Below are 57,258 nucleotides of genomic sequence, written 5' to 3'. Positions count from 1 at the left end.
GAAGGCGGCCGCCCGGCGCGAACTGGACCGCCAGCCCCGGGACGCCAGCGCCTCCCGGCTGCGCAACCGGGACGCGGTGGACGGCCGGCCGCGCGGCTTCCTGCGCGCCTTCGGCGTGTCCAGGGTCCGGTTCCGCGAGCTCGCGCACGGCGGCTACCTACCCGGGCTGCGCAAGTCCAGCTGGTGACGCTGGGTAGTCCTTAACAGTGGCCTACTAGTCCGGAAATCTTTCGAGTGGTTGGGCTAACCCCATTGGCTGGCGGCTCGTTAACAAGGGCATGACCGCTCTGCGTGACTGGGCCGCCGGCGCGCGGACTACCCACAGAGCATCCGCCCAGGTCGTCGGCGACCTCCAGGCCGACCGGGCGCTGGACCGGGCCGCCCGCCGGGTGAGTGCCGAGCGGCAACGCCTGGCCAGCGCACTGCATGACCACGTCAGCCCGCTGCTGTTCGCCATGGCGGCCCGCGCCAGACGGGCCGCCGAACGGCCGGAGACCAGCCCGGACGAGCTGCGCGAGGCACTCCGCGCGCTCACCGAGGAGCTGGAGGAGACCCAGCGCCGCCTGCGCGGAGTAATCACCGAGGCCAGCCCGGTTTCACCCGCTGAGACCGTACCCACCGCTACCCAGCGTGACCTGGACGACTTCACCGAACGCACCGGCGCCGGCACCCACCTGCTGCTGCAGGGCCGGGCCGAGCACTTGCCCCCGGCGATGGAACGGGTCGCGCTGAGCTGCCTGCGCCAGGCGCTGTTCAACATCGAACGGCACGCCAACGCCGGCCTCGTGGTGGTCACCCTGGAGTACCGGCCACACCTGTTCACCCTGGTGGTGCAGGACGACGGGCGCGGGCTGCCGGAGGGATTCGAGCCGCGCGCGGTTCCGGCCAACGGCCACCACTGGGGTTTCACCTCGATGGCCGAGAAGGTGGAACGGATCGGCGGGTCGGTGGTGTTGCGCCCGCTCGACGAGGGCGGCACCCAGCTGCGGGTCGCCCTGCCCCGCTGGACCGGGGCGCAATGAGCCCCCGGCGCATCCTGGTCGTCGACGACCACCCGGTGGTCATCGACGGGGTGCGCACCCTGCTCGCCGACTGCCCCGACCTCGAGCTGGCCGGCGAGGCCGGCGAGCTGGCCACCGCGCTGCGCCTCACCGGCGAGCTCCAGCCGGACGCGGTCATCCTGGACCTGCGCCTGCAGGGCCGGTTCGCGCCGGAGACCGCCGGGTCGCTGAAGGCCGCCGCGCCGAGGGCCAAGGTCCTGGTACACACCTCCTCGGAGCAGAACGAGCCGGTCTACGCCGCGCTGCGGGCCGGCGCGGACGGCGCGGTGTTCAAGGACGGCCGGGACCTACTGCCGGCCCTGCGCGCGCTGCTGGACGGCGGCCGCCGCTACCTGGACCCCCGGCTGCGCACCGACCAGGGCGCCCGGCGCGCCTCGGTGCCCGGCCCCGACGGCGTCGGCGCACCGGTCGTCGACCCGCTCTCCCCCCGCGAGTACGACATCCTGCGCGCGCTCGCCCTCGGGCGGTCCACCCGGGAGATCGCCACCGAGTTCTACCTGGCGGAGAGCACCGTGCGCGGCTACACCAAGGGACTGCTCACCAAGCTCGGTGTGCGCAACCGGATCGAGGCCTTAGCCGTCGCCCGGCGCGCTCAGCTGATCTGAGCGACACTGCTCCAGAGGTGTGACAACTTCGAGACGGTCGCTTACTTAGCGTTATCAATCTATCTCGATTTGACCTCTTCGAGCGGTTTTATACAAACTAATGGGCGAGTACGCACGCTCTACGTGATGCCCCCGTAGCCCAATCGGCAGAGGCAAGCCCCTTAAAAGGGCCTCAGTGTGGGTTCGAGTCCCACCGGGGGCACGTACAGCATCCACACTATTCCCGTGGGTGGCCTCCTGGCCTGGGGTTTTGCGTGTGGATGGTATCACCTCGATGATCCTTTCTGCGGCGTGGGTGATCTCATGTAGGTGATCAACTGGCAGAGTGATGGTGATCGTCACCTCGTCGTTGTCGTGGAGTTGGACGTTGAGCTTGGTGATCTCGAACAGCCAGCGCAGCAGTGGTTCCGGCGCGTGGCGTAGGTCGAGTGCGAGGAGCGGCAGCGCGGTGAGCAGGTTCACATCGTCCTGGGTGGGCCGTTGAGGTTCGGCTTGGTCGGCCTCGTCTAGTTCGGCGATCACGGCCAGCGCGGTTGTCTTCTCCGCTTCAAGGTTGTTGTAGCGCTCCCGCAGAGCCTTGGTGAATGGCTCGTCCGGGTCGCCTTCTTGAGCTTGTGTGAGCACTGAATCTTGCTGCCGGGTGATCTTCGCGATGTGCTTTTGCAGCCGGGCCCGTTCAGCTTGCCGGGCTCGGGTCTCGCGGTCGTCGAGCGTGTCCAGGTCCGCGGTGAGGAGGTCTTGGCGGTACGGGCCGAACACCCGCTCAGCGAAGAACCGAGAGATCGCGTCGAGTAGCGCGCTCTCGCGTAGGTAGACGGTCTTGGGGTGCCCCTCGTACTTGTCGGGGCGGGCACGGTTGTTTTCGGCTGGGTAGCACAGGTAGTAGGTGTGGCCGTTGCGCATGGTGCCGCCCATCCGCCGGCCGCACTGATGCGTCAGCATCCCGCGCAGCAGGTAGGTGCGTTGGGTCGCCGGGTGGGTGTTGGGTTCGCTGCTGTCTCGCGAACCGCGTTTGGCCCATCTGCGGGCGGAGATCTCGTCATACATCCACTTCGGGATGAGCGGTTCGTGGACCGGTTCGGGCGACCACACCCACTTGACGGGGTCGTTCACCTTGCCGCCCGCGGAGCGGCTAGCCCGGCGGTTGAACACCTGGTAGCCGGTGTACTTGGGGTTTTGCAGGATTTCCATGATGCTCGTCTTCCCCCACACTCCCCGTGCCCGGGCTTTGATAGTCGGCTCAGGTGGCGGGTATTTGTCGAGATCGGCGTTGAGCCGATCCGCGATGGTGTCGTATCCGATCTTTTCGTAGTAGCGCCACAACGCGATCTGCGTGACCGTCTCCCCGCGTGCGTCGTCGGGCTCCAGCCTGGTCTTGACCAGACCTTTCGCGGCTTTTGTTGGGTTGGGGTGCCGGTAGGTTTTTGCCCGGTAGCCGTAGCAGGGTTTACCGATGTTCCAGCCATCGCGTACGTGGGTGCACAATCCGCCCCAGGATTGTTCGAGGGTGTTTGCCACTTCCCATTCCGCGACGGTCTGATTGATCCGTCGTTGCAGGATTCGCTGTGCCCAGCTCCCGGACAGGGTGATCGGCTCGTTCGACGCGAACAGCGGCACCCCGGCCTGTTCCAGCTCACGCTCAATGGAGAGGCTTTCGAAGGTGCGCCGGGCGACGCGGGAGACGCTCTCGCAGATCACCACGTCGAACCGCCGGTCCGGCCGCGCGGCTTCGGCCAGCAGGTCCGTGATACCCCCGTCGCGGGCGATGGGGATGTCGAACCGTTCGTAGTCACTGCCCTGCCCGCGCTGGTCCAGCACGAGCCGCCCTGACTCCACGTCGTAGAAGTGCGCCACCACCAGCCACGCCTCGGGTAGGGCGTTGCGGCAGTTCCCGACCTGGCGAATCATCGATTGCCGGGGGTCTTGCTGGTCCTCGGTCGAGCAGCGGCTCAGGATCGCGACTCGGACCTCACCACGACGCAGCTCGACGGGCAGCCCCATCGGGGAGACCTCATAGTCCGATAGCCCTGATGGGCCGGACACTGGCACCCGCGCGGACACCAGCCCGGCGGGGCGGCGTAGCGGTGCGTGCGGCAGCTTGAACGCACTCCCGGCCTCTGGTGCTGGCGGGTCGATTCCCCGATCAGTCACGTGTGTTCTCCTCCTGCTCACCGCGCCGGCCGGCGTCCTTTTCGCGGTGTTCGAGTGCCCATTTCAACAGCTCTCGTGTGACCGCCGCGAGTTCGGATCGCACTCGCTCTCCTTCCGGTCCGCTCACCGTGTTGATTTGCCCGGTGTAGCGCCGTTGGGTACCGCGTTTCCGGGTCTCATAATAGCACCATTCGGCCTGGTCAACACCAGTATTCGGCGATATCGCGGGTATCGGATCGGTGAGATGTGCGGCCGGTTCGGCGGGCGGTCGGGGTCGGGGAATAAGGTTCGCGGTGTCAATTGGGCGGTATTTGCCAGAGTGGTCGGCGCCGGTTTGTGTGGAGGTTCGCGGCTCGTTGTTTGGGCGAGACCGAAGAATCTCGCGAGTCGTCTCGCGAGATTGTGTGTCTCGGGTGTCTCGCGAGACATGTGGTTGCTTGGCTCGCCGGGATTCTCGTCTCCGGTCTCGGTCTCGCTGCCGGTCTCGGCGTGGCGTGCGGAGGTCTCGGCGCTCCCGCGGTGCGCGGTGCGCGCCCGGCCGTTCGGGTTCCGGGTGGCCGGGTTCGGGGCGACCGGGCTCCGGTCGGGTCGCCGGGCTGGCTGGGCTGCTGGTGTCCGCGCGGCGGGCCGGTCTACGGACTGGCTGGAGGCCGGGAGATGAGGGCTCAGCATCCTGTGTCACCCGGCCCCGCCTCGCTCGGCTACGCCGCTGCCGGACGGGCAGGACCGAGTGGTCGGTCCTGGGTGGTTCGGTCGGTCTTCGCGCATGAGAGCCAGCCCCCTCTGGATCCACCGCCCGCGCCCCCGCGAGGGGATGCGGGCGAAGCCATCGCGGACATACGCGGCGGGCCGTGCTCAGTACTCCACATCAAACGCGATGCCGACGCGTACGCCGGGCGACTCAGAAGCCGCCACACAGACACCGCTACCACAACCATCCGAGCTTATCCACAAATGGTCGGGAATTGTGTGCGATTGCAAACGCTATCCCATCTATCGGCAACTCTTAGTTACCTCATGGGCGACAATCGGTGACATGGACAGAAACCGCGACATGGCGGGTGCGCTCGCTGGTACAAACCTGGAACAAATCTAACGTAATTCTCATAATGATGCAATACGGGCGGCGTTTCGTCCGTCGTTTCCCGCGTCGTTTCGTCCGCTGATTCCGTTGATGATGAAAGATGCCCTGGTGGCTGTTTTCCCAGCTCAGACCCAGTTTTCTTGGGCGGCCGGTCACGCCGTGACGTCTGTCTGGCTCTGACGCGAGTCACGAGCCGCGTCCTGTCCGGCTAGGGTTCCGTCCCCCGCCGAGGGGTTGCGGGTAGCCTCGGCCCATGACCTCCGACGCGTGGTTACCTAACGCCGGACTAACGCCGTGGCGGTGTTAGTCCGGCGTTAGTCGAGCGTTAGGGGTGCCATTGGGGGTGCCACTGGTCCGCCGTTGGGGGTGCCACTTAGAGCGGCACCCCCAACGGCACCCCCGCAGCCCGCCGTATTCGCAGCTCACGCCGCGCCTAACGCCGCGCCGTTTATGGCGCGACTAACCTACAGGGTTACCCATTCGTACACCCACAATGCACCGTCGTCCGACGTGGACACCCATGCCGGGAGGCTTAGGGGTTTGCGAGGCCGAGCCTTTCAAGGGTCTGCTGGTGGCGTCGTTCGAGCACAGTGGGCTTGCCGCTCGGCTCGGTGCCGATCACACGGGCGAGTTGGAGCAGTGTGCAGCGCTCGACATGGACGCCGGGTGGCGGATTCGCTAGGAGCCACACCGGCCCCGCCGGGCCGGCCGGGTCGCCGTAGTCCCGTGCGGTGGTCGCGATCGGCATGATCGTTGGTGGAAGGCGCGCCAGCTCCGCGCGTAGCCCCTGCTCCCGGCGGGTGCTGTGCAGCGAGAACAAGATCACGCCTTCCAGTAGCTCGGCCTCCGCGTCATCTCGGCCGACATAGCGTTCGATCTTTTCCGCGACCCGTGACAGTGGCTCGGTCCCGGTGTCGTACTCCAGGTAGAACGCCAGTGCGATCCCGCGCGCCCGCCAGCATCCGTAGCCGTCCGGGCGCATGCGTAGCCCGGACCCTGGCTGGTTGAATCCCCCGTGCGGGTTCCGAAGGAACGTCTTCTCGTAGTGCGTGCACACCTGTTGTTCGCTCAGCCACCGACACAGCCCTTCCCCGCGCCAGGTGTTGGGTGCGCGCAACGCGGCGCGGCGGGCGTGGCTGGCGAGCTGGGTGAAGAAGTCGTTCACTCCCAGCAGGTGCCCAAGCTTCGGTGAGGCCGCGAGCCGCTCCAGTCTCGTCTGGTGCGTCCGCGGTGAGGGTGGGTCCTCCCCGCGCGTCGCCGTCATCATCCGCGCGCCCGCGTAGCCCAGGGTGTAGCGCCACGGTTGCGAACCGCCGCCGAGTAGCGGGTACCGGAACCGCCACACGACCCCCAGCTCGTACAGCTCCGCCATACGGTGCTGAGCGCGCCGTAGAGACCCGAACTCCAACGCCGCTATCTGATCGGTGGTGAGCACGCGGTGCGTCTCCAGCAGCGCCAGCAGCGCCCGGTCCCGCTCGGTCAGCCGGGCCAGCAGCGCCCCGGCCGGCTCCCCCGCCCGCCCGCCGGCACGCCCGTCCGGGCCAGCACGGGCACGGGGCCGGGCACGGCTGGCTGTCCGCGCGGAGCGCGGTCCAGCTACGTCTGAACTACTTCTCTTCTCTGAATCTCTCTGCCCACGGCTATACCTAGTATGTCGGGATCGCGTGACCCCGCCGGGGTCGGCCGCCGCAGAGCGTTGACCAGGGACTTTGCCGTTGTGACCTGCATCTTCGGGTGCGTTTGGGGCGGCGTCTCCAGTACGCCGAACCGGCGCCGCCCCAAACGCCGGACCATCCGCCGCCCCATCCGCACGCCGTGCCCGCTCAGCCGCCACGACAACACCTGAGCAACGCCCGAGCAACAGCCGCCACCATGCCGATCACCGCGATCCGGTCACCGCGCCGCCGCCGTCGTCGTTGACCGACTCCACGCCGTCCCAGTCCCTTCCGAGCGGGTCCGGCACTTCCGACGGGTCATAACCCAGCAGCCGCAACCGCGCGGCCACCGCCGGCCCGGATCGCCTCATCACCTCGCCCATGCTGACTATGTCCCGGCCGCCCTCCCGCCAGACCGCGCGCAACCGCTCATCCTCCTCAGCGGTCCACGGCTTCCCCTTCCGCGCGTACCGTCCCGTGATGTCCCGAAACAGCGACTCGTCGTCTTCCTGGCTTGACTTCTTCGCGCCCGGTTTGCCCGACCTGCCGCCGGCCGGCCGGGTTTCCTCCCATGCGGCGCCCAACGCCAACAACAACGACCGCGCCGACACCTGGAACGCACACGCCCGGTCGCCGGCGCCGCGCTCCCGCCAGTCCAACCGCGCCATCTCGCCATCCAGCGTCAAGCGCAAAACGCCCTCCGAGGGATCGGCATACTCTTCCTTTTCCCAGCTCAACGCCTCAAGCGTCTGTTCTTGGATCATGTCGCCCATGCTGGCAGGCCGACCCCCGGCCCGTGGGCCAAACGGAAAAACCCGCACGAAAAAACGCGGCCGATGGATGCCCTCTGGGGCATGTCGGGAGACCGGCCGCCCACAACCAAAGCAGCACCAACCAGCGGAAACCGGCCATGCGAGGGGAACCGTTTGGAGAGCGTTCTAGCCGGACCCCAACCACATCACGGCGGCGGCGTCTCCGGGTCCGGCTTGGGTGATCAGGCAGTGGCCGACGACCTGGCCGCCCAACTCGCACCTTCGACGGGATAGCCGTCGGAGGCGTCGAAGGCGTGCGTGGAAACTAGCGCGGCGGCGCACGCGGGAATATTGACATCCTGGCGTGACCGTACTACCAACCCAGACATCAGTCCCCCACTTTTGCTTCCCCCGGAGGGCAAAGGGGGTATCGGACCTGGAGCTAGAGGCGAGGAAACTTTACCGATCGTCTTTAGTCAGGGCTGATAAGTGAGTAGAGCAGGGAATCGCGCCAAGCATGGTTCGTAAATACATGATCTCGCAGGCGGCCTTCGTACTGGAATCCTAAATTTTCGATGAGCGCGATGGATGCCGCATTGTCCGGGCCAATAGCTGCCGTTATTCGGTGCAACTGAAGATTCTCAAAGGCGAACCGGAGGATAGTTCGCGTTGCATCCATGGCGTAGCCATTCCGCCAGTGGGACGCCGCGACGGCGTATCCCAGCTTCGCTGCCCGAACGCCAGTAAGGCCTAGCCTAGTAAATCCGACAAGCCGGTCATCGTGCAGGCGTGCTATTGCGAGATAGTATTCGACACGAGGCTGAGATTTTGCGCGTTCGATTGCTCCGGTGAGCATTTCATGTGCCTCTTGGCGAGACCTCGACTGAAAGGAGAGGAACTTCGTGACGCGATCGTCCCCAACCACGGCTAGCGTATCGTCGAGATCGTCCATTCGAAATTCGCGGAGCTGAGACCGAGAACCTTCGAGGTGGACGGGATGATTCACGGTAGTGGGTGAGGTCGAGGTCACTTGGGGAGCGCCAGACGGTTAGTGCCGAATTCTTGGGTGGCATCACTGAGTTCGGCGACAAGGTGTGTATCGTGATCGAGCGTTCCGAGGGATTGCTTTACGAAATTAACGGAGCTAACGATTCCATGGATTCTGCGGGCTGGGGGGAGTTGGAGCACGGGTGCCAGTGCTTCGAAAGCGCCATCAATCTCGGCGAGTTCGATGCGTGCTACAGCGAGTGCACACCTTGCGCCAGCTTCGTCACTAAACGCGTATTCGTCCTCGGAAGCGTTCTGGTAGGCGTCAAGAGCCTCAAGCGCTTGTTGTTCAGTCGACGCCGCGTCCTCGACTCCACCCCACCGGAGAGCGTCCGCCGCGTAGTAGAGCTGGCGAGGTCTGGCGAAGGTGCAGAGCCCGCCAAGATCGTCCATCTCGTCTGGCTGCACGTGCTCGCGTGATTCGGAGGCCTCCGCGATGCTGGTCCGAGCATCGGCCATCCGGCCTAGGGCAGCGGACGCGCGTGCTCGATTGGCCAGCAACCACACGGAGCTTGTTCCCCGGCCACGGCTGGCGATTGTCGAGCCTTGCTCGGCATAGCGCACTGCCTCGTCGAGTCGCCCGGCCCAGTAGCAAATCATGGACTGAAGGCCTCGTGTCCATGCACGGAGGCCATCATGTCCGGCTTGGTCGGCACAGACATGTGCCGTTCGAGCCTGCGTCAGGGCGTCATGGGAAGAACCCAGGTCGTGAGACGCCTTCGCCATGAGTCCGGAGACGACTCCAGCGAGCAAGTACAGATCACGGGTGTGCTCGGGACGCTGCCGGCCCTCAAGGAGCGTAAAGGCCTGAGCTTGGGTCTCGACGATGTCGCTGAGCAGTACCTCCAATGGTTCCAGAGGGTAGGCACGGGTCAGACGCCGCACATCATCCGTGAGTTGATCTAGGGACTCGCTGCCCACGTTGACGGCCTCCGCTTTGATCAGGAACGCGCGTGCTCGTTCGGCTCCGACTGCGATTAGTTGCTCTTGCCATCTGTGCTGCTCATGGTGGCGCGCATCGATGATCCGTGCGCCTGGCGGCGGTGGATGACCGTAGGGAGGGCCGAGCAGCCGAGTCGCGGGCTCCCCGAACATGCGCTCAAGAACGGCTTGCGCGCGTGGGTAAGGCATGTTCTTCAAAGCGCCGGCCACCCACCGGTAGGCCTGCCGCGCAGAGAGCACCTCACCGGCGGCGCGTTCGTAGTGTGCACGGAACTGATCAACCGTGAGGTGCCGCTGCGACAGGATCTGTTCGAGACGAGTCCGTGGTGTCCCGGACTCAGTCACGGTGCCCGTCGGCGCCTTCTCGCGATCATCTGTCACTCGCTCACCGTACGGCGCCTGGGACGACCGGCGCGACCCCGCAATCGTAAGGAGTCAGAAGAAGTCACGAGAAGGCATCTCCGCGTCATTCCGAGGTCGGGAAGGTTCTGCAACCGTCGTCTTTCGTGAGGACTGACGTGAACTCCCGGTTGGTGGTCGGTGCCGTGGTTGGAAACCCGGCCGTCACCCGGTATCAATCTCCGCGCGCTGATGCCCTCACTCCGAGTGCGGATTTCGAGATGAAACGGGCGACAGGCGCGTTGAGTAGTGAGGAAGTGCGACCCGCGAAGTGCGTCCCCCTAAGTGAGCCGTTTGGTTGGGTCAGCTTGAGTGATGTGGTCGGGTGGCTGGCCGCGTCGTGCGGGTATGGCCCACGGGCGCGTTGCAGGCGGTGCGGTCGCCCGGCTCCGTGCATCTCGGCGGGTGCGCGATGACCAGCGAGATATTCGTGCGGCCGGTCGCGTTCTGGTTTCTCAATGATGTGGTGATGGCTGAGATGGATCGGCGTCTTACCGTCGAGGAACTGGCGCTTGATGCTCAGTACGCCTACATGATTCAGCGGGATGGGTTGGTGGGTGTCGCGGCGCATACTTGGTTGCACGAGCCTAAGCGTTGCGGCGGGCAGTGGTGGTGCATGGCGCCGGACTGTCGAGAGTTGTGGGTATGTAAGTCGGTTCGGCGTGCATGGAAAGCGCAGCGACGGATAGAGCGGGGGCTCCCGTGTCCGTTGTGATCTCTAAATGCGAATGCTTTTTGCCGCTCGACATCCCGGGCGATGTGAAGTCGTGGCGGCCGGACCGTGAAACAGACCCTGGCCCGACGTTTCGAGCCTTCGCTCGCCATGGCGAGGACCCGAACCAGCGGCGGGTTGTCCGCGTTCACGACGGATTCAATGAAGAGGGCTACGAAGTGAACTACTACGAGAATATCACTGAGCCGATGAGGTGGTGGCAGATTGGGAAATGCGTTCTCGGCAGGGCACATTCCGTGGTTGAAGTCCTGTGTGAGTACGGCACGTGGCGGGTGGCGCCACCCGATTATTGCGGTTGAGACAACGTGGCGACCAGTCCGATAGACGAATTCGGGCTGGACCTGCAAGCGTGAAATAACACCGGTAGTGAGCGTGTGGAGGCGAACATATGGAGGTGCCAAGATGAGGCCCAAGCTCATCGCCAGCCCCTACCCCGATGGCCACCTGGTGGTCAGTCCCGGCCAGGAAGGAGGGATCAAGCTCGGCGTGAACAAGTACGCCGAGCTGCGCGACGCCGCGTCCACCGCCCCCGTGCCAGGCTGGCTGACCGTTGCCGCCCGCGCCAAGTGGGGAATGGACGTGACCGGGAGGGACGTCGGGGACACGGTCATGGTGCGCCCGGATACCCCGTACGGCTACGCCCGCGCCAGCTACGAACTCAACCTCGGTTGCAACTACGACTGTGATCACTGTTATCTCGGTGAGAAGCTGTTCGCGGGTCTGGAGTGGTCCGGCCGTGAACGGCTGCTGGACATCATGGCTGAGGCCGGCGTTCTGTGGCTTCAGCTCACCGGGGGCGAGCCGCTGATCGATTCCCTGTTCGCGGAAACGCTCGCCTACGCGTACGACCTGGGGATGATGATCCAGATCTCGTCCAACGGGTCGCGCTTGCACCAGGAGAAGACCCTTGACCTGCTGAGGACCTACCGGCCGTACCGGCTCACGCTCAGCCTCTACGGGGCGACGGAGCAGTCCTACGACGGGATGACTCGGAGCAAGGGAGCGTTCAAGAGGTTCATGCGCGGGCTTGAGGCCGCCCATGAGGCCGGGCTCGCGATGCGGATCAACTGCGTGCTGTCGAAGCACAACGCGCACGAGCGCGACGAGATGACGGCGATAGCCGACCGGTACGGCATCCCGTCGTTCGAGTACACCAACATCACGCCGACGATTCACGGCACTGGTGAGGTGCTGCCCAGCCAGGCGCGGGAAGTGCTACGTAGGCACGACCCCTACACCGGATGCAACGCCGGGCTCACCCACTTCCATGCCGACCCCCACGGGATGGCGAGCATCTGCAAGATCGGCCGCGAAGAGCAGGTGAACCTCCTCGACGAGGGAGTGGAAGGCCTCCGCAAGCTCGCTGTGATCGGCGACCGGCTCACCACCCGCCACGGCGGGTGTACGGGCTGCACCCTGCAGAAGACCTGCGGGACCTGTATGCCGCTGGCCAACCTCTACCGGCAGGCCAAGGCCCCGCTCGAAACCTACTGCCAGCACGGCAGTGGACCGCTGTCTGCCAGTTCGAGAGGGGGTGAATCATGACCGCTGTTGCCGTCGAAATCCTCCCGGCCCCACCGGAGCCTGCCACGCTGGACCCGGACGCCGTGGAACTCGTCGCCGACACCGACCGTCTCATGGTGATGTGCTCGTGCAGTTCGTCCAGTGATGTCCCCTACCAGTGATCGAGTGACCGCTACGGGCAGCCCGGCGTGGTCGTCGGGCTGCCCGCCCTGTCGAGTAAGGATCACCGTTGGCGCACCGTATCCAGTGGGCTGACCTGCCCGGCTGTCTCATCGAATCGATCAGCGCACGGACCGGGCCGATCATCTCGGGCACTGCCGTGACCGAGGGGAAGAACTCGCCGCTCGCCGCGACCGTGGAGACCCTCGACGGCAGAGTGTTCGTCAAAGGACTGCCCTCTGATCACCGAATGGTGATCACTCAGGCCCGTGAGGCCGCCGCCGCGCCCCTGGTCAAAGGGATCTCCCCGGAACTGCTGTGGCAGTTCGACGAGGCCGGGTGGAACGTTCTCGGCTTCGAGCACATCGACGGCCGGTCAGCGCACTACCAGCCTGGCTCACCCGACATCGATCTGGCCGTCGAACTCATGCATGCCCTCAGCGTCATCGAGATCCCGCCTGGTCCTGGCCCGTGGAAACCCATCCAGACCCGCTTGCGAACCTACGTCGACAACCCCGCCGACGCGGCGGCCCTAGCCGGGCAAACGCTCACCCACACCGACTGGATGCCCGACAACATCATCATCTCCCGCGGACGCGCCTGGCTGATCGATTGGGCATGGGCCACCCCCGCACAATCCTGGACCGACCCGGCGAGCTGGCTGATCAAACTCATTGCCCACGGCCACAGCATCACCGCCGCCGAAGCCATCGCCACCCGGCTACCCGACTACGCTAGCGCTGACCCGGCCCATATCGCCGCGTTCGCCCGCGCGACCGCGAACATGTGGAACGAGATCGAGCGCGACCATCCGATCCCGTGGGCAACAACCATGGCGTCAGCCGCTCGCGCGTGGGCACGGCACCGTGAAGCCCTGCATCGCTAGTGCGTTGACCACATACGTTCGCCGGGTTTGATCATGCGGCGATGCGGGGTCGGCCCCAGCGTTGCTGGCGTTCACTGCGAACCCGGGCTCGTTCACGGCGTTGCGCGGCCAGGACGTCGGGGTGGCGGGCGTTGGCGTTGCGCCAGCGCAGGTAGGCGTGTAGTTCACGGGCCAGGACGGTGTGGTTGGGGTGGTTCGAGGCGCCCATGACGAAGGTCCGCAGCGGCCCGAACTGGGCCTCGATCGGGTTGGCCCAAGAGGCGTAGGTCGGGGTGAAGCACAACTCGACTTTGTTGCGGGCCGCCCAGGCCCGGACCGCGGGAGTCTTGTTCGCCGACAGGTTGTCCGTGAGCACGTAGATCGGTGCGCCGTCCGGGCGTGCTGCTCGGATGGACTTCAAGGCGGCGAGGGTGTGATCGCCGCCTTTGCGGCGCCGGATCACACCCCACAGCTGGTCATCGCCAAGGCTGTAGCAGCCGTGGAAGTAGCGGATGCCGTGCGTGCGCGTATAGGTCGCCGGCAGCCGGGTCGGGTGCGACTCGGGCGCCCAGGTGGCGCCGTGGCAAGGCCGGATGGACAGCGGCCCGAACTGGTCAAACGCGAAGCACCGGTTCGCCAATCGGCTGGTCACCTCCTCGATCCGGTCCAGCTTGGCGTCCTTGTCCGGGTCGCGCGACTCCTTCCAGGTCCGCGTTCGCTGGAACGACACCCGATGCTCACGCAGCAGCTGGCGCAGCCGCTCACGACGGATGCGCACCGGCCGGTCCGGGTTCTCGGCCAGATACGCGGCGAGCTTGCGCACGCTCCAGTGCGTGAACGGGCGCTCGAGCTTGCCCGGGCGGGTAGTGGCCGTCGCGACGATGAACGCGATGTCCTCATCACTGATCAGGCGGGGACGGCCTCCCGCCCACCGAGGGTCCAGCGCGGCCAACCCCCGCTCGTTGAACGCGTGGATCACGTCCCGGACGGTGTCCTCATCCGCCGCGACCAGCCGAGCGATCGCCGGAACCGGGGTGCCCGACGCGGACGCCATGATGATCATGGCTCGGCGGACCCGGATCGAGCCGTGTTTGCCCCGACGCACGATCCGCGTCAACCGCTGACCCTCCGCATCGGTGAGCCTGCGCGCTCTGACCGGTTCTGCCATCCAGACCCTCACCCTCGGTCCCGACCTGACGTCGGATCGAGAGTGGGATCAACACAACCCCGCACCCGGGACGCTGCCCGGCGTGTCGCCAACCCGGTGAACGTTCGTGGTCAACGCACTAGCCACTCGATCGCGTCCCTCGCCCGGCACTAGCGGACCACATCGGTGATCAACTTCGCCGCCTGCGTTGGCGGGCCGTCAGCTCGGGCACCGCCAATCATGGGACATCCAAACCGGGGCCGAGCTACAAGGAGCGCCCATGACCTGAGTAAACTCGTTGCCGTTCTGATAGCAGATCGGCGAGGCACTATGAATGCTCGTGAGATTGCAAGTCTTGCCGCCCTTGCGACGGATGTTTGGAACTCATCCGACATCGACATGGGCAGCCTTCCGGCGTGGATCGGCCTCGGGTCACTGGTGCTAGCCGTCCTGATCTTCGGACGTGATCGAATAAGCGCCGCCCGAGCACAGGTCGATTTGGTTAGCGCCTGGGCAAGCGTCTCGTACGAACGACGCGCGCCTTGGCAAGCACCCATGATTAAGAAGTGTGAAATTTCTGGATCTATTCGCAATGCCAGCCAACTCCCGATCCGGGTAGTACAAGTGGCGTGGCAGGCCGAGACACGCTGGCTGATTGAAGATAAAACACAATCGCAATACCCGAAAGGACCAGGAATCTGGTCCGAGGTATCCGGCACCGCGCCGCCAAGCAATGTACACGATCACATAGACGTGCCCCCTCAGGAAACCGTCGAGATACCACCTTTTGAAGTCGACATCAGCAACGCTGCTCCTCCAGACGCGGCGCAGCTCTCTCCGACTAACGGCGTCCAAGTGCGGGTCAGGTGGCTTCTGGTGGTCGACAATTCGGGGCGTCGCTGGGAGATACGTCCCGAGAAAGGCGACCGCGCAAAACGGGTCCGGCAGCCGTGGTGGAAACCCGAAAGCCCGATGCCACACCAGTGGTAGATGAGGTTCGAGCTGTTATCGCTAAGACCTACGCCACCGAGTTCTGAACGTGCTTCGTGGCGTCCTCGGCGCGCCCACACATACGCGATCTCCGCTTCCAGGCATAGCGAGCGTTATATCTTCGGCTTGGGTCTACGAGAGCGACGGGCGCTAGCTCGCAGGGAGGTAGCAAAAGCGATGAGCTGTTCCAGGCTCCCCAGTTCCAAAATCCGCCGAACTGCATATCCGATGGCCTCATCTGAGTAGCCTTTATGCGCGACCCACGCCAGCATCTGATCCACATCGACGGTTCTGGGGCGCCTCTCACCGATCGGCGGTTCGTTTGGCTCAGGGATCACGGGCAGTCTCGGACTTCGACTGCTAGCAGTGCGTTCCGTTCCCGCAAGGCGATGCTCGCGCGCCTGGGAAACCTGTTCAACTTCAGGAAGCAAATTCAATTCTCGATGACTACGCTTGCCGCGACGCATAGGTCGGGCGCTATCGGGGAGCAAACGGAGAACTGGGCGTTGCTTCAGGAGAAAAGTAGGACCAAAGTCGCTGCGCATCCATTGCCAGACCGCAGAACCCGCAGACAATCGATCGCTATTAGCGAGTGCCTGTAGCCAGCCTAGGCCTGCTAGCGCGGGTTCACCATCAACCATCCCCACGGCGTCAAGTTGTTTGCTAGGCGGCACCCAGTTGATAGGGTCAGGATAATTGAGCGATGCTCCCGGCTCTCCGAATGCTAGTCCCGTGAGTCTCCGCGCTTCTGTAACAAGGTACTGCGAATCTTGTAAAGGCGTTGGATCAGGCACGTCCGTTACAGCTCCGACGAGAGCTGCTGCCATCGTCGCGATCGTATCGGTGTCAGTCCCTACTGCTTCCGCAGCAACCAGCGAGCATCTTGCGGGGTCAACTGGATAAGCGGCTGCAAGGGCCAGCGACGCGATAACCGTAGCCGTGCCGCTTCCTCGAACCGAGGGATCGGCGAGGCTTAAGGAAGAAACGAACGAGCTGTATGCTTCATTTCGCGCCGACGCATCCTGCTCCTTTTCGGCATGCTGTAGCGCACGAACTACCGCGATCGCCGCAGGGAGCATCTCGCGGCATTCATCAACGATCTCGTGCCACGCGGTATTGAAGCCGTAGCCAACAGCCTGCTCCCACGATGGGCGCCACAATGAAGAGAGTTGCGGATGTTCGTCGATAAGGTTGACAGCCTGCTCCGTCATCTCTAACAGCGTTTGCCATTGGCCGGTACCCGGCGTATTTCCACTTTCGAGTGCGGTTCCGAGCGCAACCGCATGAAGAACGGCACCAACAAGCGCCCGCGGGTGACCGTGCGTGCTGACTACGTTCACGATTACGTCAGTAATGTGTGGGCCTAATGTGGCAGGTCGAGGAGCTGCCCACACGTGTGGCTGCACACGCATCGCTCCACCGTTTCCTCCAGCTTCGACCCACCCCGGATAGAAGTTGGCGAACCACGACGTGCCCGACTTTGCCAGGTTGGCCGCTGCGGTTTTTGTGGCGCGTCCGCCGCCGAGGGCGTAAGCAGGCCACACAGCCAACTCGACTCGCGCGAATGCGTCAACGTCGAAACCGTGCTCTGAAATTGCCCGGCACGTGGATAGTCGAAGTTGAGTATCGTCCGAGTAGGAGCCAGCAGGAAGTTTGGCCTGTACTCCAAAACGGCCACCGACGCGTCGGGTCCAGGTCACCGGGGCTCGCATCGGTTCGCCACCGAGCCTCTGCCGCAACCCCCGCTGGTCGGTCAGCTCGCTTATGAATCCGAGCGCATCTGCCCACGCAGACCACAACATCGAGCCGATCGCGCTCCGCGCGCGCGCCTGTGCATGGGATGCGTTGGTCACTGGAATACCTCTGGGCGATGTTCGACGGGCACGTGTGGCACCGCGCTGAAGAGCGGCAGCAGACTCCTGACGTAGTCGATGTTCTCCGGATCGCGCACGTAGACCTTACGAAGGTACGTTACGGGTACAGCTCGTGGATAAAGAACTTCAGCTTGAGGATCAGTTGTGTAGTAGGTGGGCAAGTCAGGCGGCCGAGCAATCCGGCTTCCATACCACCCCCATTCTACCGTAGGTGCGAATAGCGCGGCGAGCCCCCCGACGCCGACGCCGCGTCGAACACAGGCAGTATATGTATTGTTAGTCGTCGTGAAATAAATGGACGGACGCACTAACAACGACGCATCAAACGAAAGGACCACCCACCACAGCTCTTCTTCTCCATGCCAATTCTCCGAGACACCGAGCATCCTTCCATTAACGCGACTGATCGAGAGATTGACGTAATCGGTCCAGTTGGCGTCTTTCAGTCGATCTGCACAGTTGAAGGTCCGAATATGTTCAATATACTTATTTTCTTCGAGACGATCACGAGAGAGCACTTCGCCCGAGGCGAATATTCCCAGCAATCCCTTATTCGTTGTAAAATGCAGGACCTCTGTGATATTTCTCTGAGCAAGATAGGCAGCTAGCTGCGGGTCAGTAGATCGCGCGGATTGCACATTCACAGCGCAACCAGATCGTACGTGCCGGGCTTTAGTAGGCGCAGGACCGTTGACGGATCGTCAGGCTTAAAGCCGAGAAGGACTGTCTTTCGTGCACGGCCCACTCCCATCGCTATGAGGCGTCTCAAGGTATCGAGGTGGACGTCGCCCTGACCCTCTCCATGTGGCGTAACCTCTTGGTTGAGCCCTGCAAGAACGACGTGGTCGAACTCCAGACCCTTCGCAGAATGCAGAGTGGATAGCGCTACAGCTTCAGTACCAGTCGGCCACTTACTCGACCGGGTGAGTTCGGAAAACTCGATACCATTCTGCGCCAGCGTCGATCTCAAGTATGAGAACCAATTGCCACCACGGGGGTGCAGAAAAGCTATCGACTCGGACGTGAAGTCAACCTTTGCGATGAGCTGTTCGAAGATGTAACTTATCTGAGCACTGTAAGGGCCAGCCACTACAACGGGCTTCGGACCTCGAGCGGAACATGCACTGAAGTCCGGCAACTCGCCGTCTCCGTCTGGAGGCAGGTCCTCCACCAGCGGCCTAGCAAAGGCCGCAATTTCTTGAGTATTACGATAGTTGCGTTTCAGTGTATGAGATTTCGTCAGACTAAGCCCTACCTCTTTCCATGTAAAATAGCGAGGGTAAATCCGTTGGGTAGAATCCATCACACACGTCAGCGAGAACGGATCGGCGAGGTGCTTGATCACGCAGCGTATCTGATTCGCTGAGAAATCCTGCGCCTCATCTATTATGACAACATCCCAGCTTGTTGCCACACCGATCCGACCTGCCGCTATTGCAACATCATTCCAATCTAGAAGTCCATTCCTTTTCTTCTCTTCCGCATAAGGCCGCACAACTTCTTGCAGGATTCGACATTGAAGTGGCGTCTCTACTCGCGGGCTGACTCCGCGTCCGACTCTCTTCGTTGTGAGATAGCTGTCAAGGTTTTCGGGCGAGAATCGACCTAGCAGGTAATTGACCTCGTCAATGGTAAATTCTGGGTCGAGCGGGAGCCTGGACGCGAGAGGGCGAAGAATACATCGAGCATCGGAATTGTCAATAACGGCCAGTTCGCCCATCATTCGACGGGACCACTTACTAAAAGTGCTCACCCGGAGTTGCAGGCCAACGCGGCCTGCAACTTGCTCCCGGGCAAGCTCAGCTATATATCCCTCTAGGGTTCGATTGTAAGTTAGCACTAGGGTTCGAACCGGTTCGGTTAGCCCGAGCCGGTCTCGTCGCGAGAGCCATGATTCACAAAGCTGACGTAACCGCAGCAGTGCTGTCGTAGTCTTACCACTCCCTGCCGAGCCCTTGATCAAAAGAAAACCCGGCCGGTTATCGGCAAGAATAGTAAGTTGCTCAGCGGTTGGTGGCACGGATGGCAGAATCCGCATGCCGTCTCCTGTCAGTTCTTCAAGCCCGTACTCGCTGCAAACAAATGTGGTGAGCGGAGGCACGCCTAGTCAGGCGCATAGCGCCCGCTTGGCCCAGCCTGAATTGACTCTCGCCGCTAGAGACCGGCATCAGTCACGACGCTCTTGTGCCCGTACACAGCCCCGTGACCGCCAACTCCCGCCATCCATATGCTTCTCCGTCCGCACATGACAAGGATCAACACGGTTGGCTACCTATCGTGGCTGGGACGTGACAGGTTGACACCGCCTTTCGGCGGTGGACCACCCGCATGGAGCAACTCGTACCCCGAGAGTCCCGGTCGGAGGCTCCGAGTTCAGACGTAGCCCTGGTTAGGAGTTGGCGCTCCAGACTCGGGACGCGGTCGCGCTAGCTGGGCTTCCTGATCGGGACCTGTGCCAGACAGCGATGTCGTCGGCGCCATCCTCTACGCTCTTCTTCGCCCCGAATCACACGACGGTGATTCATCCGGCGTTGGTGCACGACGCCGGGGGCTCGCCTCGGGTCGCGATCTCGCAGATGTTCTGCGCGAGATGGGGCTGTGAGAGGAGGTGCTGTGTCGACTCAAGAAGGAGGTCAAAAGCAAAACCGCGACAGTGACGGATGGATCAATCCATCTGTCATCACTGCCGCGGTCCTGCGGTTCCTAGCCGCGGTAACGGCCGAGATCTTGTTCAAGATCTGGCCGTGGCGTCACTGATGTGATGCCGCCCGCTGCCGGGTAGTGGCTCGTTCTTTTGCCGGAGCCGAGCTGCTACCCGGTGGCGTCCCTCCTACCAACTGGCGGAAGGACGACGATCAGTTTCAGTTCTTGCCGTGCGTGCGCGGAGCGCCCGTGTGTACACGCAAATCCTACATAGCCATATACACCCGGCTGCCCCCGGTGCGGAGAATTTCTACCCTGCCGGCGCAGATTTTCTCCGCAAGCCCGATGGAGGGGCTCTGCACCGTGGCCGCGTTGTTGCCGGTCGCACGGATTGTGAGATCACCCAACCAGTTCCCTGCGAACCGGCATCGCAGTCCCTAGGCGCCCTTCGGAACGCCTGGCTGCCCGCCGTCGGGTAAAGGGCGATCGAGGTTGGGGCCGCGTACGCCTCCTATCGCCATCGTACGAGGATCACCACGGCCGGATCGGTGGCGTTTTCGTCGCTCGTTTCCGCCGTCCCTCCTCGCGAACCGCATCGGTGATCAAGCTTCTCGCGGCCGGCGTTGGCGGCCGGCGGCACGCTTGTAGTGGCCTAGCAGGCGCAGGAGCGCGGCCTTACGGGTAGCCAGGGGCCGGTCAGTGACGCTGGTCCTGTGTTCGGTGCGGGGGAGCCAGCGCTTGACGCCGCCGATAGAGAACGTGGGTTCGAGGAAGCCGACCAGGGTCGGCCGCTCCCTATCGCCTGCGAGCACCCGCCAGACTCCGGGGTCAGCACTGCGTTCGAGACGCACCGTGTCCAGGTCCAACGGCGCCGACCTGGTCGAGCGCGGCGGGCGCCGGGCCGAAGTGACACGTGCCCGGATGTCCGATGATTCCGTTACGTTTTCCGTTACAGCAACGCGCAACGGCCGGGGACGGCCGGCGGCCGGTTCGTCGGACTCCCGGGCCGCACTGGAGTCATGCGGCAGCGCGGACGACGCACCCGGAAGCGTGACGAGTTCCGTGACAACCGGTTCAGCGGGAGTGGCGACCTGAACAGGCTCCCCGAGCCGCCCGGCGAGATTGTTTGCGACTCGCGCGAGTCGACCCGAGGCGTCCGGCGACGGCCGTTGTCCAGCCAGTATCGCCCGGCGCAACTCGCTGACCACCTCCTCGATGGCATCCAATGCGGCCAGCGCCTCGACTCCCTGGCGAGCGGTCCGGGCACGGTGCGCGCGCTGCCGGCAGGTCCCATTGTGGAACCGGGCCGGCCGCCCCCGGCTCCCCGTCCCATGCGGCAGCTCCAGCCCGCACCCCGCGCAGATCACAGAGCCCTCCTCATCGCTCAATTCGTTACGATTTACGTTACACACGGCTGGCCAGGCGGGCAATAGCGGCCGGTGTCGTGCGCGACTGAATGGCGGCGCCCGGGATCGAAGTCGTTAGGCGTCCTTCGGCGCGCCAGCGGCGAAGGACTCGGCGGCCGTAGTTGTTGGTCTTGGCCAGCCGATCGAGTTCAGCACCGGTCGGGGTTCGGCCCTGAGCGCGTTGAGCCTGGTAGTAGTCCCACATCCGCCGCTCAGCGGTCGTTTCCCGGCGCGCGAGACCGGCCGAGAGCGACACGACGCGGCCCGTCTCGTTACTGGTCTCGGCAAGGGTGTCGGTCTCGCCCGCCGGTTCGGCCGTCTCGGCTTGGTCAGCCTTGGTCTCGCCGTGCAGAGTCTCGGCGCGGTGGCGTTTGAGCGCACGGTTCAGCAGCTCGACTGCAAGCAACAACGCCAGCGGCGGGCACGCGGCTACCGCGATGGCGAACGCGCTCAGCTCCGGAGCTGAGGCAATGTTCGCGCACAGCGAGAGCCCCACTCCGACCAAGAAGGCCAACCACGCGCGCCACCGCCCAGCCCGGCCGGGTTTCCACAGTTCTACCGTCGCCGTGGTCAACAGACCGTCCACGATCAGCGGCCAGATAGCCGCCGTGGTCGCGTCCCCGCTGAACCGCAAGGCGAACGCCTGCCCATGCCGGTAGGACGCGTACGCGGCCCCGACCGCGACAAGCAGCGTGCACGCGCACTGCACCCACAACCCGTGATCGCGGCCTTCTGGGCGGACACCGGCGCTCATCGCGCACCACCGGCGACCGCCCGACGACGACGCTCAACCGTGAACGTCGCGGAAAGCCGCAGTTCAGCGGGTCGGATGTCTTGTGTCGATGCTGTACGTGTCGCCCCGGGGGCACTTCGCGCAGCCACACTGTACCCGGGTGTGGCCGCCTGGCCTGCGGTTTTATCCGCGGATCACGGGTCCCCGCCGACCTCGGGGCCCTGGTAGCCCTCCTCCGAGCTGTCGTCCATGCCGACCTCGAAGTGGATGCTCGGGTTCAGCTTGTTGCCGCTGACCTTGATCCCGGCGCACTTGTTCTGGAAGGCGAAGGCGTGGTCCACCTTGCCCGCGATGGTGTTCCCGGTCACCGTCATCCGCTGCACGTCGTCGATCTGCAGCGCCTGGTCCGCCCGGTTCTCGCAGTAGTTGTTCGTCCACCGGATGTCCGTGGTGGCGCCGACGCCGCTGCCGTCGCCGGCCTCGCTGTTGGGGCCCTCGACGATCAGGCAGGTGTTGTCGATGTCCTCACACCGGTTGCCGTCGATGATGATCCGCTGGCTGGACTTGTGCTCGGTGTCGGTGGCGAAGGTCTGCATGCAGTCGGCGTGGGCCTTGATGTTGCGGGTGTTGCGGATCGTGTTGTGCCGGATGGTGATGTCGCTGCCCCAGAACCGTAGGCCGTCGCCGTCGTTCGCCCTCGGCTCGATCGACGTGCTGTTCTCCACGGTGAGGTGGCTGCCCATCAGCGAGATGCCCGGCGCCTCCGGGTTCACCGCGTTGATGTTCGACACGGACAGGTAGCTGCCCTCCAGCGTGATGCCCTTGACCAGCGTGCGGCCGTCCCCGACCACCTGGATCGGCTGCTTCGGGGTGCCCGACGTGCGCAGCTCCAGGCGCCGGTCACTGAGGTCGCCGACCAGGCAGATCTTGTCCCCCGGCACCGCGTTGGCCAGCGCGGCCGGCATGCCGAACGGGTCGGTGACGGTCTTGGTGCAGCCGGACGGCGCGGGCGCCGGGCGGATCGCGCCGCGCCCGTCGGCAGCGGTCGCCGTCACCGGCTGCGGCGGGCCGGTCGGGGCTACCACCGGCGGCGCCGTGCCACATCCGGCGAGCAGCAGCAACGCCGCGACCGCGGCCACCGCCCCCAAACCCCGGCGACGCCCCGCCGCCTCACCCGCTGATCGAGACAAGTTGGTACTCGTTTCCCTGACGCAACATCCGACCCAAACCGCTCGGATTGTGCCCTGCGCCGGCTGAGAGCGTTTAACCGGTGTTCCAACGCACCGGACGGCCGGCGTAGTCGCCCAGCCGGGTGACGGTATAGTCCCGTCGATCACGATGCTCCCCGGATCAGAGAGGGCTCGCCACGGTGCGGATCACAACGATGGTTTCCGGTGCGGCCGTGGCCGCCGGTGCCCTGGTCGTCACGCTGTCGCTGTCGCCGTTCGCTCCCCTTGCCTCCGCCGCGAGCGGCAGCTTCACCTACACCGCCTCGGACGGTAAGCCGCGCACCAGCTCCGCCGCCGGCAACAACTTCTGCATCGCGCTGCCGAACGCCAGCGGCCCGGTGAAGAACAGGACCAACGCGGACATCGAGCTGTACAGCACGCCCAAGTGCGACCAGGGCAGCGACTTCGAGACCATCGGCGCCGGCGAGACCAAGAACGTGCCGAGCTTCCAGGGCATCAAGTGGGTGGACAGCGGCGATGACGAGGACGAAGGCGGCGACGATGACGACTGAGAATTCCTCAGAATAGTCTCGTTAAATCTCGATCAAGCGCGCTGAAACCTTCGGCGAACGACACTAGGCTCCTTCCCCATCAAGGCTGAGTGGCAGATATCACTCAAGCGAAATGGGGGAATGCGGTGAATCCGCACGCGCGGTCAACCGGCGAAACCGAACAGTACGAGTCACGCACAGACATTGCGGTATTCGAGGACCAGGGTTACCACAAAGCATTAGGTAATCGCCAGGTCCAAATGATCGCCATCGGCGGCGCGATCGGCAGCGGCCTGTTCCTGGGCGCCGGTGGCCGGCTGCACTCGGCCGGTCCGGCCCTGATGGTGGGCTACGCGGTGGCCGGCGTGTTCGCCTTCATCATCGTTCGGGCGCTGGCCGAAATGGTGATGTACCGCCCCAGCTCGGGGTCATTTGTCTCCTACTCCAGGGAGTTCATCGGGGAGAAGGCCGCATACTTCGCGGGCTGGATGTACTTCCTGAACTGGGCCTGCAGCGGTATGGGGGACGTAACCGCCGCCGCCCTCTACTCCAAGTTCTTCTTCCCGGACGTTCCGCAGTGGATCCCGGCACTCATCGCTCTCGCGTTCGTGCTGGTGGTCAACCTGTTGTCGGTGAAGATATTCGGTGAGCTGGAATTCTGGTTCGCCGCGATCAAGGTGCTCACCCTGGTGGCATTCATGGTGATCGCCATCGTCACCCTGGTGACCCGCAAGGAGATCGTCCCCGGTCAGGAGACCGGGCCACAGATGATCTTCGACAACGGCGGCTTGTTCCCGTTCGGCTTCCTGGCGCTGCTGATGATCCTGCAGGGCGTGGTGTTCGCCTACGCCGGCGTCGAGATGATCGGCGTCGCGGCCGGCGAGACCGACAACCCGAAGAAGGTGATCCCCAAGGCGGCCAACTCGGTGGGTTGGCGGATCGCGGTGTTCTACATCGGCTCGGTGCTGCTGCTGACCATGCTGCTGCCGTCCTCGATGTACAAGTCCGGGGAGAGCCCGTTCGTCACCGTGCTGGACAAGCTGGGTGTGCCGGCCGCCGCCGGCATCATGACCATCGTGGTGATCACCGCCGCGCTGTCCAGCGTGAACTCCGGCCTCTACACCACCGGCCGGGTGCTGCGCTCGCTGGCGTTCAACGGTTCCGCGCCGAACTTCCTGGGCCGCATGAGCAAGCACGGCGTGCCCTACGCCGGGGTGCTGCTCACCGGCCTGCTCTACCTGGCCGGCGTGTTCCTCAACCTGCTGCTGCCGCACGAGGCGTTCGAGGTCACCACCGAGCTGTCCGCCGTGGGCATCATCGGCATGTGGTCGATGATCATGGTGGCGCACTGGGCGTTCTGGCGGGCCAGCAAGGCCGGCCGGGTTCGCCGGCCCGCGTTCCGGCTGCCCTTCGCGCCATACACCAACATCGCCACCCTGGCGTTCCTCGGCCTGGTGCTGGTGATGACCTGGTTCAACGGGGAGACTGGCAAGATCGTGGTGATGTGCATCCCGGCGATCGCGGTGCTGCTGGTGATCGGCTGGTTCGGCGCCCGGAAGCGGGTGGCGGACATCCGCCGGCACGGCGTCGGGCACCACTTCAAGTAGGCACTCCGGGGGGTTGGTCGGGAGGGTCTGGTCGGGCGTGCGGCTCGGCCAGGCCCTCCCAGCGTTGTCCGAGGGTGATCAGCCCGGCCAGCAGGGCGGCGCGTCGTTCCGCGTCGTAGCCGGCCAGCAGCCGCTCCTCCAGCCGCCGGACCTTGTGGCTGGTCTCCCGCAGGGTGACCTCGCCGGCCTCGGTCAGGTGGAGCAGCCGCTTGCGCCCGTCCTCGACCGGGGTGTCCCGGGTGATCAGCCGGCGTTGCTCCAGCCGGCGGGCGACGCTGGCCATGGTCGAGCGGTCCAGCGCCACCGCCTCGGCCAGGCTGCCCTGCTCCACCCCCGGATAGGCGTGCACGGCGGTCAGCACGGCGAACTGCGGCCCGGTCAGCATCGGGTCGATCAACCGCACCCAGGCGGCGACGTACGCCTGGTGCAGGCGGCGCACCAGGTACCCCGGCGCGGCCAGCAACTCGGGCGGCGGCGGCAGGCTGTCATGCACCTAACAACTCAACCACGCTCGGTACGCGACTGTCACTCCAGGTTACCGAACCGCGTGGAAGACGCGAGTGCGTAACGGTTCGGGTGGGAATATTGCTCACCCACAGCGGGCTGATCATAAAATCTGACCCCGGCGTTTCCGTCACCCATTCGCGGGATGTGCGCATGACTCCCACCACCTCAGACACTCGCGCAACGGGCATCCTGACCGGCCTGTTGCTGCTGGTCACGGCCACCTTCCTGAGCGCGACCCCGATCAGCTCCGCCCCCGTCGTACGCACCGCCGAGCCCGTTGTCGGCACCTGCGCGGACGCCGCTATCCCCGACCGGTTCAGCTGCGCGGGTCCGTTCGACTCGCAGTACGCCTGCGAGCTGGACCGGCGGAACACCCGGCGCCAGGAGTCACTGGGCTGCCGGCGTGACCGAGTACACGGCGGCGGCAAGTGGTTCTACGGTTTTCGATAGAGCCGGTTAGTGGACTTCCGTCGGATGCGGACGGTGATCAGCGGGGTGGCTGGCCAGGCGGAGGAGGAGCTCATAGCGGAGCTATGGGCGACGACGACAACGCCGCCAGGCGCCGCGCTGGCGCCGTTCCGCGCCGACAGCGAAGTTCACTAACCGGCTCTTAGATACCGTCCGGTAAGTTGGGCGGCGTGTCCGACCTAACCGAGCCAGTCCGGGGCCTGACCGCGTCCTGGGGAACCGTGCTACGTGACGTGCGCACCCTGGCGGCCGACCTGACCAGCGCGAGCGTCGAGCTGGCGCGGCAGGTCCCCGTCGTGCCGGTGGAGCAGTTACTGGCCGGCTGGTCGCGGGCCGAGGACACGGTGCTGCGGGAGCTGAAGACCCGCCTCGACCAGCTGGACGAGCCGAGGGTGCGCCGGGGCGCGCCGCTCGGCCAGCCCGGGGCGCCCCGGTCCGCCGCGCGCATGCTGGAGGACCTGCTGACCGCTTCGATCGAGGCGGACAGCGCGACCAGCGTCGAGGAGCTCTACCGGGCGCTGCTGCTGCACCTGGTGCCGGACGAGGCGCGCATCCTGGCCGCGCTGGCCGACGGCACCAGCTACCCGCTGATCCACGTGCAGTCCCGGTCCAACGGCTGGCGCACCGTGCTGGCCAACGCCAGCACCGTGGGGCGCGCGGCCGGTGTGCAGGTGCCGGACGCGGTCCCGCTCTACGTCGGGCGGCTGCGCGCGCTCGGCCTGGCCGAGGAAGGCCCGGCCGACGACTCGCTGGCCGTGCACTACGACATCCTGCTCGGCGAGCCGAGCGTGCGCCGGGCCGAGGAGGACGCCAAGGAGGCCGGCCGGCTGAACAGCCGGATGATCCGCCGCACGCTGCGCATCTCGCCGCTCGGCCGCCGGCTGTGGCAGGCCTGCCGGCCGGAGGACGACCTCGAGCCGTCCCCGCTCTCCGACTCCGAGCTGCTGGACGCCGACGCCATGGCGCCCGCGCTGCGCCGCCCGGAGCCCGGTCCCGGGTTCCAGCCGGATACCGCGTTCCGCCCGGTCACCACGGCCAACGGCACCAACGGCACGGGTCCGGCGCTCAGCTGACCCCCCGCGCGTTCCGCTCCAGCGCGTCCAGGAAGGCCGAGGTCAACGGGTCGGCGGCGGCCCGCGCGTAGCCGGTGAGCAGCCGGGTGATCGGCGGATCCGGCCGCCGCACCACCCCGTCGAACCGTGCCGGCAGCACGTTTTCCGGGGTGAGCGTGGGCCCGAGGCCGGCGGCGGCCAGCACCGGCGCCGTGGCCGTCTGCTCGGTGCGCACGGCCGCGCGCGGGATGAACCCGACCGCCGCGCAGGCCCGGTCGACCAGCTCGGCCAGACCGTGGCCCGGGGCATAGTGCACCCAGGCCCGGTCGGCCAACTCGGTCAGCGGGAGCGGCCCCTCACCGGCGGCGCACGGGTCGTCGGCGGCCAGTACCAGCACGAACTCCTCGTGGCCCAGCTCGCGCACCGTCCCCTCCCAGTCCGGTGGGGCCGGCCCCACCGCCACGTCCGCCCGGCCGGCCAGCATGGCCGCGTGCAACTCGTCGGCGTGCCGGAACTCGAGCAGCCGCACGTGCACGTCCGGGTGGTCCCGCCGCCACGCGCGCAGCACGGGCGGCAGCACACCCAGGCTGACCGAGTAGATCGTGGCCACGTCCAGCTCGCCGCACTGCAGGCCACCGGCCTGCCGGGCGGCCACGCCGGCCCGCGCCGCGTCGGCCAGCGCCGCCCGGGCGTGCGGCAGCATCGCCCGCCCCATCGGGGTCAGCCGGACCGCCCGGGGCAGGCGTTCCAGCAGCGGCCCGCCGGTGGTCCGCTCCAGCGCCCGGATCTGGTGGGACAGCGCGGGCTGGGTGACGTGCAGCGCCGCCGCGGCGCGGGTGAACGAGCCGGTGTCCACCACGGTGACCAGGTACTCCAGCTGGCGCAGACTGAGCATGAACAGAATCTATGGCAGACCGGAAGAACATGCATTGGACTTGTGGTTTCGGTCGGGCGCACGCTGGATGCCATGAGCAAAGAGAACGTGGCGGTGGTGGTCGGCGCGCAGGGCGTGATCGGCCGCACCCTGGTCGACCATCTGTCCGCCCTGGACGACTGGCGGGTGGTCGGGCTTTCCCGACGCCCGGCGGAGTCGGGCTGGGGCGGCCGCCCAGTTCGGCGGCCGACGGGGACACCGGCGCCGTCCACCGAGCGGGTTCGGCACATCTCGGTGGACCTGCTGGACCCGGCCGCCTCCCGCGCCTCGCTGGCCGGGCTGAGCGACGCGACGCACATCTTCTACGCCGCCTTCCAGGACCGGCCGACCTGGGCCGAGCTGGTCGAGCCCAACGTGGCGATGCTGGTCAACTCGGTGCGAGCGATCGAGGCGGCCGCCCCCGGGCTGCGCCACGTCAGCCTGATGCAGGGGTACAAGGTCTACGGCGCGCACCTCGGCCCGTTCAAGACCCCGGCCCGGGAGGACGACGCCGGCCACATGCCGCCGGAGTTCAACGTCACCCAGCAGGAGTTCCTGGAGAGCAGTGCCGGGTCCTGGACCTGGTCCGCGTTGCGCCCGTCGGTGGTCTGCGGGTTCGGCGTGGGCAACCCGATGAACCTGGCCATGGTGATCGCGGTCTACGCGGCGATCAGCAAGGAGCTGGGCCTGCCGCTGCGCTTCCCCGGCAGGCCGGGCGCCTACGACACCCTGCTGGAGATGACCGACGCCGGGCTCTTGGCGCGCGCCGCGGTGTGGGCGGCCACCTCGCCGGCCACCGCCAACCAGGCCTTCAACATCAACAACGGTGACCTGTTCCGCTGGCGGGAGATGTGGCCGAAGATCGCCGGCTGGTTCGGCCTGGAGGTGGCCCCGCCGCTGCACATGCCGCTCACCGACGTGATGGCCGACAAGGAGCCGCTCTGGCGGCGCATGACCGAGCGGCACGACCTGAAGTACGGCTACCAGGACGTGTCGTCCTGGCGCTTCGGCGACGCGGTGTTCTCCTGGGACTACGACTTCTTCGCCGACGGCAGCAAGGCCCGCCGGTTCGGTTTCCACGATTTCGTGGAAACCGAGCGCATGTTCCTCGACATCTTCGAGAACCTCCGCCGCCGCAAAGTAATCCCCTAACCCACCCACCCCCGGCGAGTCGGGGATCCAGGTACGGCGAGTCGGGGATTCGTGCACGGTGAGTCGGGATTTCAGGTACAGCGGCCGTGTGCGACCCCCAACGCGGCTCGTACCCGAATCCGCGACTCGCCGTACCTGGATCCCCGACTCGCGGTGCCTTGGTCCCCGACTCGCCGTACCTGGATCCCCGACTCGCCGTACCTGGATTCCCGACTCGCGGGCAACGGATTGGGAACTTGGGGCCGGTCGGCTTGCATTGGGGGCGCCGGGCAACGACGATCTGTCGACCGATCGCCCGCCACGGATCCTGGACCGGCCCATTGAACAGCCCCGCCGAAATTCTCGCGGACGTCACGCGCAACTGGCCGGTCTATGCCTCGATGCCGTTCATCGCGGCGGCGATCGGCTACGTGACCAAGCTGGTCGCCATCGAGATGATGTTCAAGCCGCTCGAGTTCAAGGGGCGCAAGCCGTTCCTCGGCTGGCAGGGCGTGGTGCCCCGGCGCGCGGCCAAGATGGCCGGCATCGCCTGCGACACGATGACCAGCCAGCTCATCACGCCGGCGGAGATCTTCAGCCGGCTGGACCCGAAACGGGTGGCGGAGGAGATCGAGAAACCCCTGGTCGAGGGGATCGAGGAGATCACCAGGGACGTCATGGCGGCCACCCAGCCGGACCTCTGGGAAGCGTTGCCCAGCCGGGTCAAGGAAATGGTGGTCGACCGGGTGCGGCGGCAGTCGCCGCGCATCGTCGAGACGGTGATGCAGCAGATCCAGACGGACATCAACTCGGTGTTCGACCTGAAGGAGATGGTGGTCACCAACCTGGTCCGGGACAAGGCGCTGCTCAACCGGATCTTCCGCGAGGCCGGGCACAAGGAGTTCCGGTTCATCGCCAACTGCGGCGCGCCGTTCGGGCTCGCCATCGGGGTGCTGCAGACCATCGCGTGGGCGGTGTTCCGCGAGCCGCTGTTGCTGCCGGCGTTCGGCCTGATCACCGGCTGGGCCACCGACTGGCTGGCGCTGAAGATGGTCTTCCGGCCGGTGGAGCCGCGCCGCTTCTTCGGCGTGTTCACCTGGCAGGGGCTGTTCTTCAAGCGGCGCAACGAGGTGGCCAGGGACTACGGCGACCTCATTGCGAAGGAGATCATCACTCCGCGCAACGTGGTGGAAGCGGTACTCAAGGGGCCGCTCTCCGACCGGCTGTTCGCGCTGGTGCAGCGCGAGGTGCACCGGATGGTGGACTCGCAGTCCGGGATGGCCCGCCCACTGGTCGTGATGGCGGTCGGCGGGCGCCGCTACCAGCGGATGAAGCAGCTGGTCACGGTGAAGGTGATGGAACGGCTGCCGGAGACGATGGCGCACATCGAGGAGTACGCCACCGACGCGATGGACATCCGCAACACGCTGATGACCAAGATGCAGCAGCTCACCCCGCACCAGTTCGAACGGCTGCTGCGGCCGGCGTTCGAGCAGGACGAGTGGATCCTGATCGCCACCGGCGCGATGCTCGGGTTCATGGTCGGTGAGCTGCAGATCCTGGTCGTGGAGTTCCTCACCCGCTGACCCGGCCCAGTTCCGGGTCCACTCTTTCCGCTTTACTACGCTCGCCCAATGCCCTTCTGGCCTCGGGCCGCGCTCCCCGCGCTCCTCACCTGCCTGGCCGCGCTGGTCGCCGCCTGCGGTAGCGACGTGCCCATCGTGCGCCCGCCCGGTGCCGCCCCGGCCGCCCCGCCGCCGGCCAGCGCCTCCGCCGCGCCGCCGGCCAAGGCCAAGCCGGGGATCATCCGTCCGCTGGCCAGGCCCACCGGCTGCTCGTACACGGCCACCGAGCCGATCGGCCTCGGCCAGGCGCTGAACGTGGCGGTGGGCGGCAGCAAGATCTGCGTGTTCGGCAACTTCCCCACCACCCGGCTGGTGGTGGGCCGCTCGGGCACCCCGCAGGCGCCGATCCAGCTGGTGGGCGACGGGAAGACCACGGTGCACGGGATCAGCGTGGATGCCAGCTACGTGTCCATCTCCGGGATCAACTCGGTGAACGCGGACGCCCCCGGCGTGGCCCTGGACGGCCACCACATCACCCTGGAGAACGCGTTCATCGGCAACCCGCGCAACAACGACGGGGACGGCATCCGGTTCTGGGGCAGCGACATCGTCATCAAGCAGAACACCATCCGCAACACCCGCAACATCCGGGCGCACGCGGACTGCATGCAGACCTTCGCCACCGACGCCGAGCACCAGGCCAGCCAGCGGATCACCATCGACCGCAACCGGTGCGAGGACATCGACAACACCTGCCTGATCGTGGAAGGCCCCAACAGCGAGGCCGGCGACGGCAGCGGCGTGGGCGCCACCACCGACATCCGGTTCACCAACAACTACTGCCAGAACCGGGCCGACCAGGCCCTGCAGATCGACGACGCGCGGAACGTGGTGTTCACCGGCAACGAGCTGGCCGGCCCCATCCACCACGCCATCGCGCTGCAGAACCGCAGCACCGGCGCCAAGGTCTCCGGCAACAAGCTGAACCCGGCCGTCCAGTTCGAGGTCGGCATGGACGACAGCTCCCGCCCCGGCTACCAGGGGCCGGTGCCGGGCGGGGCGCCCTGAATCTCCCGCACGCGCCTGACTGGGCGCGCGCTCGGCCAGCGCCTTCGGCGCGGCTCAAGCCTGCTTGTTGTCCTTGCCGATGGCCCGGGAGAACTCCGCCTTGGGCTCGTGGATCTGCTCCAGGGAGACCACCTCGCGGCGGAACAGCAGGGCCTGGGTCCAGTCCGTGACGATGCGGAACTTCCGGTTGAACGTGGGCATCCGGCTCAGGTGGTACGTGCGGTGCATGAACCACGCCACGATGCCCTTGAGCTTGATGCCGTAGATCTCCGCCGCGCCCTTGTACAGGCCCAGGCTGGCCACCGAGCCGGCGTAGCTGTGCCTGTACGGCTTGACCGGCTTGCCCCGCAGTTGGGCCACGATGTTGTCGCCCAGCCGGGCGGCCTGGCGCACCGCGTGCTGCGCCGACGGGCTGGTCCGGGCGTTCGGGTCGTCCTTGGAGAGGTCGGGCACCGAGGCGCAGTCGCCGGCGCTGAACACCTCCGGGCGGCCCTGCACGCGCAGCTCGGCGTCGCAGATGACCCGGCCCTTCTCGTCCAGCGGGAGGTCGGTGTTGGCCAGCATCGGGTTGGGCTTCACGCCGGCGGTCCACACGATGGTGTCGGCGTCGAACTCGGTGCCCTCGGACAGCACCACATGCCCGTGCTCCATGGAGTTCACCCGGGTGTTCAGGAACACCTCGATACCCGCGTCGCGCAGCTGCCGGACGGTGTACTCGCCCATCGGCTGGCTGACCTCGGGCATGATCCGGCCGGCCGCCTCCACCAGCACCCAGCGCAGGTCGGAGCGCTGGATGTTCTCGTAGTACCGGCTGGCGTAGCGGGACATGTCGGCCAGCTCGGCCAGCGCTTCCACGCCGGCGTAGCCACCGCCGATGACCAGGAAGGACAGCAGCCGGCGGCGCAGGTCCGGGTTCAGTGTGCTGGCGGCGGCGTCCATCCGGGAGAGCACGTGGTTGCGCAGGTAGATCGCCTCGGCCACGGTCTTGAACGAGATGCCCTGCTCGGCCAGGCCGGGGATGGGCAGCGTGCGGGCCACCGAGCCGGGCGCGACCACCAGCACGTCGTAGCCCAGCTGGCTCACGTGGCCGGCGGCGGCCTCGACGGTGATCTCCCGGCCCTCGGTGTTGATCGCGGTCACCCGGCCGGTCAGCACGTGGCACTTGCGGAGCACCTTGCGCAGCGGCACCACCACGTGGCGGGGCTCCACCGACCCGGCCGCCGCTTCGGGCAGGAAGGGCTGGTAGGTCATGTTCGCCTGCGGGTCGATCACCGTGATGGAGGCTTCGTCGGCGGACAGTTTGCGCTGCAGGCGCAGCGCCGTGTACATGCCGACATAGCCACCACCGACGATCACGATATTGCGTGCCATGCCAACTATGTTCCCATCGGGCGCGGGGCAAACCATCTCGTTAACCGGGTGAGGCTTGTCGCTACTTCGGGTAAGCTTTACTTATGACGGCTGCGGTAAAGCAGGATGAAATGCCGGTGCGGACCACCAAGGTGAGCCGGAAGAACCAGGTCACGCTGCCGGTCGCCGCGCTGCACGCGGCCAACGTCTCCCCCGGCGACGTGCTGCGGGTTGAGGTCGTCGCCGACGGTGTGTTCAGGCTCATCCGCGAGCGCGACCCTCGGTGGGAGGCGTTCGAGAGGCTGTGCGGCGCCGGCGGGTTCACCACCCGTGAGGAGCTGGAAGAGCTGCGGAACGAATGGGAACGGTAGTCCTCGACTCGAGCCTGCTGATCGGGTTCTTCGACCCGAACGACCCTCACCACGACGCCGCCGCGCGCCACCTTCAGCGGATGCACCAGAACAGGGACGGCTACCTGCTGCCCACCGTGGTGCTGGCCGAGGTCATGGTGGGCCGAATCCGGTCGAACCCGCGGACGGCCCGAGGAGCGATGCAGACCGTGCTCGACGCGTTCGGGCCGGTTCGGGAGGTCGATGAGGAAATCGCCTTCGTGGCCGCCGAACTGCGCGCACGACGGCCCTCGATCCAGATGCCGGATGCACTGGTAGTCGCCACGGCGACCGTGGAGCAGGCCACCGTGTCCACCTTCGACAAGCGGCTGGCCAACGCCGCGCCGGACCGGGTTCAGGTCATACCGGCGGATTGAGGCCGGCCAGGTCGGCGGCCCGGCGCAGCACCGCGCGCAGCATCTCCGGGGTGAGCCGGCCGGTGAAGGTGTTCTGCTGGCTGACGTGGTAGCTGCCGAACACGTGCAACGGGGCCGGGCGGGTCTCCGGAGCCAGCACGACGTGTGCGCCGTGGCCGAACACCGGGCGCGGCTTCGGGATCACCCACCCCGACTCGCCCAGCACCGGCAGCAGCGCCTGCCAGCCGAACCCGCCGAGCACCACCACCGACCGCATCGTCGGCGCAAGCAGCCGCAGCTCGCTGACCAGCCAGCCCCGGCAGGTGTCCCGCTCCGCCGGGGTCGGCTTGTTCTCGGGCGGGGCGCAGTGCACGGGCGCGGTGATCCGGGTGCCGTACAGCTCCAGGCCGTCGCCGCGGTGGATCGCCGTCGGCTGGCTGGCCAGGCCCTCCGCGTGCAGCGCGGCGTAGAGGACGTCACCACTGCGGTCGCCGGTGAACATCCGGCCCGTGCGGTTGGCCCCGTGCGCGGCCGGCGCGAGCCCGACGATGAGCAGCCGCGCGTCCGAGGGGCCGAACCCGGGCACCGGCCGGCCCCAGTAGGTCTGGTCGGCGTAGGCGGCCCGTTTCTCCCGGGCCACCCGCTCCCGCCAGGTCACCAGCCGGGGGCAGGCCCGGCACTCGCTGACCGCCTGGTCCAGGCGCGCCACCGTGTCGATCACCGTTTCCGTGGCCACGCGGTACACGGTACGCACCCGTCGCAAGCACCAATGAATATCCTGAATACATCACGATGCAGACCCCGTATGATTGTGTGCATGCGGACCACGATCACCATTGACGAGGACCTGCTGGACGAGGTGCGCCGGCTCGCCGCCGAGCGGCGTCAGACCGTCAGCCAGGTCATCGAGGAGAGCGTGCGGGAGAGCCTGCTCCGGCAGCGGGAAGAGCCCCCGCGCGCCCGATTCGAACCGTTGACCTTCGACGGCGGCGGCTACCTGCCTGGCGTCAACCTCGACGACAACGCGGCGACGCTCGACCTCATGGAAGACCGTTGATCTCCTGCGACGTCAACGTGCTGGTTTATGCGCACAACAAACGCGACCCACACCACGCCGAGTACTCGGACTGGTTGCGCACCACGCTCAACGGCGACCGACCGGTCGGCATCTCGTCGCTGGTGGCGAGCGGATTCCTCCGGATCGCGACCAGCCCGAAGATTCTGCCGGAACCGTTGGCCATCGATACCGCGCTCGACATCCTGGATCGGATTCGCGCCGCGCCGGCCGTCGTGCCGCTGGAGCCCGGGCGACGGCACTGGTCGATCTTCACCGAGCTGTGCCGCCGGGTCGGCGCGAAGGGCAACACCGTCCCGGACGCCTACTTCGCCGCGCTCGCCATCGAGCAGGACGCCGAATGGCACACCGCTGACCGCGGGTTCGCGCGCTTCCCCGGCCTGCGGGTGCGCCACCCACTGGACCCCGAACCACCGGGTTTCACCCCGCCCGTGCAGCGGGCGCGATAGTTCACGAAACGGCCCCTTGAGCGGGGGCTTTCCGGCGGTATTGTGCTGCCGTGGATCTTGAGAAGATTTCCCTCACCGGGGCGCCGGAAACGCTGCTGACCACGCTCTACTGCCGAGCCGTGGACAGCCGCGCGGAGAACCCGGTGCTGGGCGACGACGCGGCCGCGCGGGCGGTCGAACGCGTCGACTACGACTTCCGCCGAACCGGAGTCAACCGGGTGACCGCCGCCGGCGTCGCGCTGCGCGCCAAGCAGCTGGACGACTGGACGGCCGAGTTCATGGCCGAGCACGAGAAGGCAACCGTGCTGCACCTGGCCTGCGGACTGGACACCCGGGCGCAGCGCCTCGCGCCGGCCTCCACGGTGCGCTGGTACGACGTGGACTACCCGCAGGTCATGGAGCTGCGCCAGCGCCTGCTGACCACCCCCGACGGCGACTACCACACCATTGCCTCCTCGGTCACCGAAGACGACTGGCTGGACTCGGTACCCGCCGACCGGCCCACCGCGACGGTGTTCGAGGGCCTGTCGATGTACCTCACCGAGGAGGACGGGAAGCGGCTGATCCAGCGAATCGCCGAGCGGTTCCCCAGCGGGCAGCTGCTGTTCGACTGCTACGGGAAGATGGGCATCCGCATGCAGAAGCTGGTGCCGGCGGTGCGCAACTCCGGCGCCACCCTGCACTGGGCCATCGAGGACCCGAGCGTGCTGGAGTCCTGGCATCCCGGCCTGCGCTGCCGGGACGCGATCCGCAGCCTGGAGATCTACCGCTGCGACAAGTTCCCCCGCGAGGGCCGCACCAGCTACCGGGTGCTGTCCCGGCTGCCCGGTTTCAAGAACGTCGGGCGGTTCCTGCGCTACGAGTTCTAGAGGAGAGACAGGGCGATGCCGTCCAGGATGTCGTGCTCGCTGACCACCAACTCGGTGATGTTGGCCCGCTCGGCCAGCTCCTCGGCCAGCACGGCGACGATCAGCGCACCACCGCCGATCACGTCCACCCGGCCGGGGTGCATCGCGCCGTAGGCCATCCGCCGTTCCCGGCTGCGGGAGAGCAGGTCGTCGCTCACCCGGTACAGCTCGGGCAGCTTCAGGCGCGACAGGTGCAGCACCTCGGAGTCGTACTCCGGCAGGTCCATGGACACGGCGGACAGCGTCGTCACCGTGCCGGCCACGCCGACCCAGGTCCGCGCGTCCCGTACCGGCACGTGCTCGAACGCCTCGGCCAGCACCGAGCGGGCCAGCTCACGGGCATCCGCGCGCTCGGCGTCGGTGGGTGGGTCGGAGCGCAGGCAGCGCTCGGTGATCCGCACGCAGCCGATGTCCACCGAGCGCGCGGCCCACACGTCGACCCCGCCGTTGTCCCGGGTGCCGATGACCACCTCGGTGGACCCGCCGCCCACATCCACCACCACGAACGGGCCGTCCTCGGCGGACAGGTCACCGACCGCGCCGGTGAAGGACAGCCGGGCCTCGGTGTCCCCGCTGATCACCTCGGCGTCCTGGCCGAGCGTGTCGCGCACCATGCCGAAGAAGTCCTCCCGGTTGGCCGCGTCCCGGGTGGCCGAGGTGGCGACCATGCGCAGCCGCTCGGCGCCGGCCGCGCGCAGGATGTCGGTGTAGTCGGCCAGGGCCTCGCGGGTGCGCTCGATGGCCTCCGGGGCGAGCCGGCCGGTGGCGTCCACGCCCTTCCCCAGCCGGACGATCCGGGTCTCCCGGTGGACGTCGGTCAGCTGCCGGCCATCATCCGCGTCGGCGACGAGCAGGCGGATCGAGTTGGTCCCGCAGTCGATGGCGGCCACTCTCGGCATGCGCGCTCCTCGGTGCTCATTCGCCGCCGGCCGGTCGCCGGCTGGACGATGGCAACGGTACCGAGGAGGGGGTCGGCGGGACCGAGGACGTGGGCAGGGTCTCGGCGGCGCCACCGCCCGGGGTGTTCCCCGGGATGGACGGCAGCATGACGATCTTCGGGCCGGTGGGCGGGTCCCCGGTCGGGGTGGCCTGTGGGCGGCTGGTCGGGGTTTCTGACGAGGTGGGCGCGGAACTGCTCGAGTTGCTGGAGTTGTTGGAGTTGCTCGAGTCGCTCGACGAGTTCGGCGTGCTACTCGGAGTGGAGCTCGGCGCGGTGCTCGGCGCGGAACTCGGCGGGGAACTCGGGGTGGAGTCGCGGCTCGTGCTCGGCGCCGGGGTCGAGGGGGCCGGGGTGGTGTCGTCCTGGTCGGCGGCGTCCGAGCTCGACGGGTTGGCCCGGATGGTGGTCGGTCGCGACGGCGCGGACCGGCGCGGAGCGGGGACAGCGGCCCTGGTCCGGGGCGTGACCAGGGGCGGTTTAGGGGTGGCGCGAGGCGGGTTCGGCAGGGCGCGGGGTACGTCGGGCAGGGCGCGCGGCGCCGGCGGTTCCACGGCGCCCGGCCGGGGGGTGGCGGCCTGCTCCTCGAACGGGTTCACCGGCGGAGCCGCGCCCGGCGGAACGGTGCCGGGGGCGCCCGGTGGAACGGTGCCGGGGGCGCCCGGCTGGCCGGCCGCCGGGGCGCGGGCGTACTCGGCCGACCAGTTCCGCACCGCCTCCGCGTACGCCGGCGAGTTCCGGTAGCGCAACACGGCGGCGTTCTGGTTGGCCGGGTCGGTCAGGTTGGTGGCGGCGGCGCAGAGGTAGCGGCCGGCGGTGAGCGCGGCGTCGTCCAGGTCGTCCGGCTGGGCCTGCCCGTTCCCGTCCCCGTCCGCGCCGTAGCGGCGCCAGATCGACGGGACGATCTGCATCGGCCCGACCGCGCGGTCCCATGCGGTGTCGCCGTCCAGCTGGCCCTGATCCGTGTCCGGCACGCTGGCCAGGCCGGGCGAGCCGTCCAGCCGAGGGCCGAGGATGCGTCCCACGGTGTGCCCGGTGGCATCTAGCCGGCCCCCGGCGGCGTGCCCGGACTCGGCGCGCCCGATCGCGGCGAGCAGGGTCCAGCTCAGCCGGCAGGCCGGCGCGGACTCGGCCAGCGTCCGCTCGGCGCGCTGGTAGGCCTCCTGGACGAGCGCGGGCACCCCGTTGGCGCCCGGCCGGGCCGGCACCGGTTGCACGTCCGGCGGCGGGTCGGTGATGGTGAGCTGCCCGGTCGGCGAACCACCCGAGGCGGACTCGCCGAGCAGCGGCGCGGGCAGGCCCCCGGGGGCTACCCGGTCAGCCGCGGCATCCGGGGAACCGGCGGGGGCGTCATCGCCACCGCCGCGCAGCACGCCGATCACCGCGAGCAGGCCGAAGCCGGCAAAGAGCAGCAGCCAGCCCCGCTGGCCGCCACTCCGTACTTCCACCCGCCCTCCCACCCTCGTACCCGCGCACACCCTGCCGCGGACGCATGGTGACCGGGGCCGGATCGCATTACCCTCGGGTCATGACCGATCTTCTGGCGCAGCGCTACGCTCCGGTACACGGTTCCGGCTCCGCCGAACGGGTGGCGGAAGACTCGGTCGAGACGCCCCGCGTGGGTGACCGTTTCGCCACCCACGCGGTGACCAACCAGGTCCCGCCGCTGGACGGGTACGACCCCGTCGCCTGCGACCCGGGGTTCGCCGACGCGCTGGCCCGCGAGGGCGCCGGCGACGCGCTGCCCCGCCTCACCGAGCTCGGACGGACGGTGGTCGGGTCCGCCGAGGGCCGCGAGCACGCCCGGCTGGCCAATGAGAACGAGCCGGTGCTGCGCACCCACGACCGCTACGGCAACCGGATCGACGAGGTCGACTTCCACCCCTCCTGGCACTGGCTGATGGAGCGCTCGGTGGGCGCGGGTGCCCACGCCGCGCCCTGGGCGCCGGACGCCGGGCCGGGCGCACACGTGGCCCGAGCCGGCGCGTTCTACCTGATGAGCGAGCTGGAACAGGGCCACTGCTGCCCCATCGCGATGACCTACGCGGCGGTGCCGGCGCTCCGCCACGACGCCGGGCTGGCCGCCCGCTACGAGCCCGGCCTGCACTCGCTCACCTACCGGCCGGGGCTGGTGGAACCGAGTACCAAAGATGGCCTGCTGGCCGGTATGTCGATGACCGAGAAGCAGGGCGGCTCGGACGTCCGCGTGGGCACCACGGTGGCCAAGCCGGCCGGCGACGGGAGCTACCACCTGGTCGGGCACAAGTGGTTCACCTCGGCGCCGATGTGCGACCTGTTCCTCACCCTGGCCCAGGCACCGGGCGGGCTGACCTGCTTCGTGCTGCCCCGGGTGCTGCCCGACGGCTCGCGCAACCCGATCCGCATCCAGCGGCTCAAGGACAAGCTGGGCAACCGGTCCAACGCCTCCTCGGAGATCGAGTACCAGGACGCGCTCGGCTGGCGGCTCGGCGACGAGGGCCGGGGCGTCCGGACGATCATCGACATGGTCTCGTCGACCCGGCTGGACTGCGTGCTCGGTTCGGCCGCGCTGATGCGCATCGCGCTGTCCGAGGCGGCGCACCACGTGGCGCACCGGTCCGCGTTCGGTGCCCGGCTGGCCGACCAGCCACTGATGCGCCAGGTGGTGGCCGAGCTGGGCGCCGAGGTGGAGGCGTCCACCCGGCTGGCGTTCCGGCTGGCCGGCGCGGCCGACCGGGGCGAGCGGGCGCTGCTCCGGCTGGCCCTGCCCACCTCGAAGTACCTGGTCTGCAAGCGCACGTCGACGGTGATCGCGGAGGCGGCCGAGTGCCTCGGCGGGAACGGGTACGTGGAGGACTCCGGGCTTCCCCGCTACTACCGGGAGGCCCCACTGAACTCGATCTGGGAGGGCTCGGGCAACGTCAACGCGCTGGACGCGCTGCGCGCCATGGCCCGTTCTCCGGAGAGCGTGGACGCGCTGCTGGCCGAGGTGGACGCGGCCCGGGGCGAGTCCTCGCTGTTCGATGCGGCGGCGGGGGCGCTGCGCGAGGAGCTGGCCGCGCCGGACGAACGGCGCGCGCGCCGGCTGGCCGAGCTGGCCGGGGTCTGCCTGCAGGGGTCGCTGTTGCTGCGGCAGGCGCCGGCGGAGGTGGCCGAGGTCTTCCTGGCCGCCCGGCTGGGCGCCGACGGCCCATGGCGCACCGCCGGCACCCACACGGCCTCTCCGTCCGCGACCGCCGCCGTGCTGACCAGAGTCACCCCCCGGAACTGACGTTGGCCGGCAGCCTCTCCCTCCGAGGTGCTCTCGCAGACGCTTTGGCTCTGCGTGGAAATGCGCGACTTCGGGTCGCCGCCTCGGCGGCCCCCGGGCGACCACCACCATGCCCTGTTGATCACGGCCAGCATCACGCCAGCCCCAGGATCACTCGCGCGGGTGGCCCGCCGGCCGACACATCTGATGCCGCGGATTTCCACGCAGAGCCAAAGCGTGGTCCGGGGTAGTCGAGCTAGCGAGCGACGCCCGGGCCCGCCGGCAGCGGGCAGGCGGCGTCCACGATCTCGGTGACCTTGAGGATGCGGCCCAAGCCCAGCGCGAGCGCGCAGAACAGCATGATCTCGGTGATCTGCCGGTCGGAGAAGTGTTCCTCCAGCTCCTTGAAGTGCTCGGCGCCGATGGCGTGGTGGTCGCCGCCGAAGGCGCTGGCGAAGCGCAGCGCGGCCCGCTCGCGGGGGCTCAGCGAGGCGGCCTGCTGGTCCGGGATCGCGGCCACGTCGGCCTCGGTCACCTCGTCGCTGTAGCGCACGTTCAGGCACAGCGGGCACTGCGTGCCGTTGGCGATGGCCAGCCGCATCATCTCGGTGAGCCGGGGCCCGATGCTGTTCTCGAACCAGATCCCGAGATAGTATGGGAAAAGGCGCTCGGCGTGCTCGGGGGCATTGGCGAGCATGCCGAAATAGCGCTCGAAATGCGGCAGGAAATCCTGCGGCATCTGCGGGTACAGCTCGTCCGCGACCGTCCGCAGGTACGGCGTCATCGACTCTTTCGGAACCGTGTTCACCAACATGGGGACGAGTTTATGAATCCACGCGCCGGCCGCCAGGGCCGGAAGCGAACACGTCGAAAGGTCGAAACCGGCGACGGTTTTCTACTGCCCCCGGCGATACTCCGAAGGGGATATCCCGAGCTGGTGGCGGAATCGGGCGGAGAAGTACGCGGCGCTGTGGAAACCCACCGCCGCGCCCACCTCGGCGACCCCCAACCGCGTGTCCCGGAGCAGCGCGCAGGCCCGGTCCAGCCGGGCCCGCAGCAGGTAGCGGTACGGGGTGACGCCGGTGGCGGCGCGGAAGCTGCGGATGAAGTGGTCCTCGGAAAGATGCGCCAGCGCGGCCAGCTGGCCGAGCCCGATGTCCTCGGCCAGCCGGGCGTGCACGAACTCGAGCACCCGGTCCAGCGCGGCCGGCGCCAGTGGCGCCACGTTCGCGCGGCCGTCCAGCGCCGCCCGGGCGCGTCGGGGCGCGGTGGAATGCCAGCGCAACAAATGCCGGATCAACACGTGGTGCAGTTGCCCGAGCAGCAGAGAGTCGGCCCGGCCGGCGGCGTCCCGGTAGATTTCCAGCTCGCTGGTGAGCATCTGGAAAAAGCCATGCAACCACGGATCGGAAATGGCGAAGAATGCTCCGATCTGGCTGTCCCGGGCGCGCGGTTCGATGGTTTCCGCGATCCGCCGGACCTCGGTGGGGTCGAGGTAGACGTGAATGACCTCGATTCCGCCGTCCAGCTGCCATTCGGTGCCGTCGGTGGGTATGAACGTGTGCGAACCCAGCCGGGACCGCCGACCCACCTGCCGGCCGTCCTCCAGCTTGCGCACCTCGGTGCTGCCGCCCGCGTGGTAGCAGAGCATGCCGTGGCTGGAGCCGTGCACCGGCACGTAGGACGGCGGCTGGTGCCACTTGGCGGCGAACACGTTCTGCCCGCCCGCGCCGCGCACCAGGTAGTCCGGATCGCACAGGCTGTGCCGGCGGATCAGGTCCGGGCAGAAGGTGGGCGCTGCCGAGGCGGCCATCCGGTCACCTTATCGCCGAAAGTGACTGAATCAGGGTGCTGAACTGACTGAATCAGGGTGCTGAAGTCACTGAATCAGGTCGGTGGGGGGACGCAGGGGCCGGGGCGCCACCAGTCGGTCAGCTCGGCCAGGGCCTCGTCGCCGAACGGGTTGACGCCGGGGCCGGCGGCCAGCGCGTGGCCCACGTGCACGTGCAGGCACTTCACCCGGGTCGGCATGCCGCCAGCGCTGACATCGGTGCCCAGCGGCTCGATGGCGTCCCGTTCGGCCAGGTAGGACTCGTGCGCGCGCCGATAGGCGTCGGCCAGCTTTTCGTCCGAGGACAGCCGCTCGGTCATCTCCCGCATCCGGCCGTCCGCCTCCAGGCCGCCGATCCGGGAGCACAGCCGCGCGCAGGTCAGGTAGTAAAGCGTGGGGAACGGGGTGCCGTCGTCCAGCCGGGGGCTGGTGCGCACCACCGACGGCAGCCCGCACGGGCAGCGGTGCGCGACATCCCGCAGCCCGCGCGGCGGACGGCCTAGCTGGGCGGTCACGGCGGCCCGGTCCTCGACGGAGACCGAGTCGATCTCGTTCACTTCGGCACCCCACGCACGTCGTTCCAGAGTTGGTCGTACCAGAGCCCGCCCGGCGCGACCGCCGGCGCCGGCACCGGGTTGGCGTCGCCGGGCAGTTGCACCACGTACGGCGTCTCCCCCGGGCGCACGTAGCCCAGCCGTTCACGCGCCTCGGCGGCGATCGCCGCCGGGTCCCGCAGCTGGTCACGCCGCTGGCTGAGCCGGTCCACCTCGCTGGCCAGCTGGTGCTGCCTGGCCTCCAACGCCGCCAGCTCCTGGCGCTGGGTGAGGAAGTTGCGCAGCGGCATCGCGACGGTCAGTGCCAGCGCGCACACCACCAGCGCGAGCACCGCTGCCCGCCGGGTCGAGGAGACCCCGAGGATGCCCGACGTCGCTACGGCCATCCGATGCGCCCGGCTGCCCCGGATTGCCTCCGGTGCGCCGCCGGAGACCCCGGCCCGGACCTTGCCGCCCGGCGTCGGGCCGGCCGCCGACGGTAATCGGCTCGGCCCGGCCGACCCCCGGCCACCGGCGCTCCGGGTGGACGAGGCCCGTATCCCGGCGGAGCGCTCGCCGACCCCGCGCGCCCCCGGGCGGCGGTCGCGTCCCTTCCGGGAGCGGGCGGGGTCGGTGCTCATCGGTTGCCTCAGCCCTCCGGGCTGTAGCGCGGGAACGCCAGGTCGCCGGCGTAGCGCGCGGCGTCGCCCAGCGCCTCCTCGATGCGCAGCAGCTGGTTGTACTTGGCCACCCGCTCGGAGCGGGCCGGCGCACCGGTCTTGATCTGCCCGCAGCCGGTGGCCACCGCGAGGTCGGCGATGGTGGTGTCCTCGGTCTCCCCGGAGCGGTGGCTCATCATGCAGCGGTAGCCACAGGAGTGCGCCAGGGTGACCGCGTCCAGGGTCTCGGACAGCGTGCCGATCTGGTTCACCTTCACCAGCAGCGCGTTCGCCACCTGGCGGGCGATGCCGTCCTCCAGCCGCTCCGGGTTGGTCACGAACAGGTCGTCGCCGACCAGCTGCACCTTGCTGCCCAGCGCGGCGGTGAGCTGCTCCCAACCGGTCCAGTCGTCCTCGGCCAGCGGGTCCTCGATGGACACCAGCGGGTAAGCGTCGACCAGGCCGGCGTAGAAGCTGGTCATCTCCTCGGCGGTGCGCTTGCTGCCCTCGAACGCGTAGCCGCCGTCGGAGAAGAACTCGGTCGCGGCCACGTCCAGCGCGAGCACGACGTCCCGGCCCAGCTTGAGGCCGGTCTTCTCCACCGCGGTGCCGATCAGGTCCAGCGCGGCCCGGGTGCCGGCCAGGTCGGGGGCGAACCCGCCCTCGTCACCGAGCCCGGTGCTCAGCTTCTGCGACTTCAGCACCGACTTCAGCGCGTGGTACACCTCGGCGCCCCAGCGCAGCGCCTCCCGGAACGACTCGGCGCCGAGCGGGGCGATCATGAACTCCTGCACGTCGACGCTGGTGTCCGCGTGCGCGCCGCCGTTCACGATGTTCATCATCGGCACGGGCAGAACGTGGGCGTTCGGCCCGCCGACGTAGCGGAACAGCTCCAGCCCGGACGACTCGGCGGCCGCCTTGGCCACCGCCAGCGACACCCCGAGCAGCGCGTTCGCCCCCAGCCGGGACTTGTCCGGGGTGCCGTCCAGGTCCACCAGCCGCTGGTCGACCACCCGCTGGTCCACCGCCTCGACACCGATCAGCTCGGGGCCGATCTCGTCCAGCACGCCGGCCACCGCGCGCTCGACACCCTTGCCGTTGTAGCGGCGCGCGTCCCCGTCCCGCAGCTCCACCGCCTCGTGTTCACCGGTCGAAGCGCCGGAGGGGACGGCCGCCCTGGCCAGGGTGCCGTCGTCCAGCGCCACCTCCACCTCTACGGTGGGGTTGCCCCGGGAGTCCAGAATCTCGCGAGCGCCAACCTGCTCGATGACGGCCACATCAGCTCCTTGCCTGACTGGAGTACCGGTCCGGCCAAGCCTAGCCGCCGACCACCACCCCACCCGGCCCCACACCAACCGGTGTGTCACGACCCGGCACCGCGGCCCGCCTCCTCGTGATCATCAGAACATGAGGGCTGGTCCCAACCGCTCAACCCAGCCATAGTGCCCTGTTGATCACGGAGGGCGGGCCAGCGCTCGCTCGATCTCCGCGACGATCTCCGTCGGGCGACGGAACACGTCTCGGCGGCTGTACCGGTAGACCCGCCAGCCCAGGTCCTGCAGCCGGGTGTAGCGATAGGCGTCCCGCGCGCTCCGCTCCGGAGTGAAGTGCTCGTGCCCTTCGTACTCGAGCGCGATCCGGTGTTCCGGATAGGCGAGGTCCTCCGTGGCCACCAGTCGACCGGACCGGTCACGCACTCGGTGCTGCACCACCGGTCTCGGCAACCCGGCCAGCACCAGTACCAGCCGTAGCCGCGTCTCCATGACCGACTCCGCCCGGGGTTCGGCCAACTCCACCACCTCGGGCAGCCGCCGACAGCCCCTCGCCCCGGCGTGCCGTTCGGCCATTACCAGCAGCTCTTCCGGGGCGAAATGGAACCGCCCGGCCAACTCGTCCACCGCGACCACGGCGTCCTCGAGCGAGCCCCGTCGGGCCAGGTCGTACGCGGTGCGCAGCGGGGTCGTCACCTCGACTCCCCGAACCTCCCGGCATTCGTGGGCGGCGAGGTCGTCCTGGCGGAGCCGGATGCCTCGCGGCGCGCGGAGGTGAGACGTCGTCACGACGATCTCCGCCGGCGCGTCCCTCGGCGGGCAGTCGGCACCGAGCAATGCGCACGCCGAGTAGCCGCCGAGCACCCCGCCCCAGCGCCGCGCCCAGAGATATGCCGCGCGGGATCGTGCCTCGAGATCAAGCACCACAGCGGCCGGCAGGTATACGTCGGGCCACACCCGGTGGTAAGCGGAGCCGCGCAAACTGGCCTCGGGTGAGCACGCCACCGGAGATCGCCGCGCTCCCCCGGAACGGCTGACCGAACTGGAGATGCCCCACACACCGAGCAGCATGCCCCGTACCGCACGATGTCCGTGGCGAAAAGAGATAACACCCCTCAAAACCTGTGATCATCAGGGCATGAGGGTCGTCTCTGAGCAGGCCGACCAGCCGCTATGTCCTGATGATCACGGAATGGGGGTGGGATTGGCACGGAAGCGTTGTGGTGTCAATGAGTGGCTTGGCCGGGCGTTAGCACCTACCGTAGGGCGACCATGACCAGCGCCCCACATCCCCAACCCGACCCATTCGAGAACGGCTCCGGCAACGGGGACGAGACCTTCCGGTCCTTCCGGCAGGCGGAGTCGCTACTGGCCCAGGGCAGGCCGCTGGACGCGGTGCAGGCGTTGCTCCCGGTGCTCGCCGAGCGCCCGCAGGACGCGTCGGTGCACCTGCTCGCCGGGCGGGCGTTCCTGGACTCGGCCCAGCTGAGTCGCGCGGAGGCCGCGTTCACGCGGGTGCTGGAGATCGACCCGGCGGACCACTACGCCCGGTTCGCCCTCGGCAAGGCGCTGCAGCGGCAGGGCCGGTTCACCGAGTCGCTGGCGCAGCTGCGGATGGCGTCGGCGATGGACCCGCGGCCCGAGTACCAGGATGCGCTGGGCGCGGTGCGGGCCAGGATCGCCATCAACGAGCAGGAGTGATCCTGAGCGGATCTCAGCGGCTGGGCGACAACTTTGCCGCACCGTGACCTCCGGAACATTGGCTACCAGCCGTTACAGTAGTTAGGCTACCGCTCCATGAGGTTAGCCTGGCTTGGTTACGCGGCCACCGGAGGCGGCAGGGAAGTCCTCGGATGGTGAGCAATGCGCTCATCGGACTGCGTGAAGGCCTCGAGGCGGCCCTCGTGGTGAGCATCCTGGTTGCCTTCCTGGTGCGCAGTGACCGCCGGTCGGCGCTGCCCTGGGTGTGGTCCGGGGTGGCCGTCGCGGTGGCCATCTCGGTGGCCGTGGGCGCGGCGCTCACGTTCAGCACCCAGTCCATGTCGTTCGAGGCGCAGGAGGCGTTCGGCGGCAGCCTCTCCATCGTCGCGGTCGGCTTCGTCACCTGGATGATCTTCTGGATGAAGCACACCGCGCAGGCACTCTCCGCCGAGCTGCGCGGCAAGCTGGAGCAAGCCCTCCAGATCGGCTCCTGGGCCGTGGTGCTGATGGCCTTCCTCGCGGTCGGCCGGGAAGGCCTGGAGACCGCGCTGTTCTTCTGGGCGGCCGCGCAGGCCACCGGCGAAACCACCCAGCCGCTGATCGGGTTCCTGATCGGCATCGCCATCGCGGTGCTGCTGGCGTTCGGCATCTACCGGGGCGCACTGAAGATCAACCTGGCCAAGTTCTTCAAGGTCACCGGCATTCTGCTGATCTTCGTTGCGGCCGGCATCCTGGCCTACGGCGTGCACGACCTGCAGGAGGCGAACATCGTCCCCGGGCTGAACACGCTGGCCTTCGACATCAGTCACATCGTGCCGGCCGACTCCTGGTACGGCACCTTGCTGAAGGGCATCTTCAACCTCTCCCCCCAGACCACCGTGGCCGAGGCCTGCGTCTGGGTGTTGTACGTGGCAATTGTGCTGACCCTGTTCCTGCTCCCGAGCCGCCGCCGCGAGAAAGCCACCACAGGCCAGTCGCTGTAACAGTCCGAGCGTCACCCGAGGAGAACCCCCGTGTCCCGACCCATTCCGCGTTCGCTGCTGGCCCCGTCGGCCGCCGTGGCCACGCTCGCCCTGCTCGCCGGCTGTTCCGGTTCCGGGGGAGGTGCGCCCGGCGGTGCCGCCGACGGCTCCATCGCGGTGACCGCCACCGACACCGCCTGCCAGGTGGCCAAGAACGAGGCGCCGGCCGGGCACATCACCTTCAACGTGACCAACAAGGGCAACAAGGTCACCGAGTTCTACCTGTACGGCACCGGTGACCGGATCATGGGCGAGGTGGAGAACATCGGCCCGGGCCTGACCCGCAAGCTGATCGTGGAGGTGCCCGACGGCGGCACCTACACCACCGCGTGCAAGCCGGGCATGGTCGGCGACGGCATCCGCGCCCCGTTCACGGTGACCGGCCAGGCCGCCCGCTCGGCGGACAACAACACCCGGCTGGCCGAGGCCACCGGGAGCTACAAGCGCTACGTGAACTCGCAGATCGCCGCGCTGGTGCCGAAGACCCAGGAGTTCGTGGACACGGTCAAGGCGGGCAAGGTCGAGGAGGCCAAGGCCCAGTTCCCGATCGCCCGGACCTACTGGGAGCGGATCGAGCCGGTGGCCGAGTCGTTCGGCGACCTCGACCCCAAGGTGGACGGCCGGGAGGACGACGACCGGGGTCCGGGTGAGCAGTTCACCGGCTATCACCGGCTGGAGAAGGACCTCTGGGTGGACGGGCTGAAGCCCGACTCCGGCGCCATCGCCGACCAGCTGCTGGCCGACATCAAGGACCTGGAGAACCGGGCCAGGACCGTCGAGCTCACCCCGGTGCAGCTGGCCAACGGCGCCAAGGAACTGCTGGACGAGGTGGCCACCGGCAAGATCACCGGCGAGGAGGACCGCTACTCGCACACCGACCTGTGGGACTTCAAGGCCAACGTGGAGGGCAGCCAGGCCGCCGTCGCCGCGCTGCGCCCGGTGATCGACGAGAAGGACAAGGCCCTCGGCCCTCGGCTCGACCAGCAGTTCGCCAACGTGGAGAAGCTGCTGGAGGGCTACCGGAACGGCGACGGCTTCCGGCTCTACACCACGCTCACCCCGGAGGACACCAAGAAGATGTCCGACGCGGTGGACGCGCTGGGCGAGCCGGTGAGCAAGGTCGCCGGGGTGGTCACGTCACCATGAGCGAGGTATCCCGCCGCAAGATGCTCGGGCTGGCCGGGGCCGGCGCGGCCCTGGCCGGCGCCGGCGCGGCGGTGGGCGGCCTGGTCGGCTCGTCGGGCGGCGACCCCGCCGGCGAGCTGGCGGCGGCCGCCGCCGCACCGGTGGAGTTCCACGGCGAGCACCAGGCCGGCATCATCACGCCGGCCCAGGACCGCATGCACTTCGTCGCGCTGGACGTGGCCAGCGGCGACCGGGCCGCGCTGGTCGACCTGCTCAAGAAGTGGACCAGGGCGGCCCAGCGGATGACCGCGGGCGCCGAGGTGAGCCCGCTCGGCGCGATCGGTGGCAACCCGGAAGCCCCGCCGGACGACAACGGCGAGGCGCTCGGCCTGCCGGCCAGCCAGCTCACCCTGACGCTGGGCCTGGGCGGTTCCCTGTTCGACGGCCGGTTCGGGCTGGCCGACCGCAAGCCGGCCGCGCTCGCCGACCTGCCGCACTTCCAGCAGGACCAGCTGGACCCGGCCCGCTCCGGCGGTGACCTGTGCATCCAGGCCTGCGCGAACGACCCGCAGGTGGCGGTGCACGCGATCCGGCACCTGGTGCGGATCGGGTTCGGCACGACGACGGTGCGCTGGTCGCAGCTGGGCTTCGGCCGGACGTCGTCGACGTCCACCGCGCAGGCCACGCCGCGGAACCTGTTCGGTTTCAAGGACGGCACGAACAACATCAAGGCGGAGGACCCGCCCGCGCTGCGCGACCACGTCTGGGTGGCGCCGGGGGACGGGCCGGACTGGCTGACCGGCGGCAGCTACCTGGTGGCCAGGCGGATCCGCATGCACATCGAGATCTGGGACCGCACCTCGCTGTCCGAGCAGCAGCTGATCGTCGGGCGGGCCAAGGGCACCGGTGCGCCGCTGGGCAAGGAGAACGAGTTCGACCAGTCCGACTTCCAGCTCTCCGGCAACGACGGGCAACCGGCGATCGCCGAGAACGCGCACATCCGGCTGGCCTCGGCGGAGGCCAACGGGGGCGTGAAGATGCTGCGCCGGGGCTACAACTTCGTGGACGGCGCGGACGGCGCGGGCCACCTGGACGCCGGCCTGTTCTTCGTGGCCTTCATGCGCGACCCGCACAAGCAGTTCGTCCCCATCCAGCGTGCGCTGTCCAAACAGGACGACATGATGGAGTACCTGGAACACACGGGTTCGGGGCTGTTCGCGGTCCCGCCCGGCGTGCGGCGCGACGGCTTCTGGGCCGACACCCTCTTCACCTGAGCCGCGTTCCGGCGGGGTGGTTTCAAGGACCGCCGGGACGGGCGGCCGGCGGCCGCTACTGGTCGCCCGCCGGTAGGCGCTCGAGAACGGCGCCGGCCACCTCGGCCGGCGCCTCCACGGGCAGGAAGTGTCCAACCCCGTCCAGCGGGCGCAGCGTGGCGTCCGCGAAATACTCGTCCAAACGGTCCGACCAGGCCCGGGGGAACAGCGGGTCGTGGTCCGGCCAGAGCACCGTGGTCGGCACCGCGATCCGCTGGGCCGGGTCGGGCGCGGTCTCGGCCAGGGCGGTGGCCACCGCGCCCGAGCCGGCCCGGTACCACTGGATGGAAGCGGTGAACGCACCCGGTGCGCCGTACCGGCTCACCAGGTGGTCCAGCCGTTCGTCACCGAGCTGGAACGACGGACCGGACCAGTGCGTCCAGAAGTGCTCCAGGTAGTCCCGCACCGCCTCCGGCTTCCCGTCGACCAGCCGCTCGGCCAGCTCGAGCTGGTGGAAGGCCTGGTACCAGAACTCCCGCTGCGGACCCTGGTCCAGCATCCGCCGGCCCACCCCGGGCATCGGCGGGGACAGCACCAGCGCGCGGACCAGATCCGGGCGGGTCGCGCCCAGCGTGCGGCCGACCCGACTGCCCACGTCGTAGCCGGCCACCACCGGCCGGTCCAGACCCAGCTGCTCGATCAGCGCGGCCACCGCGCGCGCCTGGGCGGCGGCGCCGTACCGCTCGGCCGGGTCGGCCACATGTTTGTCCGACTCCCCGAAGCCGCGCAGGTCCGGCACCACCAGCTCGGCCGCGCCCGCGAGCAGCGGCACCACGTCCCGGTAGTCGGTGCGGTCCCCCGGCCAACCGTGCAGCAACACCACGGCGGGCCCGGAACCCGTGCGGTCGTAGGCCAGCCGGAACCCGTCAACCGATTCACTCAGCACCGGTCCAAGGTATCACCGGTTCAACCGGTTACTCAGGGCGTCGGCCCATGATCGCTGTCTGTGGCGGCTGGGCAGTCATCCCGTGGGGGTGATCGCCAACTGTGGCGGATCAGCGTCGATTTTCGACGCCAAACCGCCAGACACAACGATCACCCCGTTGGCCAGTGTTGGCGCCAGTTCTCCTCGGTCAGCGCGTGCGGGTCCAGGCCGGCGTCGACGGCGGCCCGCTCGGCGGCCCGCACGGCGGACGCGAACTCACGGGCGGCCGCGCGCAGCTCCTGCTCCGGGTCGGTGCCGGCCAGCTTCGCGGCGGCCACGGCGCGGAACATCGGGTCGGCGGAGTCGATCAGCGACGTGGGCAGGCCGGCCTTGCGGGCGCGGGACACCAGCTTGGCCGCCAGCGCGGCCGCCGGCTGGCCCATGGCCACCCCGTCCAGGCTGGACTCCCGCTGCTTCTCCACCCGCTTCAGCTCGTCCCAGCGCAGCTCCTGGTCGCTGGCGCTGTGCACCACGTCGGCACCGGAACCGAAGACGTGCGGGTGCCGGTCCACCAGCTTCCGTACCAGGTCGGCGGCCACCTCGTCGATGCCGAACGCCTCGGCGCCGGGGCCGGCCACGAACGGCTTGACCGCGCCCTCGGCGGCCAGGCGGGCGTGGAAGAGCACCTGGAGCAGCACGTCGCCGAGCTCCTCGCGCAACGCCGGCCGGTCCGCCTCCTCCACCGCCTCGTGCAGCTCGTAGGTCTCCTCCACCAGGTAGGTGAGCAGCGAGCGGTGGGTCTGCTCGGCGTCCCACGGGCAGCCGCCCGGCGAGCGCAGCCGGTCCATCACCGCCACCGCGTCCAGCAACGCGGCACCGGTCGGCTCGGGGGTGCGGTGCACCTCGTCCGCGCTACCCGCCAGGGGGTGCGACAAATCGGTGCAGAGCAGCGCCACCGACCCGTCCGGCCACTCGGTCGGGGTCTCGGCGAGCCGCTCCGCGCCGGCCAGCTCGGTCAAGCCGGCGGGAACCGAGGGGTCGGCGAGTACCCGGTCCGCCGTGCGCAGCGCGGGCAGCGCGGAGGCCGGGAGCACCGCGCCGAGCCGGTCGGCCAGTACGACCAGGGTACGCATCGATCAGCCGAGGGTGGCCGGCAGGGAGACGCCCGGCTCGACCCCGATCGGCACCACCACCGCCTGCACCGGGTCCCAGCTGCCGTACCTCGGGTTCACCCGCACACCGATCTCGGCGGCGACCGGGGCGAGCAGCTGGCCGCCGATGGTGGCCTGGTCGGACTTGCCGAGCAGCTGGGCGGCGGACAGCCGGGGATCGGCCGGCGCCGGGGCGTCCGTGCGCCGCTGGGTGACCCGCCAGACCAGCCAGGCGTCGTTGCTCACCTGGAGCACGTTGACCCGGCCGACCGGGCTGCCCAGCAGCAACAGGTCGGTCGCGGCCAGCACCGGCGCGCGCACCTGGCGGTTCCGCTCGGCGTGCGGGTCGGCGGCCAGCACGGCCTGCGCCTGCGCCGGGCCGGCGGCCAACTGGCGGGCCAAGGCCTGCGCCTGGTCCTTCGAGTCGGCGGTGAGCACGTCCGCCGTCACGCTCAGCCGGTCCAGCCCGCGCACGGCCAGCGCCCGGGCGATCACCTCGTCCCGGGCCGCGTCCCGCACCGAGTCGGGGTCCATCGCCCGGATGGTGGCCAGCTCCAGGTTCGTCGGATCGGCCAGCTCGGCGTCCACCTGGCGGTCGTCCACGGTGATGCCGCCGCGCTTCGCCGCCTCCTCGAACAGCAGGTGCCGGACCCGCTTGTTCACCGCCCACTGGGCGACCAGCGCCGGCGGGATCCCCTGCCGGGTCAGCTGGGCCATGATGTCCTGGTTGGCCAGCACGCGGTCGATCTTTTCCTGCACCGAGGAGAGCGGGACCGACTGGTCCCCCACGATGGCCGCCGACCCGGCCAGCCGGGGCCCGCCACCGCAACCGGCGACCAGCACACCAGCCGCTACCAGCGCGACCACCCATAAGCGACGAATCAGCACGCTCCGTACTCTCTCACGGGAGATTCGCCGCCGATGCGGCGACTCGCTGCTCCACCGGGCCGCGCAGGTTCGACAACAGCTGGGCGCACCAGTCCAGCAGCTCGGTGTCGCGCAGCGGCGGGGCGCCGAGCCGGCCGCCCTGCTCGGTCGGCCGGGGCACCACGACCGTCTTGGCCGCCGCCTTGTAGGTCGCCTTCGGGTAGAGCCGGCGCAGCCGCAGCTGGGCGGAGTCCGGCAGGTCCACCGGGGCCACCCGGACGGAGTTGCCGCCCATCGCCACCTCGCTCACCCGGTGGTCGCGGCAGGTCTGCCGGAACGCGGCCACCGCGATCAGGTTGCGCACCGGGATGGGCAGCGCGCCGTAGCGGTCGGTGAGCTCCTCCTCGATCGCGGTGAGCGCGCCGTGGTCGCCCGCCTCGGCGATCTTCCGGTACACCTCCAGCCGGAGCCGCTCGCCGGTCACGTAGTCGTGCGGCACGTGGGCGTCCACCGGCAGCTCCACCCGCACCTCGGCCAGCTGCTCCTCCTCCGGGGCATCCCCGGCGCCGCCCTGCTTGCGGAACGCGGCCACCGCCTCGCCCACCAGCCGCACGTACAGGTCGAAGCCCACGCCGGCGATGTGCCCGGACTGCTCGGCGCCCAGGATGTTGCCGGCGCCCCGGATCTCCAGGTCCTTCATCGCCACCGCCTGCCCGGCGCCCAGCTCGGAGTGCTGCGCGATGGTGGCCAGCCGGTCGTAGGCGGTCTCGGTGAGCGGCGACTCGGCCGGGTAGAGGAAGTAGGCGTAGCCGCGCTCCCGGCCCCGGCCCACCCGGCCGCGCAGCTGGTGCAGCTGGGAAAGGCCCAGGTTCTCCGCGCGCTCCACGATCAGCGTGTTCGCGTTGGAGATGTCCAGCCCGTTCTCCACGATCGTGGTGCACACCAGCACGTCGTACTCGTTGTGCCAGAAGCCCTGCACGGTGCGTTCCAGCACCTCCTCGTTCATCTGCCCGTGCGCGACCGCCACCCGCGCCTCCGGCACCATGTCCCGCACCTCGCGGGCCGCCCGCTCGATGGTGGAGACCCGGTTGTGGACGTAGAACACCTGGCCGTCGCGCAGCAGCTCGCGGCGGATCGCGGCGGCCACCTGCTTGCGGTCGTGGGCGCCCACGTAGGTGAGCACCGGGTGCCGCTCCTCTGGCGGGGTGGCGATGGTGGACAGCTCGCGGATGCCGGCCAGGCTCATCTCCAGGGTGCGCGGGATCGGCGTCGCGGACATGGCCAGCACGTCCACGTGCGCGCGCAGCGCGGTGATGTGCTCCTTGTGCTCCACCCCGAACCGCTGCTCCTCGTCCACGATGACCAGCCCGAGGTCCTTCCAGCGCACGCCGGTCTGCAGCAGGCGGTGGGTGCCGATCACCACGTCCACCTTGCCCTCGGCCATGCCCCTGACCGTCTCCTCGGCCTCGTGCGCGTCGGTGAACCGGGACAGCCCTTTCACCACGACCGGGAACGAGCGCATCCGGTCGGCGAAGGTCTGCAGGTGCTGGCTGGCCAGCAGGGTGGTCGGCACCAGCACGGCCACCTGCTTGCCGTCCTGCACCGCCTTGAACGCGGCCCGCACCGCGATCTCGGTCTTGCCGAAGCCGACGTCCCCGGAGACCACCCGGTCCATCGGCGACGGCTGCTCCATGTCCCGCTTGACCTCGTTGATCGCGGCCAGCTGGTCCGGCGTCTCGGTGTGCGGGAAGGCGTCCTCCATCTCCCGCTGCCAGGGCGTGTCCGGGGCGAACGCGTGACCGGGGCTGGACTTGCGCGCGGCGTACAGCTGCACCAGCTGGGCGGCGATCTGCCGGACCGCGCGGCGGGCCTTGCCCTTGGTCTTCGCCCAGTCGCTGCCGCCCATCTTGTTCAGCGCCGGCACCTCGCCGCCCACGTACCGGCTGACCTCGTCCAGCTGGTCGGTCGGCACGTACAGCCGGTCGGCCGGCTGGCCGCGCTTGCTCGCGGCGTACTCCAGCACCAGGTACTCCCGGCGCGCCCCGGCCACCGTGCGCTCGCGCATCTCGATGAACCGGCCGATGCCGTGCTGGCTGTGCACCACGAAGTCGCCGGGCTTGAGGCTGTCCAGCTCCACCGCGTTGCGCCGGCGGGAGGCCAGCTTGCGGATCTCCCCGGGGGCCGTCCGGTTGCCGGTCAGGTCGGCCTCGGTGAGCACCATCAGGCCCAGCTCGGGGGCGGTGAAGCCGTCGGCCAGCACCCCCTGGGCGACGGTGACCAGGCCCTTCTCCGGCTGGGTGGTCAACCCCTCGGTGACCAGCCGGGCCGGCACCTCGGCCTCGCCCAGCTGCTCGACGGCCCGCTGCGCGGTGCCGCTGCCGGCCAGCAGGAGCACGGCGGCGCCGCCCTCGGTGGTGTGTTTACGCAGGTCGGAGAGCGCCCGGGGCAGCTCGCCCTTGTACGACTCGATGGCGTGGAAACCGGGGCGGATCGTGTCGGCGTCGCCGGTCTCGTCGGTGCCGAACGGGCTGAGCGTCCACCACCGGCGGCCGGTGGCCAGCGCGTGCTCCTCGATCTCGGCGAGGTCCCGGTAGGCCGACTGGCCGACGTCGATCGGCGCCTGCGCCTCCGTGCCGGCGGCGGCCAGCCAGGACGCCTCGAGGAACTCCTGGCCGGTGCGCACCAGGTCGCGGGCCCGGGTGCGGATCCGCTCCGGGTCCACCAGCAGCACGTGCGCGCCCGGTGGGAGGAGATCGGTGAGCAGGTCCAGGGAGCCCTCGCAGAGCACCGGGATGAGCGACTCCATGCCCTCGGCCGGGATGCCCTCGGCCAGCCGGTTCAGCAGCTCGGCCAGCTGCTGGTTGTTCCCGTGCTGCTCGGCCAGCGCGGCGGCCCGCTCGCGGACCGGCTCGGTGAGCAGCAACTCGCGGCAGGGCGGGGCGTCCAGCACGTCGACCTGGCCGATGGTGCGCTGGTCGGCCACCGCGAACTGGCGCAGCTCGGAGACCTCGTCGCCCCACATCTCCACCCGCACCGGGTGCTCGGCGGTGGGCGGGAACACGTCCACGATTCCCCCGCGCACGGCGAACTCGCCGCGCCCGGTGACCATGTCCACCCGCTGGTAGGCCAGCTCGACCAGGCGGTGCAGCAGGCCGTCGAAGTCGTGCTCGTCGCCGGGCTTCAGGGCCAGCGGATCCAGCCGGCCGAGTCCGGGCGCGATCGGCTGGATCAGGCTGCGCACCGCCGCTACCAGCACCCTCGGCCGGCCCTCACCGGTGTGCAGCCGGCGGAAGAGGGAAACCCGGCGGCCCACCGTGTCGCTGCGCGGGGACAGCCGCTCGTGCGGCAGCGTCTCCCAGGACGGCAGCACCGCTACGGCGTCCGGCCCGACCAGCCCGGCCAGCGCGGCACCGAGGTCCTCCGCCTCGCGCTCGGTGGCGCACACGGCCAGGGTGGCCGGTGCCCCGGCCGGGTCGGCGCCGGCCAGCGCGCCGGCCACGAACGGGCGCAGCGCGGCCGGCCCCTCGATGCGCAGGGTCGGATGGTCCAGGGCATCGGACAGCGCGGCCAGGCCCGGGTCAGCGAGCGCGGCGGAGAGCAGGCCGGGTGAGGCGATCAGGTCGGACACGGAATTCCTTACGCGGGCCGGATTGGCGCATGCGGACAGACTCCTGCCCGGGACCATGAGACATGGCCGGGAGGAGCCACATACCCAGAGTACGCCGCGGCCCGAGGCAGTGTTCCCCCGCGGGCGCCAAACTGGCCGCCCGGCTCCGCCGGGTAGCTCCTACCCTGGAGGCATGCCGGAGGCCGACTTGGACTGGGTGGTACGCCGCCCGCACCCGGCGCTGCGCGCGCTGGTCGAGCGGTACATCGGCTATCGCCAGCACGGGGTCACCCTGGACGTGCACCGGGGCCTGCCCAGCCGGAACGTCACGCTGATCATCAGCCTGGCCGACCCGGTGCGCATGCTGGAGTCGCCGGCCCTCGGGCTGGACGCGCGCCGGTCGCAGGCGTTCGTCGGCGGGCTGCACACCGGGCCGGCCCTGATCGCGCAGGACTTCGAGCAGGCCGGCGTGCACGTGGAGATCAGCCCGATGGGCGTGCAGACCCTGCTCGGGGTGTCCGCGCCGGACCTGGCCGGGCAGATCCTGGACGTGGCCGACCTGCCCCGCCCGGGCCTGGCCGAGCTGCCGGAGCGGCTGTTCGAGGCGTCCGGCTGGGCGCGCCGGTTCGACCTGCTGGACCGGGCGCTGCTCACCGCGGCCACCTCGTCGACCACGCGTCGGGACCCGCCGGACGAGGTGAACTGGGCCTGGCGGCGGCTGGTCAGCACCGGCGGCACCGTCAGCATCGGCTCGCTCGCCGAGGACGTCGGCTGGAGCCGCCGGCACTTCTCCCAGCGGTTCGCCCGCGAGCTGGGGCT

Annotated in this window: 51 protein-coding genes, 1 tRNA gene and 1 pseudogene (2 of these 53 running past the window's edge); 26 read left to right on the top strand and 27 right to left on the bottom strand. The window is 68.6% G+C overall.

The genetic code is table 11. The features are described from left to right. The 4 genes from rpsN to ABEB12_RS09650 all read left to right on the top strand — a co-directional run. Window positions 1-187: the 3' portion of a 30S ribosomal protein S14 gene (gene rpsN / locus ABEB12_RS09665; protein ID WP_185066606.1), read on the top strand. The gene continues 119 nt to the left of window position 1, outside the view; 187 of the gene's 306 nt are visible here — the last part of the coding sequence; the start codon falls outside the window, past its left edge; it ends in the stop codon at window positions 185-187. Between the two features lie 91 nt (window positions 188-278). Continuing rightward, entirely contained in the window at window positions 279-1,022 is a 744-nt protein-coding gene (locus ABEB12_RS09660; RefSeq protein WP_185066607.1) for a histidine kinase, read from the top strand. Further along, the gene (locus ABEB12_RS09655; protein WP_185066608.1) at window positions 1,019-1,666 is read left to right on the top strand and encodes a response regulator; all 648 of its coding nucleotides are present in this window, start codon (window positions 1,019-1,021) and stop codon (window positions 1,664-1,666) included. Before ABEB12_RS09660 ends, ABEB12_RS09655 begins: the two co-directional genes overlap by 4 nt. Window positions 1,667-1,794: 128 nt before the next feature. After that, window positions 1,795-1,868: transfer RNA gene (locus ABEB12_RS09650), tRNA-Leu, on the top strand. Window positions 1,869-2,701: 833 nt separating this feature from the next. Here the strand turns inward: ABEB12_RS09650 and ABEB12_RS42075 are convergent. The 5 genes and pseudogenes from ABEB12_RS42075 to ABEB12_RS09625 all read right to left on the bottom strand — a co-directional run. Further along, a pseudogene (locus ABEB12_RS42075) lies at window positions 2,702-3,574 on the bottom strand (recombinase family protein); the annotation flags it as partial. Window positions 3,575-5,433: 1,859 nt separating this feature from the next. Further along, on the bottom strand, window positions 5,434-6,735 hold the full coding sequence (locus tag ABEB12_RS09640; RefSeq protein ID WP_345702692.1) for a replication-relaxation family protein: 1,302 nt from the start codon (window positions 6,733-6,735) through the stop codon (window positions 5,434-5,436). Window positions 6,736-6,780: 45 nt separating this feature from the next. After that, a complete protein-coding gene (locus ABEB12_RS09635) occupies window positions 6,781-7,329 on the bottom strand; it encodes a hypothetical protein (protein WP_185066610.1) in 549 nt (182 codons plus the stop codon). A gap of 451 nt (window positions 7,330-7,780) precedes the next feature. Beyond that, complete coding sequence (locus tag ABEB12_RS09630; RefSeq protein WP_345702734.1) at window positions 7,781-8,314, bottom strand: GNAT family N-acetyltransferase; 534 nt, start codon at window positions 8,312-8,314, stop codon at window positions 7,781-7,783. Window positions 8,315-8,334: 20 nt separating this feature from the next. Continuing rightward, window positions 8,335-9,678, bottom strand: coding sequence for an XRE family transcriptional regulator (locus ABEB12_RS09625; RefSeq protein WP_185066612.1), 1,344 nt, complete (start codon window positions 9,676-9,678; stop codon window positions 8,335-8,337). Window positions 9,679-10,398: 720 nt separating this feature from the next. On the opposite strand from ABEB12_RS09625, the gene ABEB12_RS09620 reads away from it, so the two are divergent. The 3 genes from ABEB12_RS09620 (at window position 10,399) to ABEB12_RS09610 (ending at window position 12,998) form a co-directional block, all read left to right on the top strand. Next, on the top strand, window positions 10,399-10,728 hold the full coding sequence (locus ABEB12_RS09620) for a hypothetical protein (protein ID WP_185066613.1): 330 nt from the start codon (window positions 10,399-10,401) through the stop codon (window positions 10,726-10,728). A 103-nt stretch (window positions 10,729-10,831) separates the two neighbouring features. Then, on the top strand, window positions 10,832-11,974 hold the full coding sequence (locus ABEB12_RS09615) for a radical SAM protein (protein WP_185066614.1): 1,143 nt from the start codon (window positions 10,832-10,834) through the stop codon (window positions 11,972-11,974). Between the two features lie 208 nt (window positions 11,975-12,182). After that, complete coding sequence (locus ABEB12_RS09610; RefSeq protein ID WP_185066615.1) at window positions 12,183-12,998, top strand: protein kinase family protein; 816 nt, start codon at window positions 12,183-12,185, stop codon at window positions 12,996-12,998. Between the two features lie 31 nt (window positions 12,999-13,029). Here ABEB12_RS09610 and ABEB12_RS09605 read toward each other — a convergent pair whose 3' ends face one another. Beyond that, entirely contained in the window at window positions 13,030-14,145 is a 1,116-nt protein-coding gene (locus ABEB12_RS09605) for an IS630 family transposase (RefSeq protein ID WP_185066616.1), read from the bottom strand. A 309-nt stretch (window positions 14,146-14,454) separates the two neighbouring features. On the opposite strand from ABEB12_RS09605, the gene ABEB12_RS09600 reads away from it, so the two are divergent. Continuing rightward, window positions 14,455-15,114 carry a hypothetical protein gene (locus ABEB12_RS09600; RefSeq protein WP_185066617.1) on the top strand — a complete coding sequence of 220 codons (660 nt, stop codon included), beginning with the start codon at window positions 14,455-14,457 and terminating at the stop codon, window positions 15,112-15,114. Window positions 15,115-15,227: 113 nt separating this feature from the next. Here ABEB12_RS09600 and ABEB12_RS09595 read toward each other — a convergent pair whose 3' ends face one another. The 5 genes from ABEB12_RS09595 to ABEB12_RS09575 form a co-directional block, all read right to left on the bottom strand. Then, on the bottom strand, window positions 15,228-16,916 hold the full coding sequence (locus tag ABEB12_RS09595; protein ID WP_345702733.1) for an ADP-ribosylglycohydrolase family protein: 1,689 nt from the start codon (window positions 16,914-16,916) through the stop codon (window positions 15,228-15,230). A 47-nt stretch (window positions 16,917-16,963) separates the two neighbouring features. After that, window positions 16,964-17,632, bottom strand: coding sequence for a DarT ssDNA thymidine ADP-ribosyltransferase family protein (locus tag ABEB12_RS09590; protein ID WP_185066619.1), 669 nt, complete (start codon window positions 17,630-17,632; stop codon window positions 16,964-16,966). Then, on the bottom strand, window positions 17,629-19,026 hold the full coding sequence (locus tag ABEB12_RS09585; protein ID WP_185066620.1) for a 3'-5' exonuclease: 1,398 nt from the start codon (window positions 19,024-19,026) through the stop codon (window positions 17,629-17,631). Before ABEB12_RS09585 ends, ABEB12_RS09590 begins: the two co-directional genes overlap by 4 nt. Window positions 19,027-21,035: 2,009 nt before the next feature. After that, on the bottom strand, window positions 21,036-21,791 hold the full coding sequence (locus tag ABEB12_RS09580) for a DUF2637 domain-containing protein (RefSeq protein WP_185066621.1): 756 nt from the start codon (window positions 21,789-21,791) through the stop codon (window positions 21,036-21,038). 173 nt (window positions 21,792-21,964) lie between these two features. Beyond that, on the bottom strand, window positions 21,965-22,909 hold the full coding sequence (locus ABEB12_RS09575; RefSeq protein WP_185066622.1) for a right-handed parallel beta-helix repeat-containing protein: 945 nt from the start codon (window positions 22,907-22,909) through the stop codon (window positions 21,965-21,967). 230 nt (window positions 22,910-23,139) lie between these two features. Between ABEB12_RS09575 and ABEB12_RS09570 the strand changes: the two genes are divergently transcribed. Continuing rightward, complete coding sequence (locus ABEB12_RS09570; RefSeq protein WP_345702691.1) at window positions 23,140-23,511, top strand: hypothetical protein; 372 nt, start codon at window positions 23,140-23,142, stop codon at window positions 23,509-23,511. Window positions 23,512-23,750: 239 nt separating this feature from the next. Next, window positions 23,751-25,097 carry an amino acid permease gene (locus ABEB12_RS09565; protein WP_185066624.1) on the top strand — a complete coding sequence of 449 codons (1,347 nt, stop codon included), beginning with the start codon at window positions 23,751-23,753 and terminating at the stop codon, window positions 25,095-25,097. Here ABEB12_RS09565 and ABEB12_RS09560 read toward each other — a convergent pair. Next, complete coding sequence (locus tag ABEB12_RS09560) at window positions 25,090-25,590, bottom strand: MarR family winged helix-turn-helix transcriptional regulator (RefSeq protein ID WP_345702690.1); 501 nt, start codon at window positions 25,588-25,590, stop codon at window positions 25,090-25,092. The two genes, ABEB12_RS09565 and ABEB12_RS09560, sit on opposite strands and share 8 nt — an antisense overlap. A 164-nt stretch (window positions 25,591-25,754) precedes the next feature. On the opposite strand from ABEB12_RS09560, the gene ABEB12_RS09555 reads away from it, so the two are divergent. After that, window positions 25,755-26,054 (top strand): hypothetical protein, encoded by a 300-nt coding sequence (locus ABEB12_RS09555; RefSeq protein ID WP_185066625.1) that lies wholly within the window; start codon window positions 25,755-25,757, stop codon window positions 26,052-26,054. Between the two features lie 188 nt (window positions 26,055-26,242). Further along, on the top strand, window positions 26,243-27,145 hold the full coding sequence (locus tag ABEB12_RS09550; protein ID WP_185066626.1) for an Abi-alpha family protein: 903 nt from the start codon (window positions 26,243-26,245) through the stop codon (window positions 27,143-27,145). Here the strand turns inward: ABEB12_RS09550 and ABEB12_RS09545 are convergent. Then, complete coding sequence (locus tag ABEB12_RS09545) at window positions 27,138-28,019, bottom strand: LysR substrate-binding domain-containing protein (protein WP_185066627.1); 882 nt, start codon at window positions 28,017-28,019, stop codon at window positions 27,138-27,140. The genes ABEB12_RS09550 and ABEB12_RS09545 overlap by 8 nt on opposite strands. Window positions 28,020-28,091: 72 nt before the next feature. Between ABEB12_RS09545 and ABEB12_RS09540 the strand changes: the two genes are divergently transcribed. The 3 genes from ABEB12_RS09540 (at window position 28,092) to ABEB12_RS09530 (ending at window position 31,801) form a co-directional block, all read left to right on the top strand. After that, entirely contained in the window at window positions 28,092-29,189 is a 1,098-nt protein-coding gene (locus ABEB12_RS09540) for an NAD-dependent epimerase/dehydratase family protein (RefSeq protein ID WP_185066628.1), read from the top strand. Window positions 29,190-29,569: 380 nt separating this feature from the next. After that, window positions 29,570-30,754, top strand: a complete 1,185-nt coding sequence (locus ABEB12_RS09535; RefSeq protein WP_345702732.1) for a DUF445 domain-containing protein — start codon at window positions 29,570-29,572, stop codon at window positions 30,752-30,754. A 48-nt stretch (window positions 30,755-30,802) separates the two neighbouring features. Continuing rightward, window positions 30,803-31,801 (top strand): right-handed parallel beta-helix repeat-containing protein, encoded by a 999-nt coding sequence (locus ABEB12_RS09530; RefSeq protein ID WP_185066630.1) that lies wholly within the window; start codon window positions 30,803-30,805, stop codon window positions 31,799-31,801. Window positions 31,802-31,855: 54 nt separating this feature from the next. Here the strand turns inward: ABEB12_RS09530 and ABEB12_RS09525 are convergent, their stop codons facing one another. Then, complete coding sequence (locus ABEB12_RS09525) at window positions 31,856-33,172, bottom strand: FAD-dependent oxidoreductase (RefSeq protein WP_185066631.1); 1,317 nt, start codon at window positions 33,170-33,172, stop codon at window positions 31,856-31,858. A gap of 110 nt (window positions 33,173-33,282) precedes the next feature. Between ABEB12_RS09525 and ABEB12_RS09520 the strand changes: the two genes are divergently transcribed. Both ABEB12_RS09520 and ABEB12_RS09515 read left to right on the top strand, forming a co-directional pair. Then, entirely contained in the window at window positions 33,283-33,522 is a 240-nt protein-coding gene (locus ABEB12_RS09520; protein WP_185066632.1) for an AbrB/MazE/SpoVT family DNA-binding domain-containing protein, read from the top strand. After that, on the top strand, window positions 33,510-33,917 hold the full coding sequence (locus ABEB12_RS09515; RefSeq protein ID WP_185066633.1) for a PIN domain-containing protein: 408 nt from the start codon (window positions 33,510-33,512) through the stop codon (window positions 33,915-33,917). The genes ABEB12_RS09520 and ABEB12_RS09515 overlap by 13 nt, the downstream gene beginning before the upstream one ends. Here the strand turns inward: ABEB12_RS09515 and ABEB12_RS09510 are convergent. Beyond that, window positions 33,901-34,632: a uracil-DNA glycosylase family protein gene (locus ABEB12_RS09510; RefSeq protein ID WP_185066634.1), complete on the bottom strand. Its 732-nt coding sequence runs from the start codon at window positions 34,630-34,632 to the stop codon at window positions 33,901-33,903. The two genes, ABEB12_RS09515 and ABEB12_RS09510, sit on opposite strands and share 17 nt — an antisense overlap. A gap of 81 nt (window positions 34,633-34,713) precedes the next feature. On the opposite strand from ABEB12_RS09510, the gene ABEB12_RS09505 reads away from it, so the two are divergent. From ABEB12_RS09505 to ABEB12_RS09495, 3 genes are read left to right on the top strand one after another with little or no spacing between them, the layout of a single operon-like run. Further along, window positions 34,714-34,953: a ribbon-helix-helix protein, CopG family gene (locus tag ABEB12_RS09505; protein WP_185066635.1), complete on the top strand. Its 240-nt coding sequence runs from the start codon at window positions 34,714-34,716 to the stop codon at window positions 34,951-34,953. Continuing rightward, window positions 34,950-35,420: a TA system VapC family ribonuclease toxin gene (locus ABEB12_RS09500; protein ID WP_185066636.1), complete on the top strand. Its 471-nt coding sequence runs from the start codon at window positions 34,950-34,952 to the stop codon at window positions 35,418-35,420. Before ABEB12_RS09505 ends, ABEB12_RS09500 begins: the two co-directional genes overlap by 4 nt. Before the next feature lie 50 nt (window positions 35,421-35,470). Beyond that, window positions 35,471-36,289: a class I SAM-dependent methyltransferase gene (locus ABEB12_RS09495; protein WP_185066637.1), complete on the top strand. Its 819-nt coding sequence runs from the start codon at window positions 35,471-35,473 to the stop codon at window positions 36,287-36,289. On the opposite strand, the gene ABEB12_RS09490 is transcribed toward ABEB12_RS09495, so the two are convergent. Then, window positions 36,286-37,227 (bottom strand): Ppx/GppA phosphatase family protein, encoded by a 942-nt coding sequence (locus tag ABEB12_RS09490; protein ID WP_185066638.1) that lies wholly within the window; start codon window positions 37,225-37,227, stop codon window positions 36,286-36,288. The genes ABEB12_RS09495 and ABEB12_RS09490 overlap by 4 nt on opposite strands. 16 nt (window positions 37,228-37,243) lie before the next feature. Beyond that, entirely contained in the window at window positions 37,244-38,713 is a 1,470-nt protein-coding gene (locus ABEB12_RS09485) for a lytic transglycosylase (protein WP_185066639.1), read from the bottom strand. Window positions 38,714-38,793: 80 nt separating this feature from the next. On the opposite strand from ABEB12_RS09485, the gene ABEB12_RS09480 reads away from it, so the two are divergent. After that, complete coding sequence (locus tag ABEB12_RS09480; protein ID WP_185066640.1) at window positions 38,794-40,515, top strand: acyl-CoA dehydrogenase family protein; 1,722 nt, start codon at window positions 38,794-38,796, stop codon at window positions 40,513-40,515. Between the two features lie 235 nt (window positions 40,516-40,750). Here ABEB12_RS09480 and ABEB12_RS09475 read toward each other — a convergent pair whose 3' ends face one another. The 6 genes from ABEB12_RS09475 to ABEB12_RS09450 form a co-directional block, all read right to left on the bottom strand. Beyond that, window positions 40,751-41,308 (bottom strand): carboxymuconolactone decarboxylase family protein, encoded by a 558-nt coding sequence (locus ABEB12_RS09475; RefSeq protein ID WP_185066641.1) that lies wholly within the window; start codon window positions 41,306-41,308, stop codon window positions 40,751-40,753. Window positions 41,309-41,389: 81 nt separating this feature from the next. Then, window positions 41,390-42,307: a helix-turn-helix domain-containing protein gene (locus ABEB12_RS09470; RefSeq protein WP_185066642.1), complete on the bottom strand. Its 918-nt coding sequence runs from the start codon at window positions 42,305-42,307 to the stop codon at window positions 41,390-41,392. Window positions 42,308-42,381: 74 nt separating this feature from the next. Beyond that, complete coding sequence (locus ABEB12_RS09465) at window positions 42,382-42,882, bottom strand: DUF501 domain-containing protein (protein ID WP_185066643.1); 501 nt, start codon at window positions 42,880-42,882, stop codon at window positions 42,382-42,384. Beyond that, the gene (locus tag ABEB12_RS09460) at window positions 42,879-43,499 is read right to left on the bottom strand and encodes an FtsB family cell division protein (protein ID WP_345702689.1); all 621 of its coding nucleotides are present in this window, start codon (window positions 43,497-43,499) and stop codon (window positions 42,879-42,881) included. The genes ABEB12_RS09465 and ABEB12_RS09460 overlap by 4 nt, the downstream gene beginning before the upstream one ends. Before the next feature lie 8 nt (window positions 43,500-43,507). Beyond that, the gene (eno, locus tag ABEB12_RS09455; protein WP_185066644.1) at window positions 43,508-44,794 is read right to left on the bottom strand and encodes a phosphopyruvate hydratase; all 1,287 of its coding nucleotides are present in this window, start codon (window positions 44,792-44,794) and stop codon (window positions 43,508-43,510) included. A 177-nt stretch (window positions 44,795-44,971) separates the two neighbouring features. After that, window positions 44,972-45,859: a DUF559 domain-containing protein gene (locus ABEB12_RS09450; protein ID WP_185066645.1), complete on the bottom strand. Its 888-nt coding sequence runs from the start codon at window positions 45,857-45,859 to the stop codon at window positions 44,972-44,974. A gap of 201 nt (window positions 45,860-46,060) precedes the next feature. Between ABEB12_RS09450 and ABEB12_RS09445 the strand changes: the two genes are divergently transcribed. From ABEB12_RS09445 to efeB, 4 genes are all read left to right on the top strand, one after another. Continuing rightward, window positions 46,061-46,489, top strand: a complete 429-nt coding sequence (locus tag ABEB12_RS09445) for a tetratricopeptide repeat protein (RefSeq protein ID WP_185066646.1) — start codon at window positions 46,061-46,063, stop codon at window positions 46,487-46,489. A 152-nt stretch (window positions 46,490-46,641) separates the two neighbouring features. Further along, window positions 46,642-47,472 (top strand): iron uptake transporter permease EfeU, encoded by an 831-nt coding sequence (efeU, locus tag ABEB12_RS09440; RefSeq protein ID WP_185066647.1) that lies wholly within the window; start codon window positions 46,642-46,644, stop codon window positions 47,470-47,472. A 30-nt stretch (window positions 47,473-47,502) separates the two neighbouring features. After that, the gene (gene efeO / locus ABEB12_RS09435; protein WP_345702688.1) at window positions 47,503-48,657 is read left to right on the top strand and encodes an iron uptake system protein EfeO; all 1,155 of its coding nucleotides are present in this window, start codon (window positions 47,503-47,505) and stop codon (window positions 48,655-48,657) included. After that, window positions 48,654-49,910 carry an iron uptake transporter deferrochelatase/peroxidase subunit gene (gene efeB / locus ABEB12_RS09430; RefSeq protein WP_185066648.1) on the top strand — a complete coding sequence of 419 codons (1,257 nt, stop codon included), beginning with the start codon at window positions 48,654-48,656 and terminating at the stop codon, window positions 49,908-49,910. The genes efeO and efeB overlap by 4 nt, the downstream gene beginning before the upstream one ends. Before the next feature lie 55 nt (window positions 49,911-49,965). Here the strand turns inward: efeB and ABEB12_RS09425 are convergent, their stop codons facing one another. The 4 genes from ABEB12_RS09425 to mfd all read right to left on the bottom strand — a co-directional run bounded on the left by ABEB12_RS09425 (window position 49,966) and on the right by mfd (window position 56,451). After that, window positions 49,966-50,835 carry an alpha/beta fold hydrolase gene (locus tag ABEB12_RS09425; RefSeq protein ID WP_185066649.1) on the bottom strand — a complete coding sequence of 290 codons (870 nt, stop codon included), beginning with the start codon at window positions 50,833-50,835 and terminating at the stop codon, window positions 49,966-49,968. 149 nt (window positions 50,836-50,984) lie between these two features. Beyond that, entirely contained in the window at window positions 50,985-51,947 is a 963-nt protein-coding gene (locus ABEB12_RS09420) for a MazG nucleotide pyrophosphohydrolase domain-containing protein (protein WP_185066650.1), read from the bottom strand. A 3-nt stretch (window positions 51,948-51,950) separates the two neighbouring features. Beyond that, window positions 51,951-52,853 (bottom strand): SurA N-terminal domain-containing protein, encoded by a 903-nt coding sequence (locus ABEB12_RS09415; RefSeq protein WP_185066651.1) that lies wholly within the window; start codon window positions 52,851-52,853, stop codon window positions 51,951-51,953. Between the two features lie 13 nt (window positions 52,854-52,866). After that, entirely contained in the window at window positions 52,867-56,451 is a 3,585-nt protein-coding gene (gene mfd, locus ABEB12_RS09410) for a transcription-repair coupling factor (protein WP_425572237.1), read from the bottom strand. 181 nt (window positions 56,452-56,632) lie between these two features. On the opposite strand from mfd, the gene ABEB12_RS09405 reads away from it, so the two are divergent. Next, window positions 56,633-57,258 carry the 5' portion of a helix-turn-helix domain-containing protein gene (locus ABEB12_RS09405; protein WP_185066653.1) on the top strand. 226 nt of this gene lie beyond the right edge of the window, so the window shows 626 of its 852 coding nt (coding positions 1-626); it begins with the start codon at window positions 56,633-56,635; its stop codon lies beyond the right edge, outside the window.

It is taken from the genome of Actinospineispora eucalypti, from assembly GCF_039543365.1.
GTDB lineage: Bacteria > Actinomycetota > Actinomycetes > Mycobacteriales > Pseudonocardiaceae > Pseudonocardia > Pseudonocardia eucalypti.
Note: the sequence above shows the minus strand (reverse complement) of the source record. Positions and strands in the feature narration are given on the sequence as shown.

Coding starts and splice junctions, on each gene's coding strand:
- ABEB12_RS09660 (WP_185066607.1), top strand. CDS start 279: ATGACCGCTCTGCGTGACTGGGCCGCCGGCGCGCGGACTACCCACAGA.
- ABEB12_RS09655 (WP_185066608.1), top strand. CDS start 1,019: ATGAGCCCCCGGCGCATCCTGGTCGTCGACGACCACCCGGTGGTCATC.
- ABEB12_RS09635 (WP_185066610.1), bottom strand. CDS start 7,329: ATGGGCGACATGATCCAAGAACAGACGCTTGAGGCGTTGAGCTGGGAA.
- ABEB12_RS09615 (WP_185066614.1), top strand. CDS start 10,832: ATGAGGCCCAAGCTCATCGCCAGCCCCTACCCCGATGGCCACCTGGTG.
- ABEB12_RS09605 (WP_185066616.1), bottom strand. CDS start 14,145: ATGGCAGAACCGGTCAGAGCGCGCAGGCTCACCGATGCGGAGGGTCAG.
- ABEB12_RS09600 (WP_185066617.1), top strand. CDS start 14,455: ATGAATGCTCGTGAGATTGCAAGTCTTGCCGCCCTTGCGACGGATGTT.
- ABEB12_RS09595 (WP_345702733.1), bottom strand. CDS start 16,916: ATGTTGTGGTCTGCGTGGGCAGATGCGCTCGGATTCATAAGCGAGCTG.
- ABEB12_RS09585 (WP_185066620.1), bottom strand. CDS start 19,026: ATGCGGATTCTGCCATCCGTGCCACCAACCGCTGAGCAACTTACTATT.
- ABEB12_RS09580 (WP_185066621.1), bottom strand. CDS start 21,791: ATGAGCGCCGGTGTCCGCCCAGAAGGCCGCGATCACGGGTTGTGGGTG.
- ABEB12_RS09565 (WP_185066624.1), top strand. CDS start 23,751: ATGATCGCCATCGGCGGCGCGATCGGCAGCGGCCTGTTCCTGGGCGCC.
- ABEB12_RS09555 (WP_185066625.1), top strand. CDS start 25,755: ATGACTCCCACCACCTCAGACACTCGCGCAACGGGCATCCTGACCGGC.
- ABEB12_RS09545 (WP_185066627.1), bottom strand. CDS start 28,019: ATGCTCAGTCTGCGCCAGCTGGAGTACCTGGTCACCGTGGTGGACACC.
- ABEB12_RS09540 (WP_185066628.1), top strand. CDS start 28,092: ATGAGCAAAGAGAACGTGGCGGTGGTGGTCGGCGCGCAGGGCGTGATC.
- ABEB12_RS09535 (WP_345702732.1), top strand. CDS start 29,570: ATGCCGTTCATCGCGGCGGCGATCGGCTACGTGACCAAGCTGGTCGCC.
- ABEB12_RS09530 (WP_185066630.1), top strand. CDS start 30,803: ATGCCCTTCTGGCCTCGGGCCGCGCTCCCCGCGCTCCTCACCTGCCTG.
- ABEB12_RS09525 (WP_185066631.1), bottom strand. CDS start 33,172: ATGGCACGCAATATCGTGATCGTCGGTGGTGGCTATGTCGGCATGTAC.
- ABEB12_RS09520 (WP_185066632.1), top strand. CDS start 33,283: ATGCCGGTGCGGACCACCAAGGTGAGCCGGAAGAACCAGGTCACGCTG.
- ABEB12_RS09515 (WP_185066633.1), top strand. CDS start 33,510: ATGGGAACGGTAGTCCTCGACTCGAGCCTGCTGATCGGGTTCTTCGAC.
- ABEB12_RS09505 (WP_185066635.1), top strand. CDS start 34,714: ATGCGGACCACGATCACCATTGACGAGGACCTGCTGGACGAGGTGCGC.
- ABEB12_RS09490 (WP_185066638.1), bottom strand. CDS start 37,227: ATGCCGAGAGTGGCCGCCATCGACTGCGGGACCAACTCGATCCGCCTG.
- ABEB12_RS09480 (WP_185066640.1), top strand. CDS start 38,794: ATGACCGATCTTCTGGCGCAGCGCTACGCTCCGGTACACGGTTCCGGC.
- ABEB12_RS09475 (WP_185066641.1), bottom strand. CDS start 41,308: ATGTTGGTGAACACGGTTCCGAAAGAGTCGATGACGCCGTACCTGCGG.
- ABEB12_RS09470 (WP_185066642.1), bottom strand. CDS start 42,307: ATGGCCGCCTCGGCAGCGCCCACCTTCTGCCCGGACCTGATCCGCCGG.
- ABEB12_RS09460 (WP_345702689.1), bottom strand. CDS start 43,499: ATGAGCACCGACCCCGCCCGCTCCCGGAAGGGACGCGACCGCCGCCCG.
- ABEB12_RS09450 (WP_185066645.1), bottom strand. CDS start 45,859: ATGCTGCTCGGTGTGTGGGGCATCTCCAGTTCGGTCAGCCGTTCCGGG.
- ABEB12_RS09445 (WP_185066646.1), top strand. CDS start 46,061: ATGACCAGCGCCCCACATCCCCAACCCGACCCATTCGAGAACGGCTCC.
- efeU (WP_185066647.1), top strand. CDS start 46,642: ATGGTGAGCAATGCGCTCATCGGACTGCGTGAAGGCCTCGAGGCGGCC.
- efeB (WP_185066648.1), top strand. CDS start 48,654: ATGAGCGAGGTATCCCGCCGCAAGATGCTCGGGCTGGCCGGGGCCGGC.
- ABEB12_RS09420 (WP_185066650.1), bottom strand. CDS start 51,947: ATGCGTACCCTGGTCGTACTGGCCGACCGGCTCGGCGCGGTGCTCCCG.